Below are 57,671 nucleotides of genomic sequence, written 5' to 3'. Positions count from 1 at the left end.
GTGCAGAGCATTGCGACAGCGGCTGCGTCCATCAATCAGGGCGAGATGGAAATGGCTTTGGCCGGCGGTGTTGAAAGTATGTCGATGGTTCCTTTGGGAGGGAATAAATATACGGCCAATCCGTCTATTTATAACAATGAACAGGTAGCTATCGCCTATGGCATGGGGATCACAGCGGAAAACGTCGCCAAGCAGTGGGAAGTATCCAGAGAAGAACAGGATGAGTTTGCTGCTGAAAGTCATAAACGGGCGGTTGCCGCTCAAAAACGGGGGGATTTTGATGAGGAGATCGTTCCTTTTGAAATAACGGAGCGCAAGGCGGATTTGGTTACCTCGCAAATACGGGAGTCCAAACGGGTAATCCGACAGGATGAGGGGCCTCGTGCCGATACGTCTTATGAGGTCATTGCGCGTCTGAAGCCTGTTTTTTCGGCCAAAGGTACGGTTACAGCCGGCAACAGTTCGCAAACGAGCGATGGTGCGGGTATTGCCTTACTGGCCAGTGAAAACGCGCTTAAAAAATACAACCTGAAACCTATGGGACGTTTATTAAGCTATGCGGTAGCCGGAGTCCCTCCCGAGATTATGGGAATAGGCCCTATTAACGCTATTCCACTAGCGCTTAAAAAAGCGGGGATCACGCTTGAGCAACTGGACTGGATAGAGTTGAATGAGGCGTTCGCGGCGCAGGCTCTTGCCGTTATAAAAACCTTGGAACTTCCACGCGACAAGGTAAATCCCCTTGGCGGTGCTATTGCACTCGGCCACCCGTTGGGAGCTACCGGTGCCGTACGTACTGCAACGTTGCTTCATGGTTTGCGCCGCACCAAAGGTCGCTATGGTATGGTGACCATGTGCATCGGAACGGGTATGGGCGCCGCCGCGATATTCGAAGCCATGGCATGACATGCCAGCAAGTTCCAGGTTCCGTGAACGAAATTAATTGCGTCTACAAAAAAGGGGTGTGATTTGTCCCTTTTTTGTAGTGTTTCCTGTAGCCGTTATGAAGGGGAAGTCGAAATGGGGAAAACGTTCAGCCCCGCTGGTAGCGTATCCATTTCATTCTAAAACAAAATGAAAACAAAGATTTGATTTGTCGCAACAATATTCTACGCTTTAAAGTATACGGCCATTTTAGGAAGTGTCATGCGCAAACTCATCCTTGTGTTGTTTTTTGCAGCGAATGCGGCTTTTGCTGACGAGATTATCGGGTTTTCAGCTTACGAAAATGGTGATTACACAACGGCCTATCCTCATCTGATGCAGGCTGCCAAGGAAGGAAATGACGAGGCCATGTATTTGATTGGCCGCATGTATCAATATGGATACGGGGTTAATCAGGACGATAAACTCGCCGGAGAATGGTATAGAAAAGCGGCTGATAAAAAGAATGCACTGGCCCAATTAAGTCTGGGGTATCTGTATGATACCGGACGAGGCTTTCAACAGGATTTTAAAGAGGCATTCAAATGGTATATGAAAGCTGCCGATCAGGGTAACTCCATCGCTCAACGTAATGTGGCGTTGATGTATGCGACCGGAGATGGGGTGGGAACGGATCAAGACAAAGCGTTTACCTGGTTTAAAAAATCTTCCGAGCAAGGTTATGCCAAAGCCCAGGTTAATCTCGCTTATCAATACCTCATGGGATATGGCACTGCCAAAAACGCCGAGAAAGCGAAATATTGGTATGAAAAGGCGGCTAAACAAGGCGATGCGAAAGGTGAATACAGTCTGGGATTATTGTATACAGGAAAATACGGTATTACGCAGGATCAAAATGCCGCAACCTACTGGTTTGAAAAAGCCGCGGCGCAAGGGTATAAAAATGCCCAGGCTTATCTCGGTTATCAATATTTGAATGGGCTTGGCGTCAGTGCGGATCCGCAAAAAGCGGCGTTCTGGTACCATGCTGCCGCAAAACAGGGGCATACTCAGGCACAAGCGGAATATGGACAGTTATTGCTGAGTGGTAGAGGCGTTGACAAGGATTATGAGCAGGCGGCGTACTGGTTCGGCAAAGCGGCGGATCAAGGTGATTCATTCGCGCAAGGCAAGTTAGGCTACCTGTATCTGGCCGGCTTAGGGGTCAATAAAGATCAGGTAAAAGCCTATGCCTGGCTAAAACTGGCAGCTGACAGTAATAATCAGCAGGCTGAGAAAGAACTGGCGAGACTGGAAGGAAAATTAAACCCGGAACAAAAAGAAACCGCAGATAAACTTTATCAGCAATATAAAAGCAAACAACAACCTGAAGAAGATAACAGCGACTAGTGCTTTTTGTTCTAAAATTGTCTTCGTGCCGTAGACGTTTTTTAAGAATGAAAACCATACAAACCAAATGGAAACAGTATTAGCGTATTGTTATCAACAAAAACAGAAAAGAGGGAAAGATGACACGATTACTACTGGTTATTGTTGTTTTAATGATGAATACCATTGCTGTTCAGGCTGAAAACATCGGTAAAATAACCTACAAGGAAGCATGCAGTCGTTGTCATGCACCGCAATTGGCCATGGCGCTTAAAGCGCCGGCTGCCTTTGATAAAAAGGCCTGGAATATCCGCTTTAAGGAAGCCGCAGTAGAATCCGATAATAATCCCGAACAGTTTAAAACTCCTATGGATTATTTTTTATACAATGTCAAAATAGGTAAGGGCTTGATGCATCACAAAGGACTTTGCAAGGAATCCGGTTTGCCTGATAAATACTGTACGGACGAAGCCTTGACCCAGGCTATTCTTTATATGAGTAAAAACGATCACGAAACCTAGGGCGTGTTTCGGTTTTCTTGCCCCAATACCACAGTGAACACCCATGTGGACGGTTTTCCCGCATTTCGGCTTTGCCTTCATGGCGGGCTACATGAAACGATTATTTGTTGCACAAACAATTGCCGCCTCGTTTTCACTCGCAAGGACGGGACTGTTCGGACCCTCCGATTCAGATGAATAAGTTAGTAATGGTTTCGGTATCGGGTCTTGTCGCAGTGAAGAGGCGTGGGATAATTTGCTTAAATGACGCGTGGAGTAATGACCATATTCAGGTTGCAAGGTAGCATAGGCTAAGGGGGTAACCTGCGTATCCTGATGATCGGTTTTCATAAAGCGTTTCATAAAAGACAAGGGCAATAAGCGAATAAACCAATTGGTGCTTTTGGGGGGCTCCTTTCCTTTGACAAAATCTTTGTAAATACCGACATCAAAGTTTCCCGCATCAAATTCAATGGCTTGTTTGTTTGATGCGATAACTTTGGGCATTGGTGTAATGCTGGTACCAGTTGAAATATGTGGCTTGCTATCAAGTCCAATACGATCACTGGCAAAACCCATAATTCGAGGGATATATCCTGTTTCAGGAATTAAAAAGGTAAGGCCGATGGTATTTAAAAGTCGTTTAATGATTCCCGGAAAAGGTATATGTATCCCTTTTCCGGGATAATTGGCATGAGACCCTTGGGCAACGTAAACTTTAATATGGCTTTCTTGCTCAACCTTGGGGTTTTTTACCCACGTTCCTTCAGCGGAGCCGTGTGCGCTATAGTACGCGCGCTCTACATGAGAAGGGTCAGTCAGTGAATACACTATTTTATCCGACTTAATTTGTTTCTCTAATGGAATATAGACGGCAACATGCTCAATATCGGCTTTGTGATAACCAGGCTGTGCTAATCCAAGTAGTTTTGCCACGGTTGATACAATTGGAAATTCGGGGTTATTAATTGCTGAAACATAGACGTAAGTCAGACGTAAATAAGATTGTTCTTTTCCTGACTTGTCGTCGGTAAAATTAACCACTGCGGGAGCAACATGCACCACAGGATTTTCCTTGTTTTTTCGTGTATCTTTCAACGCATCATGCGTTAAGTCGGGGTCTAAAGAATAAACGGCTCCATTCAATTGTTCATCGCTATAACCTTTTTTTTTCCAAAGCTCCTTCATGTTGTCCAGATCGTCTATGGTAAATGTACCGGGCTCCAGCCTTTTTTCGTCACCATTGGACATGCGCATGACCAGAGCACTATTCTCTACCAGTGTATTTAAACCAATTGGAAAAGCATTTTCCTGCGGATGAAAATATAATGCCGGTGCAAATTTTTCATAAAGCTCTGTGACGTTTTTTATACCCTTTAAGGTGATTGGTAATTGTATCGCTGTCATAGTTTACTCTTGCCTGACATAGACATTCATTATATTTGTCAAAAATTAAGCAGGCATTAAGAGATCCCGGACGATCAGGATTTATCCGGATCTGGCCTCTAATTATTTCAAATTGTTTGAACGCTGTGTTGCGATTGGTGGCTTCGATGCAAGTTCTGCCAAAAAAGACGGGAACGCCTCGTAGTCTCCGGGTTTTGCTTTACGGATATATGGATAAGGCATGGCTATTACCTTTTTTATGGTTTTGGTATGGTGGAAAAAGGAAAGAGGTGTTCATTGCTCCATTCCCGGTTTTCAGCTTGTTCGAGGGTGTTTTCCGCGCTGTTTTCCGATTGTTCAATAGCTTCTTCGGTGACGACCCCATCCTCTATGACATGGTGACGTTTGTTTTCCTGTTTCCTGTCCTGATTGCGTTCGATGTTTTTGCCTTGCAGGGTTTCATGGAGGCTACCGGCAATGTCACCGCTTACGATAAAGCCTTCACTGTTATTAGTAACATCGGTTTCGTCGCTGTTGGAGCCCGGGCCCTTGGCGCCACTGTCGTCGACACAGGCCCTGACAATTTGTTTGGTGGAGCCTGAGTTGGGTGCGTTTAGTTTTTTTTGTATCAGCGAATAGGAATAACCTTCCGGCGGGGCGTCGTCGTTATCGGGTCTGTATCCAGTCTTGTTCATTAGTTATACCTTAATTTGTAAATAAAATTATAACATATCGGTTAATAATAAATCAAATGGGGCGCCTTACCAGCCTTTTCCATGCCACGGTTACTGAAAATAATGGATGAGGCCGATATACAGGACGGTGGAAGTCGCCAGACTGACGAACGTATTACGCAGCCACAAATGGATGACGGTAAGGAACAATAAAGAGAAAATTGCCGGCAAACCATAGGGAGGATGAGTAAAAGAACGGATATCCATTTCATAGATGACCAACAACAACATAATATAGGCAGGCAGTAATTTGCCGATTTTGTTGAAATTGTCTTTCATATAGCTGGCAAACAAAAAAGGTAATCCACGAGTGATGAGGATCAAAAAACAAAGGGCGATTGTGATTTGCCAGTAAGAACCGGTCATGAGCGGATCACCTTTATTTTAATATAGAGATAAAACGCACATAGCAATATGGCTATCAGCAGGTAGAACTGCGGGAGCAACGTATAAGCGATGCAGGAAGCCGCCAGCGGAATAAATAGCGCATCGGTGAATTTATTGATTAAGAAATGCTCAATAACGATGATGGCGAAGAAAGCGGTAAGTACAAATTCCAATCCTTTGACCTCCGGAATACTACCGGCAAACATGGCGCCAATCAGTGTGCCTCCTACCCAGTAAATATAGAGTAAAAGCGTAGTGTAGAAACAAAATGCGACATCGTTTTCGCCGTGTTTGGACGGTCGTGATACGAAAATGGCGTAAGCCGCGTCAACAAGACCAAAAATTAAAAACATTCGAACAGCACGTGGGGCTGCCTTAAAGCGTTCCGTCAGACTCAGGCCATAAAAAGAATTGCGTAAAGCGACAAACAAGGCAGCCAGAAGAATAGCCGCCAGGTTGTTATGATTAATCATCATGCCCAAGGCAATGAATTGAACCGCACCGGCATAAACCAGAGCGCTCATGAGGGGCGCCTGATACCAGGGAAAACCGGCGTTGGTAAATAACACTCCAAATACCAGGCCTAATGGAAAATAGGCGAAAAAAGTGGGGTTAGTGGCGTAGAACGCCTGTTTAAACTCAGAGCGTGTATGTTTCATAATCATGATGATGTCTTAAATGAACAGGATATTCAATAAGACACCGCATTCTTTTTTATCAATCGTATTGTCAGATTCTAACTTCCATTTAGCCGTAAAAGTCCACTGAAACGTAAGGCTCAGCGAAGGGTGCTCCTGCGAAGAAATTGCAAAGATGCGTTTTAAGCCCACAATAAAAGCAAAATGATCATAAATTGGCTATATTTAAAGGACATACTTCGCTTAGGGACAAGCACATGGGAATGTCACATTTACCGTCACAGGGACGCTTCTTTAGTCCTAAAAGAAAGCAAATCAAACACATTAATCATTTGCTCGATAAAATAAACAGTAATATAACGGGTGAGCAGGATATTGAAGCCGTCAGAAAATATTATTTAAAATTATGCGATTACTACTGGAAGTTGATGAGTAAAGGAACCGCCAGTAACGCGGTAAGAGAGTGGTTTAAGGAAAATCCTTTATACGCCGTCGAGCAATGGATAGCGCGTGAAATACCGCGAAGAACGTTTCAGGCGAAATTACTTCCTATAACTTCCAGAACCAATTTACTAAAAGATTTATACAAAGAGTATGAGGGAAAATCAAGTTTCGGTAACAAATTCACAGATATGTTAAATACCTATGCACTGGATAATCCTGAGCGGGAACCAAAGTATCAGGATGAGGATTTAAGTGGTTCCAATAACCCGGTTGTCAAAATCACAAGAACGGATGAGCACTTTATTTGCCGCTTATTTCGAGTTAACTCAAGCGAGGATGAGATGGCTATATCCGCTCGTATCGCCAGAGAGCGTTTGACACGAGTGGATTATGTGGTTCAGCCGTACGAATTATTTTTCCTTGAAGACGATGGGCACGAAAAAGTGTATATGGAATTTACGGAATATTTTGAGCGAGGCAGTATCGAGGCGTTTTTTAAAAACCTTCATGGTAAGTTAAATAACGACGCCGGTATGGATATTGAGGATATTCAAAATATGTCCCTGTTTTACTATAAAGAGTTGCTGGAATTTTACCGCAAGATAAATCAACATAATGTCTGGTATACCGATTTGAAGCCGAGTAATGTGCTTTTAAGTAAAGAAGGGGCGTTGCGAATTTCAGACGCCAAGGGCCTGTTGTTATCCAGCGAGAAAATGGTTCCTATCTGCCAGACGAACACGACACAAGAGTATCACCAGACCTCCGCTTATCATAAAAATTTACTTAATCTTGAAATTCTGCAAAGACAGAATCTGGCCTGTACCTTGTATCAAATGCTTACCAATGAAATTCCGGAACAGGTATTTGATGAAGAGTCCATTGCAAGATGCTGGACTACAGATTTTAATTTTGAGCATCCGTGTTTTACTGGAAGTAAAGGGGAAGAGTTACGTACCATTATTGAAGAACTCTATAATCCCGATATTCGTCCTTTTGCTGAGTATCTGCAAACATTTCAGGAAAAATTCGCAGATATTGTTGCCGATTTGAAAGCGGATATGGAAGACGTTTTTGGGGAGGAAAACGCTTCCGAAGTATCTTCCCGGATGAAAATTTAGACAGAAATTTTATGATTACACGGCCTTGGGAGATTTTTATGCGGCAGTATGGATGTGCTGTTATTGGATTACTATTATTTTTTAACCCGACCGTTCATGCTCACCAGAATGATTGTGATATTTCTTATGAAGCCTATCCTTTGGTTCAAAAACAAATTCACGATGTTGATGAGGAATTGCTTCATTCATTAAAAAAACGCCCGGGCATGAAAATCAAAAAAGTAATCTGGGTTGGAAAAGAAGGGATCTATAGACTCGTTTGCCCACGACGGGTAAGCGCTGTTCCATTAAAACCGTATAAAGGGGCGATTGATTATTCAAAAATTAATGGCTGGATTAGGGGGAAAGGCACTCCTTCCGAACCGGGAAGCTATATTTTTCAGACCGAGAAAACAGAAATTCCTGTGAAAGTATACTCTCTAACAGCTAAAACCCTGAAAAAATTTAATTTAAAAATAGCAAAAAAAGGGAATCCAATCAAAATAGGCATGGAAAGTGTTCAGGCACAATATCTGTATGGGCCGGAATATTTCAAGCAATGGGTCATGCGAAGCGGCGAAACGGGCGGAAGCAGAATAGAACGCCATCCCAGCCCTCATTTAATTACACTGGCTCAACCGCCAACAGACAATAAGCCTTCTTATTTACTGGTCGGTAAAGTGGACAGTAATAATAATCTGGAATTGGGATTCATTGAAATGGTTGTTGGAGTACCCGTCATAATTCCGGCGAATACGGTACACACCAATGATTATTTCAGAGGTTTGGAAGAATCCATATATCCCAGAGCCTGGGGCGTGGATGAAGTGATTATGGTGAATAAGAAAGGCAAGCGGGTTATCCTGAAACCTGTAAAATGACCAATGATCTGATTAGGTTCTGTGAACAAAAATGTCCTGGTACCATTTTTTTTGCAAAGGAGACGTAGCCCGCAAGGAGGCCTGCGGCCGTATTGCGGGTTTCATGCTATAACGTATTCAGGCTTTCGCTAATCAAACTGACTGATATCTTGCCTTTTTTATCCCTGGTGCGCTTGAGTATGGTGTAGTTAATCAAGTTTAATTCATCGTGACGGATTATTGCGACACTCAGAAAATACTGACTTTCCAGGGTAACCTGTTCACCTCGAATCCTGAGCTTTTGCAATAATGGGTTTATTTTCTTTATATCGGTTATACCGTTTTCCTGACGTGCCAGCATCAGTTCGTTAACCTGGTCCGGTTTAAGACCGTTACCCAGCGCTTTAAGAACAAAGGGTGGGGCGGTATTGATATTAATTGCTGTCGTTTCAGGAAGGGCGGTGATGTAGTTAGCAAGTCCCTGATAGATATTGGCCGGGACATTTCTGATCAGTCTGAATTCCGTAACACTATGCAAAGGTTGATGACTTGGAAAATAGGGTGGTTTTTGCTTAAGATAGTAATTCATTCGTTCATCATTGCCACGTCCTGGTTTGTAGGGGGATATCCAGCTTTGGAGATCAGCAAGGAGTATTTTTTTCTGATCATTATTGAGACCGGATTTTAAATTTAAGTTGTCAAGCAACCGGAAAAACATCAGCACATAGGCTTTTTCGCTTAAATTATTAAGATTAAAGCGGCTTTGCAAATCATACAAACTTCCGTTTGTTACAAAATCAGGGTATATATTTTTTATTTTATTCGGAAACAGCGCTACAATTCCCTGTTTGTTGCTACGGGTAAACCGGTTTTTTTTGTTGGATAATTCGCTCATGGCCCAAAAGGTAACGCCTTGCGAAGCAAGGTATAACTTGTCGGTTAGCAGAGTCAAACGGGTACGATAGATATCCATCTGCAATCGTGTGCTCATGGCGGTTGCGGCAATAGCAACCAGTGTCATGATAAACAGCGCGGAAATTAATGCACTGCCTTTTAACGCGTGACCATATTGTTCCGATATACCGTTATTTTTCCTGGGTATCACCATATAGCCCTTCCGGAAGTATGAAAAGAAAACTGGCTTGTCCCCAGTCGCTCAAGCTCAGATTTAACCGAACGGCACGGGGCAGGGGAGTGGGAACCGATTTATTCCCGACCAATGTGCTGGCGTGCCATTCGCTCAAAACGTCGTTGGCCTTGTTCAGATAGCCGAATTGACAGCGGTCCACGTCTTGAAGAAGCACTTTATCTTCATAGTTTTCCCGGGTAACGCTATCGAGGGTTGGCCAGCTTCTACGTATTAATTGATGCTGGTCACACAGTATGGCGATGCGTTTCATGGTGCTTCGTTTTTCCGTGCTGTTGGGATTGGTGAGGCCACCGCGTGTCAGCTCCATATAATTTTCTTTGCCGATAAATGTCGGGAACAACCGCATTTCGTTACCCCTTACTGCGCGATTGGTGACTTGCTCAACATCTCGCTCTATCAGGGTAATGGCCAGTTGCAGAGTGACCAGGCGATCAGCTTGTATAGTTACCCGGGAGCGGGTATTAAACGCGTAATACATGGCAGACGAGGTAATAGTGGCCAGTATGGCAAACACGACCAGGGCGATAAGTACTTCAAGAAGTGTAAATCCTTTTTTGTTTCTCATGATTGATATCGGAAGGCCAGTAAAGGATCGATAAAGGGGCCTGCCTGCCGCTTACTCACGGTTATCCGTATTTGTTGCACCGATGGAACAGGAGGAATCTGGCTGATTTTTACTCGCCAGTACCAACGTTGTCCAAACATGGTCGTTACCTGGGTTATTTCCTTGCTCGGGGAAGCCTCCAGTAATCCCAGTTGCACCATAGCCACGCCTTGCATGGCAATCCAGTGGCTGATGGTTTTTTCCTTGATACGGTGGGTATTAGCGACATCCTGGCTGGTCGCCTTAATCAAGGCAACCAGAGCAATCGCGACTATGGTTAGGGCCAGCAAGACTTCGATTAAAGTAAATCCTTGATTTAATTTGTTTTTTAGTAATGAATTCCTTGTCATGATTCAGACTTCCCCAACACAATTTTGCCATTATGCTGACCATACACCGTAGCGATTTCGGGTTTTTCCACCGTGCCGAACGTTATGGTAAAGGGGGACATATCTCCCGAGGGATTGATCACAATGTCAGGCCGCTTGTCACGATTTCGTATTCTGGTGTTGATCGCTACAACGACGTTCTTTGGAAAAGGTTTCCAATGAAAAAGGCTTTGCTGCGACATGGGTTGCCAGATTGTGTCATTGTCAAAACGATACGTTTCATAGCCCCCTCGATCAATATTAATTCCAAGGGTAGTCACTTCCAGAATCGCACGCTGCTGTACCAGTTTTACATAAGAAACGAATTGTTCCGCACTCATCAGGGCCTTACGTCCGGCGCCGAAATCACCGAAAGCCAATAACGTCATGGTTAATGTAATGCCGACAATCACTAAAACAACCAATATTTCTATGAGCGTAAAACCGGAGTTATTGCGCATCCCAGTTACCTATTTCGGCATTGATGCCGGTACCGCCGGGCTGGCCATCCGCACCCAAAGTAAAGATATCTATTTCACTATGCTGTCCGGGATTCAGGAAAAGGTATTCACGGCCCCATGGATCTTTGGGTAAGGATTTCAGGTACTGTTTCCAGTCACGAGGCTCGGGATTGGAGGTTGGTTTTTCAACCAACGCCAGAAGTCCCTGATCGGTACTAGGATAAAAACCGTTATCAAGTTTATAAAGATCCATGGCGTTTTGAATCGCAAGTACATCTTGTTTGGCTTTGACAACGCGGGCTTCATCCGGTCGGCTGATGATTTTGGGAACAACAATAGAAGCCAGTATTCCTAATATGACAACGACGACCATAATTTCTATCAGGGAAAAGCCTTTTTGATTTTTCATTTAAAACTCCGGAATAGCAAATAGTCAAAACAGTCCCTAAGTCACCAATTGTTCCATAGAAAAAATTGGCAGCAGAGTTGCAAGTACGATAAATAATACCACAGCACCCATCAGGAGAATAACCATTGGCTCCAGCAAAGTCAGGGCGGTTTCAATTAATCGTTTCACTTCGTTGTCGAGGTGTGAGGCGGCACGCTCCATCATTTCGGAAACCTGGCCGCTTTTTTCACCGCTGGCAATAAGATGTACGGCCATGGGATTTAGAAAATGTGTTTCCTTCAGGGCATGGCTGATTGCCGTTCCTTCACGGACCCGTACCGCGGCCAGATCAAACGCGTCACGCATAACCAGATTGGTCACCAGACTGGCTGAAACACGCATGGTTTCCAGAACGCTGACTCCAGCGGCAAAAAGTATGCCGAACGTATGAATATAGCGCGCAACGTTAACGGATCTTATTAAATAAGCGCTGATGGGTAATTGCAACAGGAGACGATGCCAGGCCATACGAACTTTTAGATTGGAGAGACTTTTACGAAAACCGAGGATCAACAGGATAAAAACGGTTATGGTAAGCAGTCCATAGGATTTAATGAAGTCACTGATGTTAATTAGCAATTTGGTCATTTCCGGCAGTGTTTGCCCGCTTGAGGTAAAGACCTCAATGATTTTAGGTACTACAAACGCGAGGAGAAAGCTGATAATAGCCGTGGAAACCATAATCATCAAGGATGGATAAATCAGGGCCTGTTGTACTTTTTGTCGGGTTTCCTGCTGATTTTCCGTGTAATCGGCCAGTTTTTCCAAAACCATGTCCAGTCGCCCGGTCTGCTCGCCCGCTCCGACCGTTGCCCTGTAGAGCTCCGGAAAAGCGTGGGGAAACTCACCCATAGCCTGTGCCAGCGCGTAACCCTCCACAACCTTGGCTCGCACACCTATGATTAATTCCCTGACCTTGTCTTTTTCGGTTTGTTCGCTGACGCCCCGCAATGATTCTTCCACTGGTATGCCTGCCGATAATAAAGTAGCCAGCTGACGGGTGAGCAAGGCAAGATCCTGAGCGGACAGTTTTGCTAAATGTCCCGCCTTTCTGAGTTTGGCCTGGGCATTGATACCGGTTGGAATAAGACCTCGTTCCCTAAGCATTTGTCTGGCGTGACGTTCCGAATCCGCCTCGATGACGCCTTTGCTGGTGCTTCCGGTTTTGGTTAAGGCCTGATAATGATAAGCACCCATAGTAAAAGAAAAAAGAATTGGTGATAAGTAGTCTAATCTATTGGGTTTCGTATGTCACTTAAGGTAAAATGCGAAGGCTCCGTGAACAAAATTTTTCACAGTTGCAAAAGGCGTGTAATTTGTTCATTTTTTGTAGGTCGGATTGCCAGTTTGGCAACTCGACACGTAAATACCGAAATTATTTTTCTGGGTAGTCTTTGAACAAACCAGACTACAAATTTCGGGATAAAGTAAGTGCACCCGCGGTAATTCCTGGAGATAACAATGAGCGACAATATTCTGTACATGGCCATCAAAGAGCATGATGCCAAATTTGTTGATTTGCGGTTCACCGATACACGAGGCAAGGAACAGCATATCACCATTCCTGTTAGCGCGGTCAATGATGATTTTATTGAAAACGGGAAAATGATTGACGGATCATCCATTAAGGGCTGGAAAGAAATTAACGAATCTGATCTTGCTATTGTACCGGATCTTGACACCATTTTTCTTGATCCTTTCTACCAGGACAATACCCTGGTTGTTCGTTGTAATGTGGTCGATCCCCAGACTATGCTCGGCTATGATCGCTGTCCTCGCTCGCTGTCGGAACGCGCCTGGAATTATCTGCGATCCACGGGAATAGCTGATGAGGCCTTGTTCGGGCCGGAGCCTGAGTTTTTCCTGTTCGATGACGTTCGTTGGGAGACGAGAATTGACCGCGCGTTCTACCAGGTGGATTCCGAGGAAGCGCACTGGAATTCCGGCAAGGAGATCCAGGGTGGAAATATTGGCCACAGACCACCGCTGAAAGGCGGCTACTTTCCTGTTCCGCCTGTGGATTCTTCCCAGGATATTCGTTCAGCAATCTGCCTTACTCTGGAAGATCTGGGAATAGAGGTCGAAGCTCACCATCATGAGGTGGCGACAGGAAATCAATGCGAGGTGGCTACCCGGTTTGATACGCTTACGCGCAAGGCGGATCAACTCCAGATTTTAAAATACGTTATTCATAATGTTGCTCATAATTATGGAAAAACAGCAACTTTTATGCCCAAACCGCTGGTTGGAGATAACGGTAACGGTATGCATTGTCATATGTCCCTTGTCAAAGATGGTGTTAATCTGTTCGCCGGCGATCAGTACGCCGGGTTATCGGAAACGGCTTTGTTTTTTATTGGCGGCATCATCAAACACGCTCGGGCACTAAACGCGTTTACCAACCCGGCTACAAACAGTTACAAACGACTGGTACCCGGTTTTGAAGCGCCTGTTTTGCTGGCTTATTCTGCCAGAAACCGATCTGCGGCTATTCGTATTCCTCATGTGAGCAATCCGAAGGGACGCCGTATCGAAGTACGTTTTCCGGATCCTATGGCCAATCCTTATTTAGCTTTTTCAGCGATGATGATGGCCGGTTTGGACGGTATTCAGAAAAAAATTCATCCGGGACAACCGATGGATAAGGATTTGTATGATCTGCCTCCTGAGGAGCTGGTGGATGTACCAACGGTATGCGGTTCTCTGGAAGAAGCTGTTTTTCATTTGCGGGAAGATCACCAATTTCTATTGCAGGGTGATGTGTTCAGCAAGGAATTTTTAAACAGCTATATCCGTTTGCGTGAATTGGAAATTGCGCAGGTGAGAAGTCTGGTGCATCCTATTGAGTTTGAGCTCTATTATAGTCTTTAAGGAATGGATGAATGAGGAAACTGAGCTTTTTAATCTGGATGTTACTGGCGATTGGTTCCGCATCAGCGGCCATATATAAATGGACGGATAGCTCCGGCGCCGTTCATTTCAGCGATCAGCCTCATCAAGGTGCGGAAAAAATTGAAATTCCCGAAGCTCAATCCTATTCTTCGCCACCGTCACAGCAATCCTCCTCGGAGGAGAGCGGGGACGAGGATGACGAGGCTAAAAAAGAGTATAAAAAGATCGAAATTACGCAACCTCAAAACGAAGCGACCATCAGAAATAATCAAGGTTATGTGCCTGTCATCGCTTCCGTCTCACCGGAACTGAAGTCGGGAGATAAATTACAGATCGTCTTTGATGGCGCACCATTGGGTGAACCCAAGGATTCAACTATTTTTGCCTTGAATAACGTATATCGTGGCACTCATACTATTGCTGTTCAGATAGTGGACGAATCAGGTAAGGTAGTTAAAAGCAGTGAGCCTGTTACCATCCATATGCACCGACCTCGTGTTGGCATGGTTCCTGGAACTCGAAGATAATTTGTAATAGCCGCCTGTCCGAACTGTCAGGATAATTGACGGTAAATAAAACCCGTGGGTTGACCTTGAAAAAGGAATTCCACATCCCAATATACTGGTTTACCAAAACCAGTACCATTCCATGTCGTTTTGGCCGGTTAACCTAGACAATGGACTCAATCTACAAGTCAACCGGCCAATACGACATGGAATGGCAACAAGCCGTAATACACTATTTTGTTGTGTATTTTTTATTTTTTAGCCCGACAGGAGATTTTGATATGGTGGGTAAGCAACAAACGATGGGTTTTCAAACGGAAGTAAAACGGATGTTACACCTTGTCGTTCATTCTATGTACAGTAATAAGGAAATTTTCCTGCGTGAATTAATTTCCAACAGCTCGGATGCTCTGGATAAGTTGCGTTTCCTGGCCTTATCCGATTCCTCGATGTATGAAAATGATTCGGATCTGCGTATCACTGTGGAATACAATGAAAAACTTAAAACCATTACTATCAAAGATAATGGCATAGGCATGAACCGGGACGAAATAGTAGAAAATCTCGGAACCATAGCGAAATCAGGAACCAGGGAATTTTTAAGCCATATGACCGGCGAAAAATCCAGGGATTCTCATTTGATAGGACAGTTTGGTGTCGGTTTTTACTCCGCTTTTATTGTTGCAGACAAAGTGACTGTGAAAAGCCGGCGGGCGGGATCAAAACCGGAGGAGGGCGTCGTCTGGGAATCCGATGGAGAAGGCGAGTTTACCATTGCCCAGGAAGATCGAACCGACCGGGGAACCGAGGTTATTCTCCACCTTAAAAAAGAGGAAGAAGAGTTTTTAAGCGATTGGCGGCTGCGCAGCGTGATCAACAAATATTCCGATCATATTTGCTGGCCCATTGTCATGAAAAAAACCGATGATGAAGGAAAACAAACGGACGATTATGAAACGATAAACAAGGCAACTGCTTTATGGACGCTGCAAAAAAATGAAATCAGCGATGAGGATTATAAAGCGCTTTATAAACATATTTCCCATGATTATCAGGATCCCCTGATTTGGTCGCATAATCATGTGGAAGGAAAGCAGGATTATATCAGCCTGTTATATATACCAGGGCACGCGCCTTTTGATTTATGGCAGCAGGAAATGAAGCATGGGCTGAAGCTTTATGTCAAGCGAGTCTTTATTCTTGATGATGCCGCGCAATTTTTGCCGAGGTATCTGCGTTTTGTCAAAGGTATTGTCGATGCCAGCGATTTACCACTCAATGTGTCACGAGAATTATTGCAGGATAACAAGCAGGTTGAATCAATAAAATCAGCTTGTACCAAACGTGTTTTGTCCATGCTGGAAAAACTGGGTGAGCAGGATCCGGAAAAATATCAGCATTTCTGGGATGAGTTCGGACTGGTTATGAAGGAAGGTCCTATTGAAGATTTTGCTAATCGTGATGCCATAGCCAAGCTGCTTCGTTTTAGTTCAACGCACAGCGACTCTGAGAAACAAACTATTTCATTAGCTGACTACGTTAGCCGAATGCAGAAAGATCAGGACAAGATTTATTATATTACCGCTTCCACCTATAATGCGGCAAAATTCAGTCCTCATCTTGAAATTTTCAAAAAGAAAGGTATCGAGGTGTTACTTTTGAGTGATCGGGTTGATGAGTGGCTGGTTAGTTATCTGACGGAATTTGATGGCAAAAAATTACAATCGATCAGCAAAGGCAAGATAGAGTTGGACAGTGAAGACAGCAAAGAGGTGAAGGAAAAAGAAGAAAGCCTGGCACCTGTGCTGAAACATATTAAGGAAATATTGGGTGAGCGAGTGAAAGAAGTGCAGGTGACCAATCGCTTGACGGACTCACCGGCTTGTATTATTTCCGATGAGGACGATATGGGTCTGGAAATGCAGCGTATTCTGCAGGCATCAGGACAGAAAATTCCCGAAGTGAAACCTATTTTTGAAATTAATCCGGAACACCGATTGATCAAACAACTTCATGACATGACCGATGATGAACGATTTGCGGAATGGGTTGTTGTTTTATTTGAACAAGCGGTGCTTGCGGAGGGTGGCCAGCTGGATAATCCGGCTGATTTTGTCAGTCGAATGAATAAGCTACTGGTTACTGCCTGAATTTTGTGAACGAAATTTTCTTTCACAAAATTTTTACAAAATAGCGTAGCCCGCAAGGAGGCCTGTGGCCGTTGCGGGTTACATGTTCCAATATTGTAGCAGGAGAACAGATGAGTGCCCGGGTAAATGTTGCCCCGCATTACGGCTTCGCCTTCATGGAGGGCTACAGGAAACTATTCTTTGTTGTAGAACAGATGTAGATCAAGTGCTTCGCCCGATGCTTCCAACGAGCCAATCAATCTTATTTAAAAAACAGAGCGTTCAGGTTGTCTTTTATGTAAGCAAAATACGGTGAGATGGTGTTCTTTAATATGGTCGGGCGCTGCGCCCGACCTACTATACCTTCCGGTACCCGGATTATTCTTCGGTTAAACGAAAATACTTTGTGCCAAAATAGCGTTGTAATTTTTTACGAATTGTTCCACGACTGATTCCCAACATTTTGGCAGCTTGCAGTTGGTTACCACGGCGTTTTTCCATAACGGCTTGTAGAAGAGGGGGTTCCACTTCCGAAAGAATCATGTCATAAAGATCATCGATATTTTTGTTTTTATTCTCGGCCAGAAAGCGAGTGACCAGGCTATAAACCAGATCCTGCAGACCTTGCTCTTGTTGAGTGGTTTGATAAGAGGGTTGTGTATCTATGACAGCCATCGTAACTTCCTTATTTTAGTTAAATCATTCTATCCAAATACTTCCGACGTCTCTATCGAAAGCTAATTTTATTGTACATGAAGGTTAATAGATAATCTATACGATGAGGGCAATTTATGCTTTTTAAAAGGACAAAAAAATCCGTCATGTCCGATATCAAAGCCTATAGTTTGCAGTTTCCCGAGTATCAGTTATAGTAATAATTCACATTTTATAGGGATATATCATGTCAAATCTGGATAGCATGTCTGCAACAACAAGGGAACGTCTGAAACGAAGCTGGGGCTGGCTCCTTGGCTTGGGTATATTATTTTTGATTCTTGGTTTTATCGGTCTGGGTATGGTGACGGCCGTTACGCTGGCGAGCGTCCTGTTTATCGGAGCGCTGCTTGTTATCGGTGGTGTGATTCAATTGGTGGATTCTTTTAAGTGCAAGCATTGGAATGCGCTCATCTGGCATCTGTTGATTGCCCTTTTATATATTTTTGCAGGCGGACTGATTATCTATGATCCGATTTTAGCCTCCACCGTTATTACGGCCATTTTAGCCTGGACACTTATTGTTATCGGCATCAGCCGTTTTTTTATGGCTTTTGCGCTAAAGCAATCCAGTGGCTGGTTTTGGGTGCTGCTAGCCGGTATCGCCGCTATTGTCCTGGGTATTATGATTCTGATGCAATGGCCAATGAGCGGCTTTTGGGTGATTGGTTTGCTTGTGGTTATCGAGATGATCATCACCGGCTGGACTTATGTTTTTCTGGCAATAGCCATTCGTAATGTATGATGATCACGGGTCGGGCCTCGTTGGCCCGACACACCTGACATCATTTAAGCCCTTTCAATAGGTCAGAGACGGTGTCAACTCTGTGGAAATCTGTTTTTTCTCCAGTTGACGTATATTATTGTGATAAAACGCAACCGTTTTCCGGTTTTTATCCTTCTTAGCCTGCTCGTACCGAACTTTGAAAGCCGAAATCTGGCAGGCCTGCTTAATATAAGGATCAGAAAGCGTGTTTGTTAGATCAATTACGGTGTTCAGGCGTTTGAGAAAGGAGTCTACCGGTTTGTCATGCTGCAAGGCAAGGAATGCGGATGCTTGCAATGCGGCGCATTCGGAGTAGGCTGACCAGTAGAGCTTATCATCGGATTTGGAAATTGGCACGACGGTAATAGCCGGTGTATCCCGGTTTTTTGAGACCAAGACCTGCCTTGCCCACATACGATAATACCATTGCTTATAGAGTATATCGGAGTCCGCGGAAACAACCCGCGCCATACGATTAACCAGATCGTTAGCCCTGGCAATCTGCCCGGTTTTCAGATAACCGTCATGCAGCCATTCCAGAGAGTGGTATTTATTTTCGGCGTTACACGCATAAAGCGGTTGATCATTTAATTGTTTGCATAAGTGATCAGCGGCTTCAATAGACATTTTGTTAGCGCGAATATAATCATCCCAACGTTGCAAGCGGCGATAAATATGTGCTGACATATGGGTCACATGCGATGAGGAACTCATTAAATTCAGGGCAATTTTAGCAGCCGGCAATGCCTGTTGAGCAATTTCTGGATCCGGGTTGTCATGATAATGCAGGTAATAATGTACCACACCCGGATGATCTGGATATGTTTTGAATAAATTATCGATCAACCGTCGCCCGTTTGTTATGTCTGTGGCATTGTTTTCCCGATCCGGAAAATCAGACGCAATACCCATTAATGAAAGGGCATAAAACGCTCCGACATTGGGATCATCCGGAAATTGACGGTAAAATTGCTGCATTACAGAGAGGTAGGCCGCGTCTCTCTCAGGTAATGTGTCCTGGCCGAATAAGGCGTTTGCCGCTTTTAAATAAAATTGTTCCTTGCGGGTCAAGCGACGCTGATCCTTGTTTTTGTTATACCGTGCGAGCGCTTGTCTGGCCGCGGGCAGATTTTCATAATTCCAGATAGGGTGTTTGTAAGCCATGGCTTCGCCCCAGTAGCTCATGGCGAAACCAGGATCCAGTTTTTGTGCCTGCTGAAATTGTTGAATAGCCAGGTCATACATAAAGGCGTGCAAAAAAGCCACCCCAAGCAGTACGTGTTCCCTCGCGTCGCTGTTTTCTGTAGAAATCTGAAATTTCGTATCGCCGAGTTTGATGGATTGCCGTAACTCATGAATGTTTATTGACGGGGTTGTTGCAGCGTCCAGTGAATTAACCAGCAAGAATAAAAGCGCAATGACATAACAATATCGTTTCATTAATCAGCCTGCGTAATTTTCAATTAATATGATTTATTATTAAAAAAAATGATAATTATGCGTGTTTCAACAGGAAACTGCAAACAGCTGCTGCTCGATGTTTGCCCATAATTTTGGCAACATCAATATTGAGTTAATTCGGCGATAATGCCAACTTAATGCTTGGTTAATATTCAAATGGTATATTATTTTTTCTTTGCCGGCTAAGTTGTGGCGCTTTGGTCTGGACAGGCAAAACCCAACACCCATGCTTACGGGTATCAATACAAAAGATACGGAGAATAATTATGCTTAGCGACCGAGAAATTAGTCAAAAAATTAAACAAGATAAAAAAAAGCACGTACGATACAGTTCAAGCGCATCGGAATACGATCTTTTGATGAAGTTTTACCTTCTGGGAGATAAAAAGGTAGGTAAATCAAGTTTAATTTCACGGTTTGTTGATGATGAATTTAGTATAGATATTAGACCTACCGTAGGCACACATTTCTATTCTAGAAATATAGAAGTAGAGGACAAAATAATTAGAACTCAATTATGGACATCATGGCATAGACGAGAATGGTATATAGAGAATTTCGCAGGATCTGTCGCGGCTATTGTCGTTTTTGATTTATCCAAAAAAGCGACATTTGACAATGTTAGCACCTGGCTTGAGCGGATAAAAGACTACAAGGTTCCAATTATTTTGGTGGGAAATAAAGGCGATCTTAATTTTTTACGTGAGGTTCCATACGAAATGGCAGCCGCATTTGCAGAAATGCATGGTCTCCTGTACATAGAAGCTTCGGCTCTGGATGGTAGAAACGTCGAGAAAATTTTTGAGTATGCGGTAAAAGAAGCATGCAAAGCTAATAAACTGGAATTAGTTGAAGAAACTGATACTTCAGAGAAAACAGGTACCAACTTAATTACAAGCCTTGGTAATAAAGGGCTTTCTGATGTTCTACAGGAAATATTAAATAACTTTCCTGAAAATAATAAAAAGAAAAACAAAATAATTGCAGCAATTAATGATATTAACACAGATGGACATCCTCATGATTTTGAAGAAAAATTAACAGGGGCGATCCAGGATAAAGGCAGCGACTTATACAAAGCGCTTAATTATCATAGAAAGGGGCCTTTGTCATTTTTCACCGCAGGAGGTTCACTGATTATAAGCAAAAAAACAAAAAGTTTATTAAAAGTTGAAGCGGTATTGGATAAAGCGGCATTATCACCTGGTTAAACTACTATTTTATGCTGAATGGATAGATAAGAATACTGTAAGCCTGAAATTTCACAGTAATGCTTTTGAATCCGATGATGAGAATAATGATTATTTCTCTATAACCGAAGTCCAGAGTAGCTTTGGCATGACTCTTGATGGGAATGTTTTAATACTGTTTAATCCTTTTGATGAGGAATATGCTTGCGATTTTCATAAGGCTTCTGATTAGCTTAAAAAGTGCTGCTTTGGCTTAAAAGGGGGCTGTGCCCCCCAAAAATGGTCGTTCTGAGTCAAACTGCTTTTCATGAGGCAATGTGGGTGAGTCATTAAAACTTGTAAATTGATAGTTCAGAATGCGTTTCAAATCCTAGAGCATTATCTAATGCAGATGCCATCGGGGTGGCTTGTAAAGTTGCATGCTTATATCCTCTGCTTTTTGCCTCATTCAGTCGAGCATAATGTAGTGCTGTAGCAATACCCTGTCTTCTAAACTCAGGAAGAACAGCAAGGTTGTAAAGTCCAGCAATTTCATCGTGTAAAAACAAGCTTGCTGCGGCAACGACAAGACCATTTTTTTTAGCAGTAAAATGAGTAAACTGACGGTGTGCCTGCTCTAAACATCGTTGATAACGTAATGCCATACGGTCGTCCATTTCAAAAGCTACCTTTACAGGAGCTATCCAATGACTTAAATCGTTACCATTGTCTACCACACTGATCTTGATGTCTGGAACAGAATCTTGCTTAAATTCCTTATTCAATTGAATGGACATCATAGGAACATGTTGCATGATAGGCTCTAATTCCTGAAGGTCTTGCAGAGGTATATTTTTATTGCGTTTGGAGTCGTACCAAAAACTATAGGATGAATGGCTGTAAACAGACGGCAATTTATGGGCATCTTTTGTTAAAAAAATGGGATTAAAGAGGGGATTGTTCATCCCGGTACAAATACGCACAGAGTCACTTGTTTCAATGACAGCAGACTCATCAATAGAGGCTAAAGCAATCCAATAGCTTTTTAAATTATTAAAGCAAATATCGTTAAAATTGACTAACATTATCTTTCCTCATAGCAATACAAAAAACAAGGATTATGATGCTAAAGATCAGCAGGCATAACCGTATTGACTACGGGTTCTCTGAGTAGGTCACGTTTAGAGCTAACGCCATACTTTGCTTTAATATGGTCAAAATGGTCTTCGATTGTTCGATGAGAAAGGTTCATCCTCTGGGCGGTTTGTTTTGCCGTCAGTCCTTGTTGATACCATCGTAAACATTGATATTCCCGAGCGGTTAACAGCGGTATATTTTTTATTGCACTTAAAAAACCGATTTCTGGCTTGGTATTTTCTCCAGCCAACAATATATTATGCGTTGAATTGAACCCCGCTGGATTTATTTCATTGAGATTGACAGTATGATTAAGACAATGGCTATAAATTGGTTGCAAGTGCGTTTGGATATGATGGGTGTAATCCTGGCGAAGTGATCTTAACTGAGCTAAATAAATGTCCAGCACCTTAAGATGGCTTTTGGGTGCACCAAAAAAATAATATTCGCAACCGCGGGCATTGGGCTCAATGAGCGCTAAACTATGATCAATATCAAATACCTCAATCGCATCTGCTATCAATGTTTGTTGAAATAAGTCGTTTTGGTGGTTCTGAGGAAAACAGAGGCTCGACGTGTTGTAATGACGGGGTCGAACCAGGCTCGGATCAAATTGAAAAAATTGATGTTCAGCGCTATGTAGCAGCCAATTTGGGTTATTCCCCAACGTAAACCAATCGCCTTTGTTGGATACAAATTGATAACAAAAATAATGAATCCCAAAATATTGCAATAAAGGGTTAGTCAGTTTTTTAAGCAATCTATCGTACTTGATGCTTGTTTGTTCTATCATCCCACAAATGGTAGTCAATTTTATTCCATTCATTTAAATTCGACGTTATACACGGCCATGAAGCTAAGTCTGATTATCAAAATAATCAGACTTAGTGGGACAATCCACAAACGCAGCCTTGCCTATCCAACTCTTATTGCTTCCAAAACTGTCTTTTTCAAGACATCGCCATGAACGTTGCCCAGATGCTTGAATTAATATTTTTATTTAAATAATTGTAAAACGTTTTCGGGTGGACGTCCTATGACGGCTTTGTTTTTAAATGTCACAATGGGGCGTTGCATTAATACAGGCTGTTTAACCATAGCTTGTAAAATCTGTATTTCATTATCCATGGATAATCCCTGTTCTTTAAAAACCGGTTCGGCGGTGCGTACGAAATCCTCAAGATCAAAATAAGAACGCAAGCGCTTTAGCTCGTTTATATCAAGTGGTGTTTTGAGATAATCGATAATAACGGGTTCAATACCTTCGTTTTGTAGTATCGCCAACGCCTGGCGTGATTTGGAGCATCGTGGGTTGTGGTAAATAATAACGGTTTGCATGTTATTTTTTATTATATCCGGTAGAAAGACAAACTATACCATTTTATCTGTCTTGTATCAGCAGTTCCGATCCAGATGAAAAAAGATGGAACCTATAACTTTTTGGGATTATTTTTTACTTCCGGCTCTTCTTCCGTGACATTCAGATCCAAAGCGTCTACAGATTGGAATAAACGAAATCTGGATCCTTTCGGGTTATACGTCGTAGTCAGCGATTTACTCACAATGGATGTTTGACAGCGAAGTCCGCCATTCATTGCGGCGGCTACGTCTGAAACACCTCCTGCTCCCATAAATCCTGTAACCATACCATCAAAATACCCATCATCATCGTAGTAAGCTGGCATATCGACATCGTGAACGCCATCAATACCCAATTTAATTAATGAAACGTCATATTGCTCTTTAAACGATGGCAAGTCGCATTTTGACGTAAGAAAATGCCGCCCTCTTGCCCCCAAATCCAGAGAAATGCCATTCATCATTAAAGCGATGGCACCTTCAAAGTCTTCATCAGCTTTGCAAAAAGGCACCCATTTTTTTTGATTCACATCGGAGGTGTCTTCTAAATAAAACAGGCAGCCGAAAACCTTGTCTACCTCAAAGTCGTGTTCTTGCAAAATGCTGCAGGTTGCGTCAATGACATTTTTTTCAAATAATTTCTCAAGGTAAGCAAACGTTATTTTGATTTTATCAATACTCTCCTCAGGCAAGCCAAAATTTATTCCTTTTTGATGAAAGGAATGAATGACAAACTGCCCTCTTCCAAGATAAGCCATTTGTAAATCCAAATGGTAAGACCATTGCGGAATAATGAGTAATCGATCATGTGGACAGGCCAGCTCCTCGGTAATGACATCAATCGCTTTATCACGTTCGAGATTATTGTAAGCCATGGTTTCTGAAACAACATTTTCACCAAGCAAATAATAACGCATTCCTTTTTTATTAATGGCGCAAAAGAAATTACCTCCTTCAAGAGCTGTTTTATGTACTATGTCAGTATGATCGAGGAGTGGTTGTGATTTTGTTATCCATTTGTTTGGCGAAGAGATGGTCACTTTAGCCTGGTGATGTTCCGATATATTTAACGCGCCATAATAAAGACTGGTATTTTGTTGAGCGCGCCCAACAAATTCCTGTGTTAAATACGTATCAATTCTGTTTTTATCTTTAATCGGTACTACAACATCCTTGCCTGTCGATACGACATAATCCTTGGTCCAGCAACTGCTACTGAATTCATGCTGTTGCACTGTAAAACCAAGTTCCTCACCCAGTTGTGCTAACGATTCGTAATAAGGGGAGTTTTCGTGAATCAGTACAACGGAATTATCCGTAGCCACGTCCTCGGCAAAAAATATATTATGAAACAAGGCTATTATTTCCGATTCCGGTTTGCCGGCTATCGCATAAAGTTGCCGGGCATGATGATAGGCCACTTTAAACTTTTTGTCCTCTAAGCTGGATACGGCGTTCACCAGTATATCTATTGCCAAATCCTTTGAGGGCGTATCAAGAGATTGATAGATGCTTTTTAATTCTTTTTTAATAAAACGTATTGTCGATTGTTCGGTAGACACGTTGGTCACCTTATTCGGGTACTGTTGTAACAGTATAAGGGTTGTATATTAACAAAATGTTAAATAATTAAGTTTTCTGGGTGTTTTATGTTCCAGCCACAAGAAACCAGAATGTCACATAATGTAAAAATAAACTCAAAGCCATCCCCCTGCCCTGTATTGACAAAGCAAAAATTAAGGCCTAGCATGATTTCGTCTGTAAGATGGCGCGGGGTGTCGGATATCCGGCTGAGAGTTACCCGTTGAACTTGATCTGATTCATATCAGCGTAAGGACGCCTTCAAAAAAACGATGTTCGTATTGTTTTATACGGCATTGTTCCCTTTTGCCATCTCCGATATTTTCATACACGATATAAGGAGTTATGGCCATGCCCTCATTGAAATCAAGAATTACATTGTTACTCAACTGGTACGCAAACCCTTACCATGCCCCGATTCTTGTTGCCCAGCAATCCGGATTTTACCTGGAAGAAGGGATCAAACTGGCAATTCTGGATCCCGCTGATCCTGGTGATGTCACGGAACTGGTTGGTTTGGGTACGGTGGATTTCGGAGTCAAGGCCATGATTCATACCATTGCCGCCAGGGCGAAAGGTTATCCGGTTACCTCCATCGGAACCTTGCTTGATGAGCCGCCGACCGGTTTGATTGCGTTAAAATCAAGTGGTATTCGTTCCTTTCAGGATATTGTCGGCAAACGTGTCGGATACATCGGGGAGTTTGGAAAAAAAATCATTGATGATCTGGCAACACAGGCCGATATTGATCCGGCCAGTTACCAAACGGTGCGTATCGGCATGAATGTGACCGATGCAATTTGCCGGGATGTTATCGATACCGGTATTGGTTTTATTAATTTTCAACAGGTTGAACTGGAACATCTGCGAGGTGAAACAACGTTTTTGCGTATTGATCAATTGGCCGGCCTGGGTTGCTGCTGTTTTTGTTCCGTACAATTCATTGTCCCCGAACGTACACTTGAACATCCCGAACTGGTTCAGGGATTTTTGAGAGCAACCCAGCGAGGTGCGGCTTTTACTACCGAACGGCCGGAGGATGCGTACGAATTACTATGCCAGGCGAAACCACAATTGCGCACGCCCATGTACCAAAAGATTTTTACGCGTACCCTGCCCTTTTTCTCCCGCAATTTGCTGAACGTGGAACGTGACTGGGAAAAAGTGGGACGTTACACCAGGCATTTACATGTTATTGATGAAACGTTTGATGTATCCCAATGCTATTCCAATCGCTTTATTCCGGCCACACCCTATTCTGATATTGCCCCGGTTGCCTGCTGTCTGGAAAACTGATCATGCGTGCCGGGATTGCAGGATCAGGAATCATGGGAAGTTTGCTGGCGCTCGCGTTGCACAACGAGGGCTGGCAAATTAGTCTTTTTGAGCAATCAGAAGGTAATGATAATTGCAGTTTGGCAGCGGGCGGATTGCTGACGCCGGTTTCCGAACTGGATAAATCGGATCTTGTGATTTTTCATCTTGGACAACGATCGGTTACAAGCTGCTGGCCAGATATTCTCTCACAATTACCGGACACCGTTTATTATCGCCAATCGGGCAGTATTATCCTGAATCATCCGAGTGATCAGGCGGAATGGAATCATTTTTATCAACGCGTCTCGGAAAAACTGGATCACACGAAGGAGATTCGCTTTTATCGGCTTTCCAACGACAGTCTCATCCGCCTGGAACCTGATCTGGCAAAATTTGAAACCGCTTACTACTGTCCCGATGAGGCACATATTGATTGTCAGGCCTTGATACCCGAACTTCATAAATACCTTGCACGGATTGGGGTAACCTTTTTTTTAAACACGCCGGTTTTATCTCTTGAATCGGGACGAATCAGGACAAAAGACCGGCGGCATGATTTTGATATGGTGTTTGACTGCCGTGGTCTGGGCGCTCGCGACGTTTTCCCGGACTTGCGTGCCTTACGGGGAGAAATAATTCGGTTGTATGCTCCTGAAGTTACGTTGCATCGTCCTGTCCGCTTTTTACACCCTCGCTACAGTTTGTATATTGTTCCTCGACCTGGGCATAGTTATCTCATCGGGGCAAGTGAAATTGAAGCCGATGATCACAGTGGTATTTCCGTTCGTACGACCCTGGAGTTATTAACGGCCGCCTATTACCTGCATCCTGGTTTTGCCGAAGCACGAATTTTAAAGACAGTGACCCATTGCCGCCCTACCCTGGCCAATCATTTACCGCGTATCAAACGTAGTGACGGCTTGATAGCGGTCAATGGTTTGTATCGTCACGGCTATTTGATTGCCCCGGCGTTAGCCGAAGAAGTGTTGCGCGGCTTGTCCGCCAATGTATCCCTCCATTATCCGGAAATCTGGGAGAACGATTATGATCACCATATATCTCAATGACAAGGCGCAGCGGATTGAACCATCCCAGTCACTGCATAATCTGCTGATGCAAAACAGCTATACCGATTCGTATTTCGCTGTGGCGATAAACAACAAGCTGGTTGCTCGCGCAAATTATAAAGACACAATGCTTAACGATTGTGATCGTGTCGATATTATTGTGCCCATGCAAGGAGGATAATGATGTGGAATATAGCCGGAAAAACGTTACAAAGCCGACTGTTATTGGGAACAGCCGCTTACCCTTCCCTTGATGTCATGGAGCAATCTATTCGCGCATCCGGCGCGGAAATAATAACTTTGTCCATAAAAAGACAAGCGCCTGCCGGGGTTGGCGGTGAAGCATTCTGGCAGGTCATAAAAAACATCGGATGTCATCTTTTACCCAATACGGCAGGCTGTCGTGACGCGAAATCAGCCGTAGCCATGGCGGAGCTGACCAGGGAATTATTTAATACCTCGTGGATAAAACTGGAAGTTATCGGCGATGATTATAATCTGCAACCGGAACCGGTTGAATTAATTAAAGCCGCAAAAATTCTTGTCAGTCAGGGGTTTGAGGTTTTCCCCTACTGCACCGAAGATTTGGTTATGTGTCGAAAGCTGGTTGATGCCGGCTGCCGTATTTTAATGCCATGGGCATCCCCTATCGGTTCCGGCAAGGGCGTTGTTAATCCTTACGCTCTGGAAACCCTGCGTTGCCGGTTGCCGGATATCACCCTCATTGTTGACGCGGGTATCGGCAAACCATCACATGCCGTACAGGTTATGGAGATGGGTTTTGACGCGGTTCTTTTAAACACCGCGGTGGCTTTCGCACACCAACCGGTCCTGATGGCTTCGGCGTTTCGTCATGCAATCCGCGCGGGGCGGGATGCCTTTCTGGCGGGCATCATGCCACAGCGCAACGCGGCGCATCCGAGTACCCCCTTAATTGACACGCCTTTCTGGCAGCAGGATGTGCTGGTATGAACAAACCCGTTGTATGGAGTATCGCCGGCGTCGATCCGTCCGGACTGGCTGGTATGCAAGCCGATATGGACACGCTGCAACAATTTAACGTGACGGCCTGCTCTGTGATTACTGCCGTTACGGCGCAAAATGAACATCAGGTTACAGCCATAGAATGTATATCACCTGAACATGTAGCCTCTCAATGTGATGCCTTGCTACCATCGTTTACCCCGAGCGCTATTAAAATCGGCATGCTTGGCGAGCCTGGTACACCTGAGAAATTGGCTGCCCTTCTCAACAGTTATTCCGGATATGTGGTACTTGATCCGGTACTGGCTTCGTCTTCCGGAACGCCTTTATTTTTTTCCGATTTGAAACGGCATAGAGAGCAACTTGTCAGATTATTGCCTTATGCCGATGTGGTAACTCCAAACCGGATAGAGGCGGAGGTCTTGCTTAATCGATCACTTTCATCGTTTCGGGATTTGGAAGAAGCGGCTCATGCCTTAACAGGCATGGGTGCCAAAAGTGTGTTGCTGAAAGGCGGTCATCATAAAGATCCGCTATTTAGCCAGGACTACTGGACAAACGGGCATGACTCGTTCTGGTTAGCCGGTAAACGGGCGTCTGAACTCAATTACCGCGGTACCGGATGTGTACTGTCCTCAGCAATTGCCGCCAGTCTGGCACTCGGTTACTGCGTGAAAGACGCGGTCGTGATCGGGAAAATGTATGTTCAGCGAGGCATTCGACACGCTTTGCGTCTTAATCGCCACACCGCCCGATTATTTCATAATGGATGGCCGGAAGGTCAAGAGGATCTTCCTTATCTTTCTCCTGCGCCCATGACGCAATTGCCAAAGCCCTTTCCTTCCTGCTGGACAGGATTATACCCTGTCGTTGATCACAGTGGATGGTTAAATACTTTATTACCAATTGGAATAAAAACGATTCAGTTGCGTATAAAAAACGCACCGGAATCCTTGCTTGAGGAAGAAATACGGCGAAGTGTCGCTCTTGCGAGGCAATACGGCGCCACGTTGTTCGTTAACGACTATTACGAGCATGCCATTCACCTGGGTGCTACAGGCGTTCATTTGGGGCAGGATGATCTGCTGGCTGCCGATGTTGATGAAATACGTCGGGCAGGATTGTATTTAGGTGTGAGTACGCATTGCTATTACGAAGTCGCAAGGGCACACGCTATCAATCCTTCCTACATCGCCTGCGGCCCTGTTTATCCGACAACCAGTAAGATTATGGCGTTTAAACCGCAAGGACGCGAACAACTACATCGATGGCGGCGGACACTTCGTTATCCCTTGGTCGCTATAGGTGGTATTAACCTTGTAAAACTCCCGGAAGTTCTCGCAACCGGTGTAGACGGGATCGCCATGATTTCCGCTATTACCAGCGCCCGCGATCCTGTCGCTGCAGCCCAGCAATTATTAACCCGAGTAAGTGAGTTACGTTATGAGTAGCAATCGTTTTTCAGCACAAGAGTTAATCCGTTATTCCCGACAAATGGCACTTGAGGAAATTGGCTTTTCCGGCCAGCAAAAGTTAAAAGCTGCACGTGTCTTATGTGCGGGACTGGGCGGGCTGGGATCGCCGTTATCACTTTATCTGGCAGCCGCCGGTGTTGGCACTATCGGTCTTGTCGATGGTGATCGGGTTGAGGTGGGCAATTTACATCGGCAAATTTTATATCGTTCTTCCCAGGTGGATGAATCAAAAGCCTTGTCTGCCCAAAAACAGTTGTTATCCTTAAATCCCTGTATTACGGTAAACGTCTACCCTGAAAAACTGACCGCCGACAATGCGGTGGATATTATTGGGCAGTACGATATTATTGCCGACGGCACTGATAATTTTAAGACACGCTATCTCATTCATGACGTCTGCTTTCAACTTGAAAAACCTTATGTCTACGCCAGTGTCTCGCAATTTACCGGTTATTGCTCAATATTTTCCGGTGGTCAAGGGCCTTGTTTGCGCTGTGTATTTCCGCAGTCGCCCCAAGAACAAGCCACGATGGATTGTAATGGCAATGGTGTCCTCGGCATGTTGCCGGGTATGCTTGGTATTATTCAGGCCACGGAAATCATGAAATGGCTGGTACAAGCAGGTCAGTCATTAAACAACCGACTGCTCAAGGTTGATTTACTCAATATGATATTTAAAGACATACGCCTGGCCAGAAATCCGGATTGCAAGCTATGCGCCAGTACCTCATCCTGTATCCCGTCATGAAGGCTTCGCTGTAATGCGGGACAACGTTCACTTGGGCGCCCACCTCTTCGCCCGGGACAGCATTGGAACATCAAACCCGAATACGGCCACAGGCCTCCTCACGGGCTACCGCTCTTTTGTAAAAAATGGTACCTGGATATTCATTTGCCCGGGAAAACCACTTCAACGTCCCTGTCCGAAGTTTTATGGATTGCAATGCCGTCCGCGCCATCAAAATAAGGGCGGATAACTGGTTTCTTAAAATAAAGATAAGCGTCCTGACCATTAATTGTGACATGGAATGGTATTTTGACATTCCGTAATGGGACGTTGTTTTGCAGGATTGCGCCGTTGTATTTGACCGTTGTGCCAAACCCCAGAACGGGTGTCACGGTGTACGTCCCGGTGTCTTCATAGGGGTTCGGAATCAAAGTATTCTCCAGACTTCCCAGGGTTATCTGCACAGGACTGATGTTGCCCGCGTTGGGATCATGCAAGGTTCCATCCTGCCCTAGCGCATCGTCGTAGGCGAAGGTATAAATAGCTTGTGACGCATCGAAATGATGCAATGCCTTGGAATACAAATCGTACCACGGACCTTGTGTTAGTTGCGGCAACAAGGGATTTTTTTGATAAAAATTCGCTTTCATCGCCTGAAAATAATGTCTGTCTATCTTCGTGCTGGATTTCGCTGGCAGCAGGCCCGCGTCAAAAGCCGAAGTTAACTGGCGGATAATGATGGCTTTCGGGGTATTATTTGCCGCATCAAAGCTATCTCCCGAGCCGGCAAAAAAAGGCGTGGAATGTGTTGGTCTGTCAATCACAACACGGTAACTTCCTGTTTGATTGGTAAAAACAAACTGCTCCCCGGTGACCTTCCCGGTGAAAAGGTAGTTATCGAGAGAAAAATGCGGTGCAATTTCAGAAGTATCAATGAGTAGCGTATGGGTTTGATAATATTGCCAGAGGTGATCCATGTAACTGAAATCATAAACCGACTCATTGGATAAATAATCCAAATCAAAAGGTTTGGTATCGGCTACATTCTCGACCATCGCTTTACCGGGTGAGACAATACGTAGTAACTCCGTTTGTCCGCTTTCAGAATAGGTAATGAAAAGCCTGTCCCAGATTTTATTGCGAGTGGTGTCCTTTTCCTGGATAAGGGTTCGGACGCTGTTTATGACCTCATTACGGTCCTCGGAAAATCCTGCCTCGGTCACATCACTGGTTGAGCCTTCCTGTCTGATGTGTATAGGTAATGAAAAAAAATCCACCGCCGTCGGATTAACCCAGGAGCCACCGTCGTTATAACTGTATTCGATTTTGTCATAAAGCGTGTAGTAATTGGAGTCTCTGGGTTTGAAGCCATCCGGATCAAGAATTTTTCGGGTGTCTGTGGTAACAAAAAGATCCATGGGATATCCCGCTGAAAAATAGATTCGGCCCGAAGCCGTTTTGGGAACAAGAATGAGCCGTTTGCGGGAGTCTTCTGACAAAGGCAGCGTGGAAAGAGGATAACTGTATGATTCGGAATTCATTCCCGGTGTTACCGGTGTGCACTGCCCTATACCGGTATTTTGATCAATGTCAATAAAGCAATCGTGTTCTGTCGTGATATCCATTGCCTTGATAATCACATAGATATCGCTATCCGGTTTTTGTGTTTTATTGTTGATTTCGACAGGGAGATAGTCCGGGGGATAAACAGAATTTGCGTTGGCACTGAAAACAAGGATGAAACCTGTAAAAAGAACGGTGATTTTATTCATATTTTCATTGACCTGGACGTCACGCGGTTCACACAACCTTGTTTGGAATTACGTCCATGAAAAAATCATCCTGCTGATCATACAGAGCTTATAAAAATAATTCAAATTAAGTGAGTTCATGGGAATATTTTGTTATTTGTTTTTTTCTTTTGCTACAATGAGCGCAATGCAAGCCGGGTAATTTTTATAACAGGTGGGTGAATATGCTTAATATAAAAGATAAGGTTATTCTTATAACAGGCGCATCCAGCGGCATTGGTGAAGCTTGTGCCAGGCTGTTTGCCTCCCATGGTGCCAATCTGATTGTAACCGCGCGCCGTATTGAACGGCTGCGTTATTTATCCGAAGCCCTGCAAGCTGAATATCAAACCAAATGCTTCCCCCTGGAACTGGATATTCGTGACAGGAATGCCGTTGAATCCGCAATAAAAGCATTACCTGCATCATGGCGTTCTATTGATATTCTCATTAATAACGCCGGGCTTGCGCTATCCAGTGATCCTATCCAGAAAGGCCTGCCGGAAAATTGGGATACTATGATTGACACCAATGTGAAGGGCTTGCTTTATGTTACGCATGCGATACTTCCCGACATGCTGAAACGAAAAAAAGGCCATATTGTCAATATTGGTTCTATTGCCGGACAAGGTGTTTATCCTAATGGTAATGTTTATTGTGCGACAAAACACGCAGTCAGAGCCATCACGCAATCCATGCGCATGGATTTGATGGGAACACCCGTTCGAGTGACTGAAATTGCACCCGGCGCCGTTGAAACGGAATTCAGCACCGTACGCTGGAACGATGAGCAAAAAGCGAAACAGTTTTATCAGGACTTCAACCCGCTTGTTGCCGACGATATAGCGGATGCCATATATTATTGCGTGACCCGGCCATTGCATGTGGATATTGCGGAAATGACCATCATGCCGACCGATCAGGCGTCTTGCAATTTCATCAGCCGGGAAAAGGGAAAGAAGTAGCTCATTTTTGCTCATTGATTGTCATCTCCGTACAGGCGGAGATCTATTTTAACGTGACTGGATTCCCGATTTCTCGGGAATGACAGAACTTACCACTGTACTACCCGGAATATCACCCGTTCAAAATGAAATGGAAAGAGAAGCCTATCCATACATAATCAGTAAGTCTGTTCTATAGTTACTAAATGCCACAGTAAAATTTAATCAAAATGAGCAAAAAAAAGCTTACAGTGCTTGAGGAGGCCTTTCAGTCGTGTAAAAAAGCATTTATTTATATTGGTTTATTTAGTCTGTTTATCAATATATTGATGCTGACCATTCCGATTTACATGATGCAGATTTTTGACAGAGTACTTGCCAGCCATAGTTATGACACCCTGATTTATTTAACGCTTATTGCCTTGTTGGCGTTATTAATATTGAGCATACTCGATGCGGTACGCACATATATTATTATTCAAGTCAGTGTGTGGCTGGATAGAAAACTGACTCCTGCGGCCCTGGCTTTATGTCCCGATCAGCAACTTATGGGTAATATCTATCCGGAGCAGGTTTTACGTGATATTTCCATGGTACGACAGTTTCTGGGAAGCCCTGCTCTGTTTACCTTGTTTGATGCACCCTGGGTACCTGTATATTTAATCGTTATCTTTTTACTCGATCCTATTCTTGGGTTGATTTCCACTATCGGAGCGGTCATCCTTTTTGCCTGTGCCCTCGTTAATGAATTGGCTACCAGAAAATTACTGGAAGAAACCAATAATATTTCCCTGAGCAATAATCTGGAAACAACCGCTACGTTTCGCAATGCCGAAGTCATCCAGGCTATGGGTATGCTCTATCCGCTTGTACAAAACTGGTATAAAAATAATGAGAAAGTCCTGGAGTTTCAAAGTAAATCCAGCAAAATATCCGGCAACATCCTGTCTGTCAGCAAATTCCTTCGCTCGACTCTACAGGTTTTGATATTGGGATTTGGCGCGTATCTGGTAATAATCAACCAGATAACTCCAGGTATGATGATCGCCGCGTCCATCCTGATGGCGCGGGCTTTGTCGCCTGTGGAACAGGCTATCAGTTCCTGGAAACAGTATCAGGGCGCCAAACAGGCGAAAGAACGCCTTCGTCCCCATTTTTCCTTTTTTTCCGGTCGATTTGCCGGCATGACCTTGCCTGATCCCAAAGGGACTCTGTCGCTGGAAAACATTTTTTATTCGCCGCCCAACATGAACCGGTATGTGATTAATAATATTAATTATCAGATCAATCCTGGAGAAATGGTCGCTTTGATAGGACCTTCGGCGGCGGGAAAATCGACGCTCGCCCGTCTTATCGTTGGTGTGATAAAGCCCGGTGTGGGGAGCATACGCCTGGATAGTGCGGATGTTTTTCAGTGGGATCGCGTCGATTTTGGCAGACACGTTGGCTATTTGCCGCAAGATATCGAATTGTTTAACGGCACCATTAAAGAGAATATCGCACGTATGGGTGTCGTTGATGAACGTGCCGTGATTAAAGCGGCGCAACTGGCCGGATGCCATGAGTTGATTTTACGACTGCCGATGGCTTACGACACGTTGGTGAGCCGTTCCGGATTCAGCTTGTCGGGCGGACAACGACAACGTATCGCCCTCGCGCGGGCGTTATATCGGGATCCGCAACTGATTGTCCTGGATGAGCCAAATTCCAATCTGGATATGGAAGGAGAACAGGCGCTTATCGCCGCTCTAAGCGCGCTAAAAAAACGTTCGGCGACGGTGGTTGTTGTCGCTCATCGTCCTAATATACTTAAGCATGTCGATACCATTATCGTATTAAATGAAGGAAAAATTCAATTTTCGGGCCCGAGGGATCAGATACTATCCAAACTGCGTGAATTGTCCCGCGTGTCACCACAGCAGGCGAGACCCGGGGAAGGTTTGCACAATGGATAACGGAAACCCGCATAAATTACCGGAGACATCGGAATCTCCCATTATAACCTCCATCCTAATCTTTGGTTTTATAATATTGATTGTCTTCGTTGGAGGATTTTTGCTTTGGTCCATGTTGTTTCGTCTGGATGCCGCAGCCGTGGCTCCTGGTAAACTAATGGTACAAAATGTGCGTAAAACCGTGCAGCACATGGAAGGCGGTATTATTAAAAAAATTTATATTGACGAAGGTTCCGCTGTAAAGGCTAACACACCCCTTATCAAACTGGATGATACGCAGGCAAAAGCCAGTGTAGATTTACTGCAGGGACAAGTCTATGAAAATCTGGCCTCAGAGTCCCGTATTTTCGCAGAATTGAATAATGAGAAAACGATTGACTATCCGGAAGAATTACTCCAAAAAGCCACCAACCCCAAAGTAAAAAAAATTATTTCGGGGCAGAATAAATTATTTACGGCCAACACCAGAAGTTACGAAGGACAAATCAAGGTGCTCAATGAGCGTATCGAAGAATTCCACCATGAAATCAAAAGTCTGGAGGCGCAAGTGGATTCCGGCACGGAGCAATTGAGCTTGATTAATGAGGAAATTAAAGCCGTTGAATACCTGGAGGCCCGTAAATTGATTGACAAACCCAGGTTACTTGCCCTAAGGCGCGAAGCGGCCAGATTAACCGGTAACCGTGGCGAGCACTTGGGATTGGTTGCCAAGGCTCATCAGGCAATAAGCGAAACAAAGTCACAGATTTACACGCTTATGGAAAGCCGACGCAGGGATTTGTTACAAAACCTTCGTGAAATACAGCAAAAACTGGCTGATTTACAGGAAAAACTGAAAGCGGCACAAGACGTGTTACAACGAACACTCATTGCAGCGCCCCTGACAGGAACCGTTATAGGATTAAAAAAACACACCGTAGGCGGCGTGATCACGCCGGGACAGGATATTCTTGATATTATCCCCTCTGAAGATCAATTGATTGTGGAAGCGGAAGTTGATCCGCTTGATATTGATATCGTCAGGCCAGGTTTAACAGCCAAAGTTCGCCTTTCGGCTTATAAACAACGAACAACGCCTTTTATCGAAGGAAAAGTCAAACTGGTTTCCGCCGATGTTTTTGAAGACCAGGTCACTAAAAAACAATATTACAAGGTTCATATCCTGCTTGATAAAAAGGATTTACAACAACTTAAGCATATTCATTTATACCCGGGAATGCCGGTTCAGGTCATGATTATTGTCGAGAAAAGAACGGCGTTTGATTATTTTATCACTCCAATACAGGATAGTTTTGAACGTGCCTTTCATGAGCAATAGATGTGTTATTTATTTTTTGCAGATTTGTCTGTCCAACTTACAAATTTTTTGATTGCGAAACATTGGTATTCCCTTTTATTTGTACTATATTTATACAGCGGTTCCAATGAAAAATAGTCTTGTTTCAAGTGATGTCGCCATGAAAAACCTTCTTGTCGACATATATGACAAGGAGGTAATCCCTGATATGGAAAGCTGGGCATTGAAAATGTCGTAAACGATATTTTTTGTTATGTCTGGAGACTTACCATGAGTTTGTTTCAATTTCTGCAACAGCTTTTAGCCAAACTAAAAGCGCTTATAGAGGCCATCCTCGATAGACTGGATCCGGATAGTGTAGCAATCGAGGGTGCTGCCATCCAAAATGAAATCCTGACCGTAGATGAAAGTGATATCGATCATGATAATGGCGAGCCTTTTACCTATCAATGGTTAGCGGACGGAGAAAATATAGAAGGCGCAAATACAAATTCCTATGCACTGACCCAAGATGATGTCGGTAAACAGATATCTTTGTCACTGACCTATACCAATGAGCAAGGTGACCTGGTGACCTTGACGTCTGATGCCACCGTTGCGGTTGCCAACGTCAATGATGAGGTGACAGGAGCACTGTTGGTAAACGGACTGGCCGCTCAAAATGAAACACTGGTTGCGGACACCAGCGACCTTGCTGATTTGGATGGTCTTGGGGCGTTTAATTACCAATGGTATGCCGATGGCGTCGCTATTGATGGTGCGACCGGGGCGACCTATGAATTAACGCAGGCCGATGTCGGCAAAGCTTTTTCAGTAACCGTCAATTATATCGACGGATTTGGTGCCGAGGAAAGCATCACTTCACAAGCAACGGCTCCTGTGGCCAATGTGAACGATGCCGTGACCGGTGAAGTCATTATCCAGGGAACACCGGCAGAAAATCAAATCCTGGCGGCTGATGCCAGCGCTTTGGGTGATATTGATGGCCTTGGTGAGTTCACTTACCAATGGCTGGCTGATGGCGCTGTTATTGAAGGAGCAACCGGTGCGACTTACGAGTTGACCCAGGCTGATGTCGGTAAATCATTGACAGTGACGGTGAGTTATATCGATGGATTCGGCACTGCCGAAAGCGTGACTTCAGCAGCGACAGCAGCAGTAGAGAACGTTAATAACGCGGTAACCGGTGAGGTGGTGATTCAGGGGATACCTGCCCAATATCAAATCCTGGCGGCTGATGCCAGCGCTTTGGGTGATATTGATGGTTTGGGTGAGTTCACTTACCAATGGCTGGCTGATGGCGCTGTTATTGAAGGAGCAACCGGTGCGACTTACGAGCTGACCCAGGCTGATGTTGGTAAATCGTTTGCGGTGGCAGTGAGTTATATCGATGCCTTCGGGGCTGCCGAAAGTGTGACTTCCGCTGTGACGGACGCGGTGGCCAATGTGAACGATGCCGTGACCGGTGACGTTGTGATTCAGGGAACGCCGGCTGAAAGTCAAATATTGACGGCAGACGCCAGTGCGTTAGGTGATATTGACGGTCTTGGGGCGTTTAATTATCAATGGCAAGCCGATGGTATTGATATTGATGGCGCTAATGCCGACAGCTATGTTTTGACACAGGACGATGTGGGTAAAGTTATTACTGTCGTTGTCAGTTATATAGACGGCTTTGGAACGCCTGAAAATGTTGCGTCAGCAGCCACAGCACCAGTGATAGCCGATGTTGATTTAAACGTGACGGATCCGTCCGTTGTCTTACTGGAAGCCGACAATATTTATGTCAATAATGTGTTACAGGATCCCGGCATCGAAACCATGCGGTTAAGCGCTCAAAATGATCAGTTGATCGTTAATGATGTAATTAACGGCTTATCCGTCGATATGGGTGGCGAGGATGATCTGGATATCATTGATCTCAGAAATATTACCGGTGTCACATATACCGCCAGTAGCAATAATCTGCAGGATGGTAATGGTAACAGCCTGACGGTCACCAATGCGGAAGCCTTCCATCTGGGGCTAAATGGCAATACCTTCGTCATTGATCAGGGGGGTGATTACAACTTTATAATCGATGGTAATGTTCATAATGCCAATGGGCCGGGTCTTGATAACACTATAAAAATGATAGAAGGTACCGGCGAGACGAATGTCAGTTTCGCTTTTCAGGATGCCAATCCGGATAATTTACCTAACGGAGGACAAATCCAGAAGCTTAGCCTCGATATGGAATTCAATAACGCGGGTCCCAATATTGATAACGTGGCTACGCTTGATTTTGCGGAAGGTTCCTATTCCTTTAATGCAACAGCGATAGAATACGCTTTGCTGGCTGCCCTTTTGGCACAACCCGAATTTTTACATGTCTTTTTTGGGGAGTTAAAGATTAATCTGACGGATAGTGACGCCGATCCGATTGCTGGTAATGTAACCGCTCAGGTTACAGGGTTAAGAGATCAGATTATAGACACGACCAATGGTGATTTTTCGCCCCTGATGACCATTCAGAATTCGACGGGTGAGACTGGCATTGCCGATCTGACGGCTATTGAAACCAGCGTTAATCCGAATCAGAGTGGTCTTCCCTTTCTAAGTGTAAACTGGGTGGGCGACGGCAAGTTTTCTGTCAATGAAACGATTGATGCTTCATTATCATCCACCTCTCTGTCAAATTCCCATTTTTTTATCAATTTTCAGGAGTTATATTTGCCTGGTGGCAATGACAATCTGTTGATTACCACTATGGGTAATAATAATTTCATCGATATGGGAGAAAGTCTGGATGACTCCGATTTTGATTCCTTGTATCTCGCAGGTTTGAGCGGCACAGGAGCAAATTATGACGGTGGAAACAATGGCTTATTGACGCATGGTGGCAATTCGATGAACGTGGTTAACGTGGAACAAATTATTGGTACCACTCTTAACGATGTGATTATCGGAGACGCGGGCAATAATACCATTGAAGGAAGACAGGGTGCGGATCAACTGTCCGGTGGCGGCGGCAACAACACGTTTGCCTTCGGTAGCAACAGCGGCGAGGATGTGATTAACGATTATAATCTGGTTAATGACAGCCTGTTATTCAAAGACGGTGTCCAAATCCAAACCCTGCAAATTGTAGGCAATGATACGGTACTTGATCTGGGAGCCGGTAACAAAGTGACCTTAATCGGGGTACAAGTCAATGATCCGATGTTATTAAATATCGTGTAAATGTTACGATGAATCCATCATGATGCCGGTTTTTAAGCCGGCATCATTTTTTATCCCTTCGCTTGCTTGGTTATTTGCTGTTGTAGTATTTGTATTTGCTTTTGCAGATTGTCCTGAATGGTCTTCATTTGATTCTGGGTGTCCGCATTCACGGATTGGATCTGGTTTTGCAACTGTGTCTGGGTTTGTTTCATTTGGGTTTGCAATTGGGTGTTTAAGGTAGCAATCTGTTGCTCAAGCTGAGACTGGATCTGTTTCAGTTGCGCCTGCAATTGGGTATTTAATTGCTGAACCTGCTGATCAACCGTCGGATCGGCGGCGTACGCCGTCGGAATTAAAACCAGCGAACAAAGAAGTGCCTTTGCGATATGTTTCATGTTTTCAGTCCTTTTTATTATTGTGAGCGGTACTATTCCATCTTGTACTTTAGCGAATATGGGGCGTTCATGCAAAATTACGATTCAACACCCGAGCAATTGTTTCGTAAAACAGGCACGCAAGTAAAAGCCCCTGGGCAGAGTTAGTATCTTGTTTCCCTCACTGTCAAACCCATAGCAAAGCGATTGGGTGTTGGCTGCTTTGGGGCGTACCTGAAGGTAGTCGCCCATGGCTGCGTTAATTTCCTCCAGTTGCCCTGTGCTTATCATAGTGGTGAGTTCTTCCCAGTCTTTGGAGAGTATCGTTTCCTGCTCTGTTGTAGGCGACCATAACATCGCGCGCCCTATTCTGCGGTGCTCAAAGGGTATCATTTTATCTCCCTCCACGGGGATCCACAGGACACGGCGTAATTTTTGACAACATTGGGATGTGAGCCATTGCTGCCTGTGAACGGTTAACAGGGGGATGCTGGTCACAAACGTTGACTCGGCAGGATTTCCCTGTTTGTTAAGCGGAATTGTTTTTAACTCGATACCAAGATGACAAAAATCAGGTATGGATTTTGACCCGGCTGTCGCACCAAGAGCCAGTTCTATCGCAAGACCGGTCCATCCCTTTCGCCGTGTTTGTTCACCGGGAATAACCAACCCCAGCCCGGCGGCCAACTGGGACAGGCTTAGCCCTTCAATACGATGGCATTGCTCAATCAGTTCCTCTTCACTTTTCGGGCAATGATCGGGCCGGATCTTTTTCACTTTCCCTAACCTCTACGCTGATAGGCGGAATGGGTGGTTTGACCCCTGCCGCCTTAAATTGGGCGTTAATGGCAAACAATACCTTGGAACGTATTTCAAACCGGGAATACAGTTGCACGTTGATAAAATAACGAACTTCAAATTCAATAAGCGCTTCATCAATTTGCTTTAAAAAAACCTGTGCTGGTGGTTCGCCGACGATTTCAGGAATGATGGCCAGCACGTCTAAAATCAGTTGCTGGATCATGAGCGGATCATCTGCGCGGCTGACCTTGATAGGAACCACCGTACGAACGATGCTGTCCTGATGGGTCCAGTTGGTGAAGGGCTTATTAAACGTTTCCGCGTTCGGAATCAACACTTCCATGTTATCCCAGGAAGACACCCGCATGGAACGTATACCGATATGGGCAACTCGTCCTTCGTAGTTACCCAGGGTAATCAAGTCCCCTTCCCTGACCGGGCGTTCTATCAGCAACATGATGCCGCCCACGATGTTGCTGGCGAAATCTCGTAATCCGAAGCCCATACCCACCGCAAGCCCTCCAAGCACCATGGCCATGCCACTGAAATCAAGACCCAGAGTCCGCAAGGTTATGAAAACGCCAATCAATATCACAGCGTATTGGGTAAATACGGAAAGACTATTGCGTATCCCGGCATCACGGGCGTTTCGGTAAAGCCAGCGATAACAGAACTCCCTGGTCCATTTGGAGGCCCATATAAAAAGAAACAGTAAAATAAGAAACTTTAAAATACTGCTGGCAGTAATATGAACTCCGGACAGGTTGACTAGCGGATATTCACTAAACTGCAGGAGGTTCGTCATGACCACGGAATCGGAGCGCCAGCCAAATAGTTGAAACAGGGTATACAAGGCCAGAACCAGCAATAAAACCCGCAATATTTTATCCAGTGGTTTAAGCCATACCTCTATCCATAACCATCCGTTATTCATTCTGTAAATCATCCATTCGGAAATCAATTCCATTCCGTCAAATATCAACCCTCTCAGCAAAACATAAAGGCATAATAAAACCAGTATCTCAATCTGGTAGCTGCTCATCGTCCACGCCAGATTAATATAACCGATGAGGCCAATTACGGCAGTAGTAAACAAGGTAATAGGCACCAGATATATAAGAAGCAAAACAGCATGGCGAAAATAGCGTTTTTTACTTTTCAAGACTGGATGCAGCAAATGAGTGATAACGTCACGGCTCTTCCATCCTACAATGGATACGGCTACCAGAAATATCATGAACATACGGTTGAAAATATCTTGCAGAATCAGGGACAAAGGCAATAAATGGCTAAATGTCATCAAGGCGGTAGACCATCCTCCTGCCATAAGAAGCCATTTCAACCGGTAGTATAATCGTACATCCGTGCCGGAATAATCACTGAGACGCTCCAAAAGAGCCAGGCGGGCAATCAGGATCAGGCTTCTGAATATCAGCCAGATTACAAGCAGATTAATGAGTAACTGATAATTGGAAAAAGGAACATGATTAAAATAAAAAACGGCAATAACCGCGGTGACTATTCCAATATGAGGCATATTCCGGCTTAGTATGGCAAGCAGCCCGTCATAAAGATGTCCGGACAAACGAGAGCGCTCTTTATCGCGGGTCATTTGTTTTAATAGCTTGTAAAGGCCTACGGTGGCCAGAATGATTAAACCCAGACTGAACCAGATTAAAAACGCGGGCAGTTTATCCTGCCACTGGTAATTATCACGGAGTTTTAAGGCTAATGTTTTCAGGTAATTGTAAAATTGACCGGGTATATCGGATAGCTGGGTAAAAATGGACGGCCAGCTATCCATGCGGTATTCGGACAGGCTTTGTCGTACGGATAATTGTTTTTTGAGCTCTTCCTGGTGATTTTCCAAATCTTCCTGCAGGGTTTGTTGTTGAATAACGACGCCTTCCAGGCGTGCGTCAATAGCACGCAATAAATTGGTAAATTGTTGCTTTAAAGCGTTATCACTCAGATGTTGCTGCTCGCTTTTCAAAACCGAGGCCATTTTTCTAAGCGCCTGCTCCAGATCAGACAGTTGGCTGATGGTGTTTTTGTAATCCTCGGTAACCGTCTGCAAGGTTCTGATATCCGGACTCTTTAGCAAGAGATAATCCGCTCTGGCCAGCTTTCGTTGTAAATTCAGTTCGCTAATTTTGTGCTGGGTCAGATTAATCAGCTGATTGTTTAGTAAAAGCCGTGCTTCCAGGTGGTACGTTGTTTTAAAATCCGTATTGGCTTTAATACTTTGTTGTAACTCAATACTCTTTTCATACAGTCCTGACAAACTGTTGTTTAGCCTGTCCTCCTGCTCATGGAGGGTGATTAATTGTTTATGCAAGCGTTCCCGGGCCTGCCATAATTCCAAAGCCTGTTTCTCCGCCATTAAAATACGTTGATAACGATTGGCCAGATCAATGTTTTCCTGAATGAGGGAAATGGTTTTTTTATTAATTTCGTTTAACGTATTAATTTTATCGATTTTTTGCTGGGCACTGATTTGCGGCGATGCGGTGGCGGTAAATTGCTGGAGTTGTTTGAGACGCTGGCTGAAATCTTCCTGTATTTTATTCTGATTAACAAGAAAGTTTTCAAAATTGGCGATTTTAGCTTTATTCAGCGCCATCCTGGCTTCGTTTTGCCGGACAAGATTGTTGTATTGTGCCTCGTTGGCAGGTAACACAGGTTCCTTGAGTTGATTAATAACCAGGGTCAGAGTATTTTTTTCCTGAGTCAGATACTCAATGAGTTTGCTGTCACTGCTTTCCGATTTGGCAATCGACGAGGCCGTCGCAAAAAATAAAAACACTGCGACGACAAGAAACCCGGCAAACCACCGTCGGTCTTTGGGTACGGTGGCAAGTAGATGTTTATTTGGATTGTACATTGGCCGCAAGTCGAATGCCCAGTTCATGTAACTGGTTTGTGTTGACATGACCCGGTGCGCTGGTTAACGGGCAGGCGGCTGATTGCGTTTTTGGAAATGCAATCACATCACGAATGGAAGTGGAATTCGTGAGCAGCATTGCCAGCCTGTCTATCCCCAGGGCTATGCCGCCGTGCGGAGGACATCCATATTGCAAGGCGTCCAGTAAAAATCCGAATTTTTCAGCGGCTTCCTGTTCCTCAATGCCCAATAATCCGAATACGGCTTGCTGCAGCCGGGTCTGATGGATACGGATTGATCCGCCACCAATCTCATAACCATTGATTACAATGTCATAGGCTTTGGCCATGGTTTTGGTCGGATTGGCAAGCAGTGCGTCAATATCCAGTTCGCGTGGCGAGGTGAAAGGATGGTGCATTGGTTGTAACCGACCCGTTGCACTGTCTTTTTCAAACATGGGCCAATCAACAATCCATAATAAACGCCAACCGGATTCCACCAGACTCCTGTCATGACCCAGTTTAATCCGCAACGCACCCATGTATTCATTCACCAGCTGTGCGTGGCCTGCACCGAAAAAGACGACATCACCCGTTTGAGCCTGAACATGATCGAGAATGTTGTTCACCGCGTCTTCGCCCAGGAATTTAATAATAGGCGACTGCAATCCGGCCATCCCCTGGGAACGATCATTAATTTTGATATAGGCTAATCCTTTCGCGCCATAAATACTGACAAAATCACCGTAACCATCCAGTTCCTTACGGGTAAGGGTACAACCTCCGGGAAGCTTTAAGGCAACGACTCGTCCCTCTTCCATTTCGGCGGCCGAAGAGAATACCTTAAAGTCACAATCTTTTACCAAATCAGCGATATCTACCAGTTCGAGAGGAATACGCAAGTCCGGCTTGTCACTGCCGAAGCGGCGCATGGCCTCCGTATACGACATACGCGGCAGTGTTTCCGGCAATTCGACGCCGAGAATGTCCCGGAAAATTTTGTTTAGCATGCCTTCGATGAGATGCTGTATGGTTTTTTCATCGACAAATGCCATTTCCAAATCAAGCTGGGTAAATTCCGGCTGCCGGTCGGCACGCAAATCTTCATCCCGGAAACATCGTACTATTTGATAGTATTTATCAAATCCGGACATCATTAACAGCTGTTTAAATAACTGTGGTGATTGCGGCAAGGCATAAAACTGGCCGGGATGAACCCGTGATGGAACCAGATAATCCCTGGCTCCCTCCGGAGTCGCTTTGGTCAGCATGGGGGTTTCGATATCTACAAATTTCTGTTCGTTCAGATAATCGCGTATGCAACGTATCATGTTGTGGCGCAGCGTCAGGTTATGCTGCATTTCCGCACGTCTTAGATCCAGATAACGATAGCGGTAACGTATATCTTCATTGACCAGCTGATGCTCATCGGGCAGAAAAGGTGGTGTTTGTGCCTGATTTAATATTTCCAGAGCCAGGCCCACGACTTCAACCTTGCCGGTAGTCATTTTGTCATTAATCATTCCTTCCGGCCTGGCCCGTACGCGCCCTTCTACCCGAACGACAAACTCATGGCGGAGTTTTTCCGCTATGGTAAATACCTCCGATAATTCCGGCTCATAAACCACCTGGACGAGACCGGATCGGTCGCGTACATCGAGAAAAATAACGCCGCCATGATCACGCCGATTATGTACCCAGCCGCAGATACTGACTGATTCATCGATCATCGTTTCAGTTACAGAGGTGCAATAATGTGATCTCATAAGGCCGCCTATCTTCAAAAAATATTAAACATTAACCGGTAGTTCCGATGTCAGCGCGGGTTGCATAACACCCAGGGAAATAATGTATTTCAACGCTTCATCAATAGACATCCCTATTTCCACAGCGTCCTTTTTAGGTACCATCATCAAAAAACCCGAAGTCGGATTCGGCGTTGTCGGTACAAAAACCGACAGCATTTCATCTTCCGTATGGGCAAACAATTCCTTCCCGGGCGAGCCTGTCAGGAATGCCAGGCTCCATAACCCTTCTCTGGGATACTGGATGAGCAATACTTTACGAAACGCCTGGCTGTTTGTAGAAAAAATCGCTTGTATCACTTGTTTCGACGCGTTGTAAATGGATCGTACCAGGGGAATTTTGGCAAGGATCGACTCACCCCAGCCAAATATCCGTTGGCCCAGAATATTGGTAGCTATGATACCGGTTCCAATCAGGAGTACAAACGAGAATATCACGCCTAAGCCGGGGATTTTTGTGCCCAACAGCTGTTGCGGTTGATAAGCGGCTGGTAACAACGCAAAGGTGCTATCAAGAATATCAATGATAAACCGCAAAACGACAAATGTGACTACAATCGGCAGCCAGACAACCAGGCCGGCAAATAAATAGCTGCGGATGGATTTGGATTTCAATCGTTTTCACCTTTGCTGCTTGACGTTTGGGATCCCGACGCGTTATCCCCCGTGCTTTTTTTCTCGCCGGACCCGGATTTTTTCTCCGTTGCATCGACAGGTTTGCCCTTGTTTTTGAAATCAGTGGCGTACCAGCCGCTGCCTTTCAATTGAAACCCTGCTGCGGAAACCAGCCGTATAGCCGTTTCTTCAAAACATTTTGGACATTGTTTTGCCGGCGGCTCACTAATTTTTTGCATTAAATCAAAGTGATGATGGCAATTTGTACACTGGTATTCATAAATTGGCATCAAAGGATCTCCAATGTTAATTTGTTATGGTGACGGATAAAATGACTTGTCATATCAATCAGGAAACAGACGGTTATGCTTTTTTAAAATACATAACGACAAATTATAACGAACATCTTGGATTCTAACAATCTTATAAAGGTATTTACCTTTAAAAAAACACTATAAAACAAATTTTTATCTTGAATATTGCTATCCCGAACACAGTGCGAACTTGCATAGAGTTACAAATTGTTTACTGAACAAAAACATAGCGACTATATTTTTTGCAGCCGTCATGAAGCCGAAATGCGGGACAACGTTTACTTGGGCGCCCGCCTGTTTCCCCTGCCGCAATATTGGAGCATGAAACCCGCAATACGGCCGCAGGCCTCCTTACGGCTACAAAAAAGGGGAGACAATAAGTTGTCAGCAAGCCTGGAGCATACTTTGTTCGCTCAAGCCCGTCACCTTCCCTTTATAGGGAATCGTAGCCAGGCGAGGCATGTTCATTTTTGTTGTGATAATGGAGAGATTTTCCTTCAGGTACAGCATATTGTTATCAAGACAATTGGCAATCCATCCCGCGCATTCTATTTGGTTCGCGCGTAACACTTCGGCCGTCATCAAAGCGTGATTAATACATCCAAGACGCATACCGACCACCACTATAACCGGAATAGCCGTTTGCCGCAGAAAATCTACCCAGGTTTCCTCCTCGTTAAAGGGAACCAGAAGCCCGCCAGCACCCTCTATAAGCATTATGTCGTTATTTTGAAATGGTTCGGAATTACAGAAGCGGATAATATCCCCGGTGGTGATTAGGGTCCCTGCTTCTTTTGCCGCAATATGGGGTGAGACAGGCGGTTTAAACGACCATTTATTAATATTCAGGGTTTGGTTGCGATTATTCTCCTGAATCAATAAAGCGTCCTCGCTGTAGAGTTGGCCGTTTTGTTCCACACAGCCTGTGGCAACAGGTTTTAATCCGATGGCTTTGTTCTGGCGTTGGTTCAGAGTATCAAGCAGGGAACAGGTGGCATAGGTTTTACCACAATCGGTATCGGTGCCGGTAATAAAAAATCGCTTCATAATAAAAATTGCTCAAGTAAGTGTGTAAAATCCTGCTGATGAGAGAGAAAAGGCATATGTGCCGCCTTGGGGAACATAACCAGATTAAAATCCGGATAACGTTGCCGCATGGCGGTTATCGTTGTGCGGGGTACGATGGAGTCCAGTCGTCCAAATACAAAAACAACCGGTTGTTTGATCTCATCCAGAGCTGCCCTTAAGTCCCATTGCGCAATAATTTGCAATCCGAGTTTTAATCCGTTCGGAGAGGCCTTGTGCCCGCTTGGTAATAACAAGGAATTATTCCCGGTTTGCAAACGGACAAAATCCCTGATGGTTTGTTGCGGATCACGCATCAGGTTGGCGAGAAAACCGTCAAATATTTTTTTTTCAATACCCGGCCATTGCGGCGTTCGGATAAAACAGGGTGTGGAGGCCGTAATGAGCAGACGAGTCACTCGCACAGGTTCTTCTGCAGCCAGTCTCATGGCATATAGTCCGCCCATTGACCAACCGGTAACGGCGAATCTGGCAGGCAGCTTTTGCAACAAATGCTCCTTGAAACATTCCCAACCCATAATATCGCTGGCGCCAAAGCCCGGCATGTCAACAAGATAAAGGGTATATCGCTGTTCCAGCAAGCCGGCGAGATGGTTCCAGACGCTGTGATCAAATCCCCAACCATGGAAAAACACTAATGCCGGACCCTGCCCCTTAATGTGTAAATGTAGCGTCATGGATGACATGCAGTTGCCTGAATAAATAATCAATATCTTTTTGGTCGTGGTGGTAGTTTAAAACGACCCTCAAGCCTGTTTGTTGCGCCGAAACGGTTGGAACACGAACGGCTTGGCAAACAATGGACTTCGCTTGTAACAATTGAGCATATTTTACCGCCAGATACGGGCAACCCAGGATTAAATACTGGATTGCCGTTTTGGAACGGCACCATTTTAAAGGCGATAATCGCACCTGTTCAGAAAAATAATGAACCAAATCCTGTAATTTTCGTCGACGATCATCGGCATCATATAAAAAATAAAAAGAGTGCCTAAGTCCGTATGTCAATGCCGGACTAATTGCTGTGGAATAAATATAGGAACGTGCGTATTGTGTTAACGCGTCGATCCATACCTGATGTCCGGCGATTACTGCGCCCTGCCCTGCAAACGCTTTGCCAAAGGGAATAATCCTTAGCGGGATCTCTTCTTGTGATAGCCGATACCGTTGCACAAGACCCAGTCCATGATCACCGATCAGACCAAAGGAATGTGCTTCATCCACCATACAGAGCGCATCATAGGGTTTGCCCAGCATCAGAATGTCATTCAGAGGAGCTTGTTGCCCCCCCATACTGAAAACACCTTCGGTAATAATGATCGGATTTGATGGCGCGCACTTTAGTTTTTGAGCCAGGGTGATCATATTATTGTGGGCGTATCGAGTATATGGCACTTGAGCCAGTTTAATCCCGTCATAAAAGGACGCATGGCTTCCCTTATCCAGTATTAAATGTGCCCCGGTCTGGGCTAAAACCGCCATCAGACCGAGATTTGCGGCGTATCCCGAACTGAACAGAATAGCGTCATCAACCTGAAGAGCCCGGGCTATGTCCTGTTCAAAATCACGATGGATCCGGTGATAACCGCAAATCACCGGGGAGCCGCCGCTACCCGAGGGATATTTTGCATAACCTTCCCGATAGGCTCGCTTGATTTTTTCCTCGGTCGCAAGTGACAAATAATCATTACTGGAGAAGTTGACCATACCCGGTTCGGAGGTTACGCCTCGCTTGCGATGCAACCCCTGATCATGCAACGCTTTTATTTTAGCGGCGAGAATGTCTTCACGTTTATTCAAGAAAACGCTTCCAGACCAAGATTGGCGAACAGTTCCCTGTCTTTTTCCCGTTGCGGATTGTCTTCCGTTAATAATTTATCGCCTATAAATACGGAATTAGCCCCGGCATAATAACAAAGCGCCTGTAATTCATCGCTCATTTCCGTTCGTCCGGCGGTCAGTCTTATTGTGCTTTTCGGCATTAAAACCCGGGCTGTCGCAATGGTTCGCACCAGCTCAATGCCTTCAACTGGTTGCGCCCTGGCCAGGGGTGTGCCTTCTACCGGTATCAGGCGATTGATGGGCACGCTTTCAGGGGGTGTTTCCATATTCGCCAGGGTCATGAGAAACTCAATCCGATCGTCACGGGTTTCACCAAGCCCCAAAATACCGCCGCAACAGACATTGATACCTGCCTGACGCACCTGTTCAAGCGTATCTAACCGATCCTGAAATGTTCTTGTTGTTGCGACTTTTTCATAATAGGACGGTGAGGTATCTATATTGTGATTGTAATAATCAAGACCGGCGTCCTTGAGCGCTTTTGCCTGCTCGCTGCTCAGCATGCCCAGTGTCATGCAGGTTTCCAGGCCCATTTCCTTCACCCCTGCAATCATAGCCTGTATCTCGGGCATGGCTTTCTCGGGAGGACAGCGCCATGCAGCTCCCATACAAAACCGTTTGGCGCCGCCTTCCATGGCTTCTCTGGCTTTGGCTAATACTTGCTCCACCGACATCAGTTTCTCTTTTTCCACATGGGTTTTATGGTGTCCGCTTTGTGAGCAATAGCCACAATCCTCTGGGCAGGCGCCGGTTTTTATACTGAGCAAGGTTGCGACCTGTAACGTATTTGCCGGATGGTGCTCACGGTGAATCTGATGGGCGCTGTGGAGTAAATCATTAAAAGGTTGCGTATAAATTGTCAGAATGTCATTAAAAGTCCAGCCTGCCTGTGGTTTATTCATGAAGATTCTCTTTGTTTTTATATTGGCGAACATGATAAAGTGGCGCCATTTATTGTCAACCAAAATTATGATTATGGTTAACGTGACTGATGTTATTCGTAAGGACTTGAAGCATATCTGGCATCCCTGTATGCAAATGAAGGATTTTGAAGCCTGTCCGCCGCTGGTCGTTTATGAGGCCAAAGGCAGCCATCTTTATACCGATCGGGGATGTCTGATTGATGGCATATCAAGCTGGTGGTGCAAATCACTGGGGCATGGTCATCCGGCTATTAAGGCGGCAATCCAGAAGCAACTCGAATCGTTTGAACAGGTCATTGCAGCCAACACGACGCATCCTGTATTAGCCGATCTTGGGGAAAAACTGGCACAAATCAGCGGAAAACAGCACGTTTTTTTTGCCAGCGACGGCTCCTGTGCCGTTGAAATAGCAATGAAAATGGCCTTGCATGCCAAACAGTTGCAGGGACAACGGCAACGTAGCGAATTTATCGCGCTGCAAAACAGTTATCATGGAGAGACATTGGCAACAATGAGTGTCAGTGATCTGGGTATTTATAAAAAGCCATATATCGATTATGGGGTAACCTGCCATTTTCTCAACGATATACCCTACATCAACACAACCGGCGATTCCCTATGGCGTGACTGCTCACCCGTCTGGAACGACATCGTCATGCAGCTGGAAAAGGTGAAACATCGTTGTTGCGCCATTTTGGTTGAGCCGCTTGTGCAAGGCGCCGGTGGTATGTTGTGTTACAGTGCGGATTTTTTATCAAGACTGTCGCAATGGGCCAGGCAAAACGACATCTTTCTGATTGCCGATGAAATCATGACCGGTATGGGACGAACCGGCCATTGGCTGGCTTGTCAGCACGCCGGTGTCACAGCCGATTTTATTTGTCTGTCCAAGGGATTGACAGCCGGGGCGTTACCAATGAGTTGTGTGCTTGTTGATCATGATATCTTTACCTGCTTTTACGACGATTATGAAAAAGGTAAATCCTTTCTCCACTCCCACACTCATAGCGGGAACGCCCTGGCGGTCAGCGCCGCGCTTGCCACAATTCAGGTTATGGACGATGAATCGCTAAATAACAGGGCAATCAAACTGGGTGAGTTGATGTACAACCAGATGAACGATATCGCGAATTTGTCCGGCAAGCTGCAAAATATTCGTTCGCTCGGTGCCGTAGTGGCCGCCGATATGGTGGAATGGAACAGCAAACGGCTCGGTTATGAATTCTACCAGGCATCCCTGAGGCATGGCGCGTTACTGCGTCCAATAGGCAATACCCTTTACTGGCTTCCTCCTTTGACGACGGATGATAAAACCATTATGCAATTGGCGGAAATCACTTTAAACTCACTTTATGATGTTTATAAATAACCACACCTGTCATGACACATTTCAGCGGACGAACCGGTGTTCACAAGATATTACCCGTAATATGGGGTACGCTATCTCTTTTTATTCTTTTTCTGGCTATTTTTTATGAATGGCAGTCTTACCGTGAACGGCAGATAAATAAAATAACCCGGATTGCGGAAAAGCAGGCTTTTCAATTTGATGAATTTATTGAAAATCTTGTGCAATTAAATTTTGCCCTGACCTTCACAGACCGACAATTCAGGCAATGCCAGTCGAACTTATTACCACAGTTACAGGAGCTTCTGTTTAACAATCCAACGTTATCGGCCATTGATGTAACCCATCATCAGGATAAACGCTCCTGTTCAACGTCTGATTTTCAATCGCCGATTTTTTCCAACAAACCGGCGCCTCATATCCATGGCCCGTTTGAACCGGCCGGGAAGACACAATCGTTTTATTTATTGCAAAACCGCATAGGAACGTATCTTCATACGCTTTATATTTTGAAACAGGTCATTGATGAGGCGTTATCATCGGGGATCCGAAGCGGATTTCAAAGGATTGCGTTGTATGACGTGACTCATAGGAAAATCATCTGGGCAACGGGTGAAAAATCCAATGAAACGCCTGATGGCAAGGATATGTCCAATCAAACGAATTTGATTCAAGTGCCGTTACAAACACTGGACGATTTACAGTTATTATTTACTCCCAATCCACCCAAATATCACATTGATTTTTTTTATCAGGAAATCATAATCATTTTGACGTTGATTTTTTTGTCGGTTATCGTCTATCTCGCGTTACGTCGCTTTTTAAATAAACGCCTGTCTTTGAGTTACGCTATTACGAACAGTCTTAAACAAAACCATTTTGCCCCCATTTATCAGCCGATTATGGATATGGTTAACAACAGGGTTTGCGGGGTTGAGGTGTTGGTACGGTGGCAAATCGCTTCCGATAAAATAGTCATGCCTGATTTTTTTATTGAGGAGGCGGAGGCAACGGGTTTGATTATTCCTATTACAACCCAGCTTATCGAAAAAGCGTTTTCACAATGCCGCACTTTGTTAACAGACAATCCGCAGTTTCATCTGGCAGTCAATGTTTCGGCCAATCATTTTCGTGACATTAATTTTATTAATGAGTTTTACCGGCTTTGTGACAAGTACCATATTTTACCGCAACAGATTGTTCTTGAATTAACGGAAAGACAACTTTTTGATAAAGATGATTTAACGAGTATTTCATTCATGAACGAATTGCGGGATAAAGGATTTTCTCTTGCGATTGACGATTTTGGCACGGGCCATGCCAGTATTAATTATTTGAGACATCTTCCTTTTAATTATTTAAAAATTGATAAAATATTTATACAAGCCATTGGCACCGGCGCCATAACCGAAACATTGAATCAGGCTATTATCAATATGGCTAATTCGTTAAATATCGCTATTATTGCAGAAGGGGTCGAAACTCTGGAACAATACAATTATCTCAAGCAGCAGAATGTCGATTATATTCAGGGCTGGTATTTTGCCAAGGCAATGAATATTGAGCAATTAACCGAATTTATGCAGGAGCAAGCATGATGAGCGTTGGCGCCAGGATGAGGTTTTTTTTCTTTTTTCTTTTGATTATTCCGGTAGTTCATGCCGACACGCCCGGACCCTCGGGTAATTATTGGCAATGTATCACCGAAGACAGCACCAATAAAAGGTGGGTTGCCCAAAGCGTTTATCAGTTAACGGCCATTAACAAGGCATTTGACCATTGTAAAAAAAACAGCGCTTATCCCAACACCTGTAAAGCGTCCAAAGCCAATTGCGAATATTTTATCCTTGGCCGCACAACCCGGCCTATGTGGCAATGCACCGCATTGGATTTTCATGCCAATCCCTGGAACAGCAACCTGTACAGAACGATGGATGACGCGGCTCTTGCCGCAAAAGCCTATTGCCTGGATAACAGTTCCGTGCCTGCAACCTGTTATATCAACATGATCACATGCAAAAATTTAAACAAGCCGGATTAAAACCATGTTTTGTATTGGATTGACTGGCAATATCGCCAGCGGGAAATCAACCGCGATCAAACACTTTCAATCACTGGGGATTCCGGTCATCGTTGCTGACGATGTGGCGAGAGAAATAACGGCTCGGGGACAACCGGTTCTGGAAGAGATCAAACGTCGCATTGGCCCATCCGTGATTACTGCTCAGGGTGATCTTGATCGAGGGAAGTTAAGGCGTATTATAGTTTCAGATGAAAAACAACGTCTTTGGCTGGAAAACCTGCTTCATCCCCTCATCAGACAACGGATTGAACAAAAAATATCTGAAGTTAAGGGCCCATATTGCGTTATTGAAATACCCTTGTTGTTAAACAAGGAGGATTACTCCTATCTGAATCGTATTCTTGCCATCCTGGTTGATGATAAGACATTAATTGCGCGAGTCATGAGCCGTGATCAACATTCCCGGGATTTTGCTGCGGCTATTTTGGCTCTTCAGCCTGATGAAAACGCTCGCCGCAGAATTGCTGACGATATCATTGAAAACAATGGTAGCGTTGAGGAATTTAAAAAGGCTATTAATGGACTTCACCAACAATATTTGCACTATTCAAGTCAATACTGATAATTATTTCATCATTTTTGACGGGTCGATCAAAAATACTTGTATAAAACGCTGCTTATCTATTACTATTCTTAGTAAGTAAAGGCTAAGGGAATAGCATTTTTTATGTCAAAGGACATCATAACATTTCAACTAGCTACCCATTTTTTGCCAAAAATAGCATTGCGACTGGAATGTCTCTACGAAACGGTCAACCAGGCATGCGAGGAAGAGCACCCTGTCATTCATCACTATGCTTTAAAAAATATTATCGAGATAATTAAACTTGTTGAAAAGCCCGAGCTTAGAAGCCGCTTCCTCAAGGAATTCATGCGCATCGAGCACGCCCTGAATAAAACCAATACCAGAATTGAAACGGAATTATATGATAATCTTTATACTCAAATACAGGTATTGACGAATGTGGCGGGCCAGTTTGGCGGGAAAATACATCAGGATCCCTTTTTACAATCTATAAGACTTACACAGCCCGGATACAACAATGATTGTGAAATGTACTCCCCACAGCTCTTGTTATGGCTGGAATCCCAACCGGCCGCCAGACAGAAGGACTTGCTGTTTTGGCTTGATTATTTACATCCTCTCCATACAACCGTATATTTTTATTTGCATCTTTTAAGAGATACGGCGCAGTTTGATAAAATTGATATGTTCAATGGTTTTTATCAACGGTCATTGCCGACGAAAGCATCCTGTCATCTTATATTGTTGCGCATAGATAAAGCGTTTGGAATGATACCAAGAATGCAGCTTGGTCATCATGGTTTGAGTGTCAGGCTTTGTGACGCGTCGACTTTAAGGGAAATTCGAGAAACGGACGCCAGGCTCGATTTGGGTATTTGTCAGTTATAAATCAGCTCGTTAATACCGACATATACGCTATACTTAGCAGCAAGCAAGGGAAACTGGAAGAAAAGAGATATGAGAGCTCTTTTTTCGTTAATACTGATCGTTCTTAGATTAAGTCATTTTTTGCTCTGGGTCTTGATCCTTTTATGTCTGTTCGGGATGATCAAGCCCTATATCAAGAATATTTCCTCGTACACTTATCTGCAACCGATTGTCAAAGTAGAAAATACAATTAATATAGCCGTAAAAAAAACCATCCCCACGACTATCGCGGATAAAGACGCTTCAAGAATCATTACGATAGCGGTGCTGTTATTTATTTCCATATATATTTCCCACCTCATAGCAGGCCCACTGCAAAAATTCAAAGCTAGAATCAAATTACGGGAATATCGAAAAAAAGCCGTGACAGCGCCACAAAAAATACTAATTTCCCAGATAGAGGAACAATTGGACAGTTCCGTTAATTTTAAGGCGAAAAACAGGCAGGAATTATTGAAGGATTTTGTCAGGCTTAAGAAAGAACTGGAAAAATCCGGACGTACCCTATCGTTTTTATCTATTGATGTGGTGGATTCCACCGGGATGAAGCAAGATGAGGATCCGGTTATTGTTGAAAATGATTTTAATCAATATCATGATTATATTAACCAGAAATTTAAGGAGCATGGCTATATCAAGGCGGCATGGACACCAGACGGCGTAATGGCATGCTTTAACACGACCGAACAAGCTATCAGTGCCGCGAAAGACATTATTCTCGGTCTTGTCCATTTCAATAAATCGGTCAAAATGATGCAAAATGATTTCCATGTTCGATGCGGTATTAATACCGGTTTTGTTTATTATGATTTGTCCACTCCTTTAGAGGAGTTTAGCGATCGTGTCATTGATATCGCCGGCCACATGCAAAAACACGCGCCTGTTGATTCGGTTCTTGTCGCAAAAGAAATCATCAAACCTATTAAATCCTCTGATGTATTTCGTAAATCAGACAGCATGGTAGATGGATTGGAAGTATTCGAGTGGCGATCGTCACGCAAATAACCATTGATGCGTTCATTTTCGTTTGAAAAAAATTTATTCAATGAACCAGCTACGAATTCAGGATATAAGAGAACTCTAATCCTCCCAGTGATTGACGCCGGATGTTTGCACCATTGAGCGAATAAATTCCCGATGTTTTTCCAGTTCCCGCTGATCCGGTTTAATGACTGGTGTGTTGCTATGCAGGGATTCAACAATCAACTGGTCGTGATTGACAGGGGAACCGGAAGAGATGTGTAATTCTTCATCAAACAATTGCGCTTGCCCGCCGGTCATGGCCAGATAAACGGATGCCAGTATTTCCGCATCCAGCAAGGCTCCGTGCAAGGTCCGGTTGGAATTATCAATTTCGTATCGTTTGCAGAGCGCATCCAGACTGTTACGCTGGCCCGGATGTTTTTCACGGGCGAGAACCAGGGTATCACATACCGTGCATAACTCCTGAAACGGTTTTGGCCAGTTGATTAGATTTAATTCCGCTTCCAGAAATCCGACATCGAACGGCGCGTTATGTATAATCAGTTCTGCATCCCTGATAAACGCTATAAACTCTTCAGCGATGGCTGCAAACAGAGGCTTGTCCTTCAAAAACTCGGTACTGATGCCATGCACACGAAAAGCGCCCTCTTCCACGTCACGTTGCGGATTCAGGTAGACGTGATAATGATTACCGGTCAATTTTCGATCAATTAATTCAACGCAACCAATTTCAATAATACGGTGACCGAGTTGTGGGCCAATACCTGTTGTCTCAGTATCCAATACAATTTGTCGCATATCCTGCCTTAATGATTCATCATTTCTTCAATAGCCTGATTGGCCAACTCATCGGCTTTCTCGTTTTCGGGATGTCCGGCATGCCCTTTAATCCAATGCCAGCGGATCCGATGCAGTCCGGCCAACTCATCGAGTTTTTGCCAGAGATCCGCGTTTTTAACCGGCTCTCTTTTTGAGTTGCGCCAACCTTTTTTTTTCCAGCCGGCCAGCCACTCGGTCATTCCCTGTCGTAAATATTGGGAATCGGTATATATATCAACGTCACAGGATCGTTTTAGCGCTTCCAGCGACTTGATTGCCGCAGTTAACTCCATGCGGTTGTTGGTGGTATGTGTTTCGCTGCCATACAGGGTTTTTTCTTGTCCCTGATAACGCAGCAAGGCGCCCCAACCACCTGGGCCGGGATTGCCCTTGCACGCGCCATCAGTAAATATTTCAACGATCATAAGAACAAATCCGGATAGAGTTCACGATTCGGGTCAATAGCATACGTGGAAAAATCTCGCTGGCCAGCATTCCTTAAAACCTCTTCGTCAATAAAAAAATTGCCCGTGA

At 44.4% G+C, this 57,671-nt stretch carries 56 protein-coding genes and 1 riboswitch (2 of these 57 only partly in view); of the genes, 26 read left to right on the top strand and 30 right to left on the bottom strand.

Annotated elements, in window-relative coordinates; all coding sequences use genetic code 11:
- From CKW05_RS07870 to CKW05_RS07860, 3 genes are all read left to right on the top strand, one after another.
- Nucleotides 1–906, top strand: partial view of an acetyl-CoA C-acyltransferase gene (locus tag CKW05_RS07870; protein WP_058483542.1) — the 3' portion only. The gene continues 282 nt to the left of window position 1, outside the view; the window shows 906 of its 1,188 coding nt (coding positions 283–1,188); its start codon lies off the left edge, out of view; it ends in the stop codon at nt 904–906.
- 240 nt (nt 907–1,146) lie between these two features.
- Nucleotides 1,147–2,274, top strand: a complete 1,128-nt coding sequence (locus CKW05_RS07865; protein WP_058483541.1) for an SEL1-like repeat protein — start codon at nt 1,147–1,149, stop codon at nt 2,272–2,274.
- Between the two features lie 119 nt (nt 2,275–2,393).
- Nucleotides 2,394–2,774, top strand: coding sequence for a hypothetical protein (locus CKW05_RS07860; protein WP_058483540.1), 381 nt, complete (start codon nt 2,394–2,396; stop codon nt 2,772–2,774).
- A gap of 87 nt (nt 2,775–2,861) precedes the next feature.
- On the opposite strand, the gene CKW05_RS07855 is transcribed toward CKW05_RS07860, so the two are convergent.
- The 4 genes from CKW05_RS07855 to CKW05_RS07840 form a co-directional block, all read right to left on the bottom strand.
- Nucleotides 2,862–4,160, bottom strand: a complete 1,299-nt coding sequence (locus CKW05_RS07855; protein ID WP_058483539.1) for a hypothetical protein — start codon at nt 4,158–4,160, stop codon at nt 2,862–2,864.
- A 236-nt stretch (nt 4,161–4,396) separates the two neighbouring features.
- Complete coding sequence (locus CKW05_RS07850) at nt 4,397–4,834, bottom strand: hypothetical protein (RefSeq protein ID WP_058483538.1); 438 nt, start codon at nt 4,832–4,834, stop codon at nt 4,397–4,399.
- 90 nt (nt 4,835–4,924) lie between these two features.
- On the bottom strand, nt 4,925–5,239 hold the full coding sequence (locus CKW05_RS07845; RefSeq protein ID WP_058483537.1) for a branched-chain amino acid transporter permease: 315 nt from the start codon (nt 5,237–5,239) through the stop codon (nt 4,925–4,927).
- Nucleotides 5,236–5,925 (bottom strand): AzlC family ABC transporter permease, encoded by a 690-nt coding sequence (locus CKW05_RS07840; RefSeq protein WP_082642776.1) that lies wholly within the window; start codon nt 5,923–5,925, stop codon nt 5,236–5,238. Before CKW05_RS07840 ends, CKW05_RS07845 begins: the two co-directional genes overlap by 4 nt.
- A gap of 230 nt (nt 5,926–6,155) precedes the next feature.
- Between CKW05_RS07840 and CKW05_RS07835 the strand changes: the two genes are divergently transcribed.
- Both CKW05_RS07835 and CKW05_RS07830 read left to right on the top strand, forming a co-directional pair.
- The gene (locus CKW05_RS07835; RefSeq protein WP_058483535.1) at nt 6,156–7,463 is read left to right on the top strand and encodes a protein kinase family protein; all 1,308 of its coding nucleotides are present in this window, start codon (nt 6,156–6,158) and stop codon (nt 7,461–7,463) included.
- A 38-nt stretch (nt 7,464–7,501) separates the two neighbouring features.
- The gene (locus CKW05_RS07830) at nt 7,502–8,323 is read left to right on the top strand and encodes a hypothetical protein (protein ID WP_133141139.1); all 822 of its coding nucleotides are present in this window, start codon (nt 7,502–7,504) and stop codon (nt 8,321–8,323) included.
- 106 nt (nt 8,324–8,429) lie between these two features.
- Here CKW05_RS07830 and gspK read toward each other — a convergent pair whose 3' ends face one another.
- From gspK to lspF, 6 genes are read right to left on the bottom strand one after another with little or no spacing between them, the layout of a single operon-like run.
- A complete protein-coding gene (gene gspK, locus CKW05_RS07825) occupies nt 8,430–9,410 on the bottom strand; it encodes a type II secretion system minor pseudopilin GspK (protein WP_058483533.1) in 981 nt (326 codons plus the stop codon).
- On the bottom strand, nt 9,388–10,017 hold the full coding sequence (lspJ, locus tag CKW05_RS07820; protein ID WP_058483532.1) for a GspJ family T2SS minor pseudopilin variant LspJ: 630 nt from the start codon (nt 10,015–10,017) through the stop codon (nt 9,388–9,390). Before lspJ ends, gspK begins: the two co-directional genes overlap by 23 nt.
- Nucleotides 10,014–10,406, bottom strand: a complete 393-nt coding sequence (gene lspI / locus CKW05_RS07815) for a GspI family T2SS minor pseudopilin variant LspI (protein ID WP_058483531.1) — start codon at nt 10,404–10,406, stop codon at nt 10,014–10,016. The genes lspJ and lspI overlap by 4 nt, the downstream gene beginning before the upstream one ends.
- Entirely contained in the window at nt 10,403–10,885 is a 483-nt protein-coding gene (gspH, locus tag CKW05_RS07810) for a type II secretion system minor pseudopilin GspH (RefSeq protein ID WP_058483530.1), read from the bottom strand. The genes lspI and gspH overlap by 4 nt, the downstream gene beginning before the upstream one ends.
- Nucleotides 10,875–11,294, bottom strand: coding sequence for a GspG family T2SS major pseudopilin variant LspG (gene lspG, locus CKW05_RS07805; protein ID WP_058483529.1), 420 nt, complete (start codon nt 11,292–11,294; stop codon nt 10,875–10,877). Before lspG ends, gspH begins: the two co-directional genes overlap by 11 nt.
- A 36-nt stretch (nt 11,295–11,330) precedes the next feature.
- Complete coding sequence (gene lspF, locus CKW05_RS07800) at nt 11,331–12,530, bottom strand: GspF family T2SS innner membrane protein variant LspF (protein WP_058483528.1); 1,200 nt, start codon at nt 12,528–12,530, stop codon at nt 11,331–11,333.
- Nucleotides 12,531–12,794: 264 nt separating this feature from the next.
- On the opposite strand from lspF, the gene glnA reads away from it, so the two are divergent.
- The 3 genes from glnA (at nt 12,795) to htpG (ending at nt 16,881) form a co-directional block, all read left to right on the top strand.
- On the top strand, nt 12,795–14,204 hold the full coding sequence (gene glnA, locus CKW05_RS07795) for a type I glutamate--ammonia ligase (protein ID WP_058483527.1): 1,410 nt from the start codon (nt 12,795–12,797) through the stop codon (nt 14,202–14,204).
- An 11-nt stretch (nt 14,205–14,215) separates the two neighbouring features.
- The gene (locus tag CKW05_RS07790; RefSeq protein WP_058483526.1) at nt 14,216–14,752 is read left to right on the top strand and encodes a DUF4124 domain-containing protein; all 537 of its coding nucleotides are present in this window, start codon (nt 14,216–14,218) and stop codon (nt 14,750–14,752) included.
- A gap of 260 nt (nt 14,753–15,012) precedes the next feature.
- The gene (htpG, locus tag CKW05_RS07785; protein WP_058483583.1) at nt 15,013–16,881 is read left to right on the top strand and encodes a molecular chaperone HtpG; all 1,869 of its coding nucleotides are present in this window, start codon (nt 15,013–15,015) and stop codon (nt 16,879–16,881) included.
- Nucleotides 16,882–17,238: 357 nt separating this feature from the next.
- On the opposite strand, the gene CKW05_RS07780 is transcribed toward htpG, so the two are convergent.
- A complete protein-coding gene (locus tag CKW05_RS07780; protein WP_058483525.1) occupies nt 17,239–17,535 on the bottom strand; it encodes a helix-turn-helix domain-containing protein in 297 nt (98 codons plus the stop codon).
- A gap of 226 nt (nt 17,536–17,761) precedes the next feature.
- Between CKW05_RS07780 and CKW05_RS07775 the strand changes: the two genes are divergently transcribed.
- On the top strand, nt 17,762–18,319 hold the full coding sequence (locus CKW05_RS07775; RefSeq protein ID WP_058483524.1) for an HdeD family acid-resistance protein: 558 nt from the start codon (nt 17,762–17,764) through the stop codon (nt 18,317–18,319).
- Nucleotides 18,320–18,373: 54 nt separating this feature from the next.
- On the opposite strand, the gene CKW05_RS07770 is transcribed toward CKW05_RS07775, so the two are convergent.
- Nucleotides 18,374–19,780, bottom strand: coding sequence for a hypothetical protein (locus CKW05_RS07770; RefSeq protein WP_058483523.1), 1,407 nt, complete (start codon nt 19,778–19,780; stop codon nt 18,374–18,376).
- 287 nt (nt 19,781–20,067) lie between these two features.
- On the opposite strand from CKW05_RS07770, the gene CKW05_RS07765 reads away from it, so the two are divergent.
- Nucleotides 20,068–21,012, top strand: a complete 945-nt coding sequence (locus tag CKW05_RS07765) for a GTP-binding protein (RefSeq protein WP_058483522.1) — start codon at nt 20,068–20,070, stop codon at nt 21,010–21,012.
- Between the two features lie 308 nt (nt 21,013–21,320).
- Here the strand turns inward: CKW05_RS07765 and CKW05_RS07760 are convergent, their stop codons facing one another.
- The 4 genes from CKW05_RS07760 to CKW05_RS07745 all read right to left on the bottom strand — a co-directional run bounded on the left by CKW05_RS07760 (nt 21,321) and on the right by CKW05_RS07745 (nt 25,028).
- Nucleotides 21,321–22,055 carry a GNAT family N-acetyltransferase gene (locus CKW05_RS07760; protein WP_058483521.1) on the bottom strand — a complete coding sequence of 245 codons (735 nt, stop codon included), beginning with the start codon at nt 22,053–22,055 and terminating at the stop codon, nt 21,321–21,323.
- A gap of 41 nt (nt 22,056–22,096) precedes the next feature.
- The gene (locus CKW05_RS07755; protein ID WP_157737717.1) at nt 22,097–22,918 is read right to left on the bottom strand and encodes a helix-turn-helix transcriptional regulator; all 822 of its coding nucleotides are present in this window, start codon (nt 22,916–22,918) and stop codon (nt 22,097–22,099) included.
- A 185-nt stretch (nt 22,919–23,103) separates the two neighbouring features.
- Nucleotides 23,104–23,445, bottom strand: a complete 342-nt coding sequence (arsC, locus tag CKW05_RS07750; RefSeq protein ID WP_058483519.1) for an arsenate reductase (glutaredoxin) — start codon at nt 23,443–23,445, stop codon at nt 23,104–23,106.
- Nucleotides 23,446–23,537: 92 nt separating this feature from the next.
- Nucleotides 23,538–25,028: a hypothetical protein gene (locus CKW05_RS07745; RefSeq protein WP_231950410.1), complete on the bottom strand. Its 1,491-nt coding sequence runs from the start codon at nt 25,026–25,028 to the stop codon at nt 23,538–23,540.
- A gap of 199 nt (nt 25,029–25,227) precedes the next feature.
- Nucleotides 25,228–25,320, top strand: a riboswitch (TPP riboswitch).
- 78 nt (nt 25,321–25,398) lie between these two features.
- On the opposite strand from CKW05_RS07745, the gene CKW05_RS07740 reads away from it, so the two are divergent.
- The 6 genes from CKW05_RS07740 to CKW05_RS07715 are packed head-to-tail and all read left to right on the top strand — an operon-like array spanning nt 25,399 to nt 30,638.
- Nucleotides 25,399–26,343, top strand: coding sequence for an ABC transporter substrate-binding protein (locus tag CKW05_RS07740; RefSeq protein ID WP_058483518.1), 945 nt, complete (start codon nt 25,399–25,401; stop codon nt 26,341–26,343).
- 2 nt (nt 26,344–26,345) lie between these two features.
- Nucleotides 26,346–27,431, top strand: a complete 1,086-nt coding sequence (locus tag CKW05_RS07735) for an FAD-dependent oxidoreductase (protein WP_058483517.1) — start codon at nt 26,346–26,348, stop codon at nt 27,429–27,431.
- Nucleotides 27,409–27,612 carry a sulfur carrier protein ThiS gene (gene thiS / locus CKW05_RS07730; RefSeq protein WP_058483516.1) on the top strand — a complete coding sequence of 68 codons (204 nt, stop codon included), beginning with the start codon at nt 27,409–27,411 and terminating at the stop codon, nt 27,610–27,612. Before CKW05_RS07735 ends, thiS begins: the two co-directional genes overlap by 23 nt.
- 2 nt (nt 27,613–27,614) lie before the next feature.
- Nucleotides 27,615–28,403, top strand: a complete 789-nt coding sequence (locus CKW05_RS07725; RefSeq protein ID WP_095140600.1) for a thiazole synthase — start codon at nt 27,615–27,617, stop codon at nt 28,401–28,403.
- Entirely contained in the window at nt 28,400–29,866 is a 1,467-nt protein-coding gene (gene thiE / locus CKW05_RS07720) for a thiamine phosphate synthase (RefSeq protein WP_058483514.1), read from the top strand. The genes CKW05_RS07725 and thiE overlap by 4 nt, the downstream gene beginning before the upstream one ends.
- Nucleotides 29,859–30,638, top strand: a complete 780-nt coding sequence (locus CKW05_RS07715; RefSeq protein ID WP_058483513.1) for a HesA/MoeB/ThiF family protein — start codon at nt 29,859–29,861, stop codon at nt 30,636–30,638. Before thiE ends, CKW05_RS07715 begins: the two co-directional genes overlap by 8 nt.
- Before the next feature lie 140 nt (nt 30,639–30,778).
- Here the strand turns inward: CKW05_RS07715 and CKW05_RS07710 are convergent, their stop codons facing one another.
- Nucleotides 30,779–32,389 carry a beta-1,3-glucanase family protein gene (locus CKW05_RS07710; RefSeq protein ID WP_133141138.1) on the bottom strand — a complete coding sequence of 537 codons (1,611 nt, stop codon included), beginning with the start codon at nt 32,387–32,389 and terminating at the stop codon, nt 30,779–30,781.
- Nucleotides 32,390–32,592: 203 nt separating this feature from the next.
- Between CKW05_RS07710 and CKW05_RS07705 the strand changes: the two genes are divergently transcribed.
- The 4 genes from CKW05_RS07705 to CKW05_RS07690 all read left to right on the top strand — a co-directional run bounded on the left by CKW05_RS07705 (nt 32,593) and on the right by CKW05_RS07690 (nt 39,825).
- On the top strand, nt 32,593–33,372 hold the full coding sequence (locus CKW05_RS07705) for an SDR family oxidoreductase (protein ID WP_058483511.1): 780 nt from the start codon (nt 32,593–32,595) through the stop codon (nt 33,370–33,372).
- A gap of 209 nt (nt 33,373–33,581) precedes the next feature.
- Nucleotides 33,582–35,306, top strand: coding sequence for a type I secretion system permease/ATPase (locus tag CKW05_RS07700; protein ID WP_058483510.1), 1,725 nt, complete (start codon nt 33,582–33,584; stop codon nt 35,304–35,306).
- The gene (locus CKW05_RS07695; RefSeq protein WP_058483509.1) at nt 35,299–36,624 is read left to right on the top strand and encodes an HlyD family type I secretion periplasmic adaptor subunit; all 1,326 of its coding nucleotides are present in this window, start codon (nt 35,299–35,301) and stop codon (nt 36,622–36,624) included. The genes CKW05_RS07700 and CKW05_RS07695 overlap by 8 nt, the downstream gene beginning before the upstream one ends.
- 249 nt (nt 36,625–36,873) lie before the next feature.
- Nucleotides 36,874–39,825 (top strand): hypothetical protein, encoded by a 2,952-nt coding sequence (locus tag CKW05_RS07690; protein WP_058483508.1) that lies wholly within the window; start codon nt 36,874–36,876, stop codon nt 39,823–39,825.
- A 50-nt stretch (nt 39,826–39,875) separates the two neighbouring features.
- Here CKW05_RS07690 and CKW05_RS07685 read toward each other — a convergent pair whose 3' ends face one another.
- The 10 genes from CKW05_RS07685 to bioB form a co-directional block, all read right to left on the bottom strand.
- Nucleotides 39,876–40,202, bottom strand: coding sequence for a hypothetical protein (locus CKW05_RS07685; RefSeq protein ID WP_058483507.1), 327 nt, complete (start codon nt 40,200–40,202; stop codon nt 39,876–39,878).
- A gap of 84 nt (nt 40,203–40,286) precedes the next feature.
- A complete protein-coding gene (gene mutH, locus CKW05_RS07680) occupies nt 40,287–40,958 on the bottom strand; it encodes a DNA mismatch repair endonuclease MutH (protein ID WP_058483506.1) in 672 nt (223 codons plus the stop codon).
- A complete protein-coding gene (locus CKW05_RS07675; protein WP_231950407.1) occupies nt 40,921–43,914 on the bottom strand; it encodes a mechanosensitive ion channel domain-containing protein in 2,994 nt (997 codons plus the stop codon). The genes mutH and CKW05_RS07675 overlap by 38 nt, the downstream gene beginning before the upstream one ends.
- Nucleotides 43,850–45,631 carry an aspartate--tRNA ligase gene (gene aspS / locus CKW05_RS07670; RefSeq protein WP_058483505.1) on the bottom strand — a complete coding sequence of 594 codons (1,782 nt, stop codon included), beginning with the start codon at nt 45,629–45,631 and terminating at the stop codon, nt 43,850–43,852. Before aspS ends, CKW05_RS07675 begins: the two co-directional genes overlap by 65 nt.
- A gap of 24 nt (nt 45,632–45,655) precedes the next feature.
- Complete coding sequence (locus tag CKW05_RS07665; protein WP_058483504.1) at nt 45,656–46,285, bottom strand: DUF502 domain-containing protein; 630 nt, start codon at nt 46,283–46,285, stop codon at nt 45,656–45,658.
- Entirely contained in the window at nt 46,282–46,575 is a 294-nt protein-coding gene (locus tag CKW05_RS07660) for an FmdB family zinc ribbon protein (protein ID WP_058483503.1), read from the bottom strand. Before CKW05_RS07660 ends, CKW05_RS07665 begins: the two co-directional genes overlap by 4 nt.
- Before the next feature lie 408 nt (nt 46,576–46,983).
- A complete protein-coding gene (bioD, locus tag CKW05_RS07655) occupies nt 46,984–47,646 on the bottom strand; it encodes a dethiobiotin synthase (protein WP_058483502.1) in 663 nt (220 codons plus the stop codon).
- Nucleotides 47,643–48,362, bottom strand: a complete 720-nt coding sequence (locus CKW05_RS07650) for an alpha/beta fold hydrolase (protein ID WP_058483580.1) — start codon at nt 48,360–48,362, stop codon at nt 47,643–47,645. Before CKW05_RS07650 ends, bioD begins: the two co-directional genes overlap by 4 nt.
- Nucleotides 48,340–49,485: an aminotransferase class I/II-fold pyridoxal phosphate-dependent enzyme gene (locus CKW05_RS07645; RefSeq protein WP_058483501.1), complete on the bottom strand. Its 1,146-nt coding sequence runs from the start codon at nt 49,483–49,485 to the stop codon at nt 48,340–48,342. Before CKW05_RS07645 ends, CKW05_RS07650 begins: the two co-directional genes overlap by 23 nt.
- Complete coding sequence (gene bioB, locus CKW05_RS07640) at nt 49,482–50,429, bottom strand: biotin synthase BioB (RefSeq protein ID WP_058483500.1); 948 nt, start codon at nt 50,427–50,429, stop codon at nt 49,482–49,484. Before bioB ends, CKW05_RS07645 begins: the two co-directional genes overlap by 4 nt.
- A 73-nt stretch (nt 50,430–50,502) precedes the next feature.
- Between bioB and bioA the strand changes: the two genes are divergently transcribed.
- The 6 genes from bioA (at nt 50,503) to CKW05_RS07610 (ending at nt 56,339) form a co-directional block, all read left to right on the top strand.
- Nucleotides 50,503–51,819, top strand: a complete 1,317-nt coding sequence (bioA, locus tag CKW05_RS07635) for an adenosylmethionine--8-amino-7-oxononanoate transaminase (RefSeq protein ID WP_058483579.1) — start codon at nt 50,503–50,505, stop codon at nt 51,817–51,819.
- 11 nt (nt 51,820–51,830) lie between these two features.
- On the top strand, nt 51,831–53,396 hold the full coding sequence (locus CKW05_RS07630; RefSeq protein WP_058483499.1) for an EAL domain-containing protein: 1,566 nt from the start codon (nt 51,831–51,833) through the stop codon (nt 53,394–53,396).
- Nucleotides 53,393–53,839, top strand: coding sequence for a hypothetical protein (locus tag CKW05_RS07625; RefSeq protein ID WP_231950405.1), 447 nt, complete (start codon nt 53,393–53,395; stop codon nt 53,837–53,839). Before CKW05_RS07630 ends, CKW05_RS07625 begins: the two co-directional genes overlap by 4 nt.
- 4 nt (nt 53,840–53,843) lie before the next feature.
- Entirely contained in the window at nt 53,844–54,443 is a 600-nt protein-coding gene (gene coaE / locus CKW05_RS07620; RefSeq protein WP_058483498.1) for a dephospho-CoA kinase, read from the top strand.
- A 105-nt stretch (nt 54,444–54,548) separates the two neighbouring features.
- Nucleotides 54,549–55,295 (top strand): cell division protein ZapD, encoded by a 747-nt coding sequence (gene zapD, locus CKW05_RS07615; RefSeq protein WP_058483497.1) that lies wholly within the window; start codon nt 54,549–54,551, stop codon nt 55,293–55,295.
- 69 nt (nt 55,296–55,364) lie between these two features.
- Nucleotides 55,365–56,339, top strand: coding sequence for an adenylate/guanylate cyclase domain-containing protein (locus CKW05_RS07610; protein WP_058483496.1), 975 nt, complete (start codon nt 55,365–55,367; stop codon nt 56,337–56,339).
- Nucleotides 56,340–56,414: 75 nt separating this feature from the next.
- Here CKW05_RS07610 and dnaQ read toward each other — a convergent pair whose 3' ends face one another.
- The 3 genes in view from dnaQ to CKW05_RS07595 are tightly spaced (at most 8 nt apart) and all read right to left on the bottom strand, a layout consistent with a single transcriptional unit that may run on beyond the window.
- Nucleotides 56,415–57,116, bottom strand: coding sequence for a DNA polymerase III subunit epsilon (dnaQ, locus tag CKW05_RS07605; RefSeq protein WP_058483495.1), 702 nt, complete (start codon nt 57,114–57,116; stop codon nt 56,415–56,417).
- Between the two features lie 8 nt (nt 57,117–57,124).
- Nucleotides 57,125–57,562 carry a ribonuclease HI gene (gene rnhA, locus CKW05_RS07600; protein ID WP_058483494.1) on the bottom strand — a complete coding sequence of 146 codons (438 nt, stop codon included), beginning with the start codon at nt 57,560–57,562 and terminating at the stop codon, nt 57,125–57,127.
- Nucleotides 57,559–57,671, bottom strand: the end of a protein-coding gene (locus tag CKW05_RS07595; RefSeq protein WP_058483493.1) for an SDR family oxidoreductase. It continues 694 nt past the right edge of the window; the window shows 113 of its 807 coding nt (coding positions 695–807); its start codon lies off the right edge, out of view — the gene reads right to left on this strand; its stop codon occupies nt 57,559–57,561. The genes rnhA and CKW05_RS07595 overlap by 4 nt, the downstream gene beginning before the upstream one ends.

It is taken from the genome of Legionella spiritensis, assembly GCF_900186965.1.
In the GTDB taxonomy this organism is placed as follows: domain Bacteria; phylum Pseudomonadota; class Gammaproteobacteria; order Legionellales; family Legionellaceae; genus Legionella_C; species Legionella_C spiritensis.
Note: the sequence above shows the minus strand (reverse complement) of the source record. Positions and strands in the feature narration are given on the sequence as shown.

Coding starts and splice junctions, on each gene's coding strand:
- CKW05_RS07865 (WP_058483541.1), top strand. CDS start 1,147: ATGCGCAAACTCATCCTTGTGTTGTTTTTTGCAGCGAATGCGGCTTTT.
- CKW05_RS07860 (WP_058483540.1), top strand. CDS start 2,394: ATGACACGATTACTACTGGTTATTGTTGTTTTAATGATGAATACCATT.
- CKW05_RS07855 (WP_058483539.1), bottom strand. CDS start 4,160: ATGACAGCGATACAATTACCAATCACCTTAAAGGGTATAAAAAACGTC.
- CKW05_RS07850 (WP_058483538.1), bottom strand. CDS start 4,834: ATGAACAAGACTGGATACAGACCCGATAACGACGACGCCCCGCCGGAA.
- CKW05_RS07845 (WP_058483537.1), bottom strand. CDS start 5,239: ATGACCGGTTCTTACTGGCAAATCACAATCGCCCTTTGTTTTTTGATC.
- CKW05_RS07840 (WP_082642776.1), bottom strand. CDS start 5,925: ATGATTATGAAACATACACGCTCTGAGTTTAAACAGGCGTTCTACGCC.
- CKW05_RS07835 (WP_058483535.1), top strand. CDS start 6,156: ATGGGAATGTCACATTTACCGTCACAGGGACGCTTCTTTAGTCCTAAA.
- CKW05_RS07830 (WP_133141139.1), top strand. CDS start 7,502: ATGCGGCAGTATGGATGTGCTGTTATTGGATTACTATTATTTTTTAAC.
- gspK (WP_058483533.1), bottom strand. CDS start 9,410: ATGGTGATACCCAGGAAAAATAACGGTATATCGGAACAATATGGTCAC.
- lspJ (WP_058483532.1), bottom strand. CDS start 10,017: ATGAGAAACAAAAAAGGATTTACACTTCTTGAAGTACTTATCGCCCTG.
- lspI (WP_058483531.1), bottom strand. CDS start 10,406: ATGACAAGGAATTCATTACTAAAAAACAAATTAAATCAAGGATTTACT.
- gspH (WP_058483530.1), bottom strand. CDS start 10,885: ATGCGCAATAACTCCGGTTTTACGCTCATAGAAATATTGGTTGTTTTA.
- lspG (WP_058483529.1), bottom strand. CDS start 11,294: ATGAAAAATCAAAAAGGCTTTTCCCTGATAGAAATTATGGTCGTCGTT.
- lspF (WP_058483528.1), bottom strand. CDS start 12,530: ATGGGTGCTTATCATTATCAGGCCTTAACCAAAACCGGAAGCACCAGC.
- glnA (WP_058483527.1), top strand. CDS start 12,795: ATGAGCGACAATATTCTGTACATGGCCATCAAAGAGCATGATGCCAAA.
- CKW05_RS07790 (WP_058483526.1), top strand. CDS start 14,216: ATGAGGAAACTGAGCTTTTTAATCTGGATGTTACTGGCGATTGGTTCC.
- htpG (WP_058483583.1), top strand. CDS start 15,013: ATGGTGGGTAAGCAACAAACGATGGGTTTTCAAACGGAAGTAAAACGG.
- CKW05_RS07780 (WP_058483525.1), bottom strand. CDS start 17,535: ATGGCTGTCATAGATACACAACCCTCTTATCAAACCACTCAACAAGAG.
- CKW05_RS07775 (WP_058483524.1), top strand. CDS start 17,762: ATGTCAAATCTGGATAGCATGTCTGCAACAACAAGGGAACGTCTGAAA.
- CKW05_RS07770 (WP_058483523.1), bottom strand. CDS start 19,780: ATGAAACGATATTGTTATGTCATTGCGCTTTTATTCTTGCTGGTTAAT.
- CKW05_RS07765 (WP_058483522.1), top strand. CDS start 20,068: ATGCTTAGCGACCGAGAAATTAGTCAAAAAATTAAACAAGATAAAAAA.
- CKW05_RS07760 (WP_058483521.1), bottom strand. CDS start 22,055: ATGTTAGTCAATTTTAACGATATTTGCTTTAATAATTTAAAAAGCTAT.
- arsC (WP_058483519.1), bottom strand. CDS start 23,445: ATGCAAACCGTTATTATTTACCACAACCCACGATGCTCCAAATCACGC.
- CKW05_RS07740 (WP_058483518.1), top strand. CDS start 25,399: ATGCCCTCATTGAAATCAAGAATTACATTGTTACTCAACTGGTACGCA.
- CKW05_RS07735 (WP_058483517.1), top strand. CDS start 26,346: ATGCGTGCCGGGATTGCAGGATCAGGAATCATGGGAAGTTTGCTGGCG.
- thiS (WP_058483516.1), top strand. CDS start 27,409: ATGATCACCATATATCTCAATGACAAGGCGCAGCGGATTGAACCATCC.
- CKW05_RS07725 (WP_095140600.1), top strand. CDS start 27,615: ATGTGGAATATAGCCGGAAAAACGTTACAAAGCCGACTGTTATTGGGA.
- thiE (WP_058483514.1), top strand. CDS start 28,400: ATGAACAAACCCGTTGTATGGAGTATCGCCGGCGTCGATCCGTCCGGA.
- CKW05_RS07715 (WP_058483513.1), top strand. CDS start 29,859: ATGAGTAGCAATCGTTTTTCAGCACAAGAGTTAATCCGTTATTCCCGA.
- CKW05_RS07710 (WP_133141138.1), bottom strand. CDS start 32,389: ATGAATAAAATCACCGTTCTTTTTACAGGTTTCATCCTTGTTTTCAGT.
- CKW05_RS07705 (WP_058483511.1), top strand. CDS start 32,593: ATGCTTAATATAAAAGATAAGGTTATTCTTATAACAGGCGCATCCAGC.
- CKW05_RS07700 (WP_058483510.1), top strand. CDS start 33,582: ATGAGCAAAAAAAAGCTTACAGTGCTTGAGGAGGCCTTTCAGTCGTGT.
- CKW05_RS07695 (WP_058483509.1), top strand. CDS start 35,299: ATGGATAACGGAAACCCGCATAAATTACCGGAGACATCGGAATCTCCC.
- CKW05_RS07690 (WP_058483508.1), top strand. CDS start 36,874: ATGAGTTTGTTTCAATTTCTGCAACAGCTTTTAGCCAAACTAAAAGCG.
- CKW05_RS07685 (WP_058483507.1), bottom strand. CDS start 40,202: ATGAAACATATCGCAAAGGCACTTCTTTGTTCGCTGGTTTTAATTCCG.
- CKW05_RS07675 (WP_231950407.1), bottom strand. CDS start 43,914: ATGTCAACACAAACCAGTTACATGAACTGGGCATTCGACTTGCGGCCA.
- aspS (WP_058483505.1), bottom strand. CDS start 45,631: ATGAGATCACATTATTGCACCTCTGTAACTGAAACGATGATCGATGAA.
- CKW05_RS07660 (WP_058483503.1), bottom strand. CDS start 46,575: ATGCCAATTTATGAATACCAGTGTACAAATTGCCATCATCACTTTGAT.
- bioD (WP_058483502.1), bottom strand. CDS start 47,646: ATGAAGCGATTTTTTATTACCGGCACCGATACCGATTGTGGTAAAACC.
- CKW05_RS07650 (WP_058483580.1), bottom strand. CDS start 48,362: ATGACGCTACATTTACACATTAAGGGGCAGGGTCCGGCATTAGTGTTT.
- bioB (WP_058483500.1), bottom strand. CDS start 50,429: ATGAATAAACCACAGGCAGGCTGGACTTTTAATGACATTCTGACAATT.
- bioA (WP_058483579.1), top strand. CDS start 50,503: ATGGTTAACGTGACTGATGTTATTCGTAAGGACTTGAAGCATATCTGG.
- CKW05_RS07630 (WP_058483499.1), top strand. CDS start 51,831: ATGACACATTTCAGCGGACGAACCGGTGTTCACAAGATATTACCCGTA.
- CKW05_RS07625 (WP_231950405.1), top strand. CDS start 53,393: ATGATGAGCGTTGGCGCCAGGATGAGGTTTTTTTTCTTTTTTCTTTTG.
- coaE (WP_058483498.1), top strand. CDS start 53,844: ATGTTTTGTATTGGATTGACTGGCAATATCGCCAGCGGGAAATCAACC.
- zapD (WP_058483497.1), top strand. CDS start 54,549: ATGTCAAAGGACATCATAACATTTCAACTAGCTACCCATTTTTTGCCA.
- CKW05_RS07610 (WP_058483496.1), top strand. CDS start 55,365: ATGAGAGCTCTTTTTTCGTTAATACTGATCGTTCTTAGATTAAGTCAT.
- dnaQ (WP_058483495.1), bottom strand. CDS start 57,116: ATGCGACAAATTGTATTGGATACTGAGACAACAGGTATTGGCCCACAA.
- rnhA (WP_058483494.1), bottom strand. CDS start 57,562: ATGATCGTTGAAATATTTACTGATGGCGCGTGCAAGGGCAATCCCGGC.